This is a genomic window from Halorhabdus sp. BNX81, from assembly GCF_029229925.1.
Taxonomy (GTDB): Archaea; Halobacteriota; Halobacteria; order Halobacteriales; family Haloarculaceae; genus Halorhabdus.
Window position 1 is genome coordinate 1008423 of record NZ_CP107254.1, and the last position, 52430, is coordinate 1060852.

A 52430-nucleotide genomic window follows, 5' to 3' on the forward strand; every position below is an offset into this window, starting at 1 on the left:
AAATTCCCCTTCGGACACGCGGCCGATCTCGGGTCGGAGTCGCTGTCTGGCTTCGGCCACGCGGCGGGCGAGGTCGGGCTGTCCGCGCTCGGCGAGGTCGCTGAACATGGGGTCGGCTTCGAGGAGTTCTTCGACGCTGTGATCGCGCCACCACGCGATCTGCTCGGCGATATCCGCACCCGGATCTTCCTCGATCACTTCGTTGACTCCCTCGAGCATCCAGACGGGGTCCTCGAGGATGACGGCTCGCGGTCGGTCCGGTTGCGTAGCCGCCGCTTTTGTGACCGTATCGGCACCCATGGAGTGGCCGAACAGGATCGGGTCCTCGAGGGCGAGCGCATCGAGCACGCCGAGTAAGTCAGCCGCTCGCTCGGACGGGCCGTACCCCTCGTCGGGGGCGGCCGAGCGGCCGTGCCCGCGAGCGTCGTACAGCACGACGTCGAAGTCGTCGCCGAGTTCGCGGGCGAGGTCGAGCCGACAGTACCCGTCGTCGGTGAAGCCGTGGGAGACGACGACGGGCGGGCCAGACCCGTTCGTGCGGCAGTAGTGTAACTCGATGCCGTTCGCCTCGACGAATCCGCGCACCCACTGGTCCGGAATCTCAGTCTCTGCACTCATTAGGGCAGACCTCGCGGCCGGGGCAGAAAAATCTTCTATCCGGTGGTAATCTTCTCGATCTCGCCTTTGACGGCTGCCGCGTCGAAGTCGTGATCCGGCCGGATCGTCACGAAATCGAGGAACTCCCGGGCGGCAAGCAGCGTCTCGGCTCCGACGACCTCAATCGCGAGTTCCACCGTTTCGCCAGGACCGAGTAGCGGCGACAGGACGCCAAGCGCGCACGCGACATCGTACGCTCGGGCCTCTGCGATGTCGCCGCGGACGCTCGTCGCGTCGATGAAGTACAGTTCGCCCTCGACGACGAGGACGTTCTCGCTTCGGAGGTCGCCGTGGGCGAGTCCCCCCTGGTGCATTTGATCGAGGGCGGCGAACAGGTCAGGTGCGAGATCGCGAGCGGTAGACACCCCGACCGCTTCGAGCGTCCGAAATGCGGGAACGTATTCGAAGACGAGAACGCCATAGCCCTCCACCTCGAAGGCTTCCACCGGTTCGGGGACGTTGACGCCCACCGACTGCATCCGCTGGGCTGCCTCGAACTCATGTTCGGCCATCTCCACCGGTGTCCCGAAGTGTTCGAAAAAGCCTTCGGTCCCGCTGGTGAACGCGCCGAGGTTGCGGCCGGTCGTCAACAGTGCGTGAACCAGCGAGTGCTGTTGGGAGATGATCTTCACGAAATAGCGGTCGTTGACGACCAGCGGCACCGACAGCCAGTTGTTGGCGTCCAAAAACTCGATGCGGCCCGCCGGCTCGTCGTAGCGGTCCAGGACGGCCTCGACGATGGTTTCGAGCTGTGGCCAGGCGATCTGCCCGCGCAACAACCGACGGACGGCCATACTAAAACGCCGGCACCCAGGGTCAAATGCCTTCTGTCGTCACTCGGCGTCGGCCCCGAACTCCTTGGCCAACAACCCGTAGCGATACACGTCGACGCGCTCGCCCCGGACGAAAGCGTGGTCACGGAAGACGCCTTCGCGTTCGAACCCGACGGATTCAAGCACGGCTTGGGAGGCGTCGTTATCTTCGTAGACGTTCGCATACACCTTCGCCAGCCGGTGATCCTCGAAGCCGTACCGAACGAGCCGTCGGGCGGCATCACTCGCGTAACCGTTCCCCTGAGCGTCGGGGTGGAGGTAGTAGCCGAGTTCGGCCGTCCCCCAGACGTCGAACATCTCGTTGAGGCCGATCGTCCCGACTGGCTCGTCGTCCGCACAGATCAGCAAGTGGATATCGTCGCTGTCGCCGAGACTCTCGATCCATTCGCGCTCCTGCTGGTCGTTCAATGGATCGTACGCTCCAAGCGCCGGCCAGACATCGGGGTGGTTGATGGTCTCGGCGAGGAACTCGGCGTCGTCAGCTTCGATCGGTCGTAACGTGATGTCGTCACCGCGCAGGAACGTGTGGCCCGGCATGGATTTCCGATCTAGTTGATCGATCACAAAACTATCGGTTTCGGGCTCCCGGCAGTGGCCGCCGAACCCGACACCGCAAAGAGTGACCCACCGGTAACACGCATATGGGAACGCCGCTGGAACCGCGTTCGGCACAGGCCACGGAAGTCATCGACCGATTGCACGACGCCTACCCCGATGCCACAATTTCGCTCACCTTCTCGAACCGGCTTGAACTGCTCGTCGCCGTTGTCCTCTCGGCACAGTGTACCGACGAGCGCGTCAACGAAACGACGCCGGACCTCTTCGAGACGTACCAGACGCCCGAAGACTACGCCGCCGCGGAGGAAGGCGAACTCGCCGAGGACATCTACGGCATCACCTTCCACAACAACAAAGCGGGGTATCTGAAGGGGATCGGCGAGCGCCTCGTCGAGGAGCACGACGGCGAGGTGCCGGACACGATGGACGCGCTGACCGACCTTCCGGGCGTCGGTCGGAAGACCGCGAACGTCGTCCTCCAGCACGGTCACGACGTTGTCGAGGGGATCGTCGTCGACACACACGTCCAGCGGCTCACCCGTCGCCTGGGGCTCACCGAGGAGGAGCGGCCCGACGCCATCGAGGACGATCTGATGGAGATCATCCCCGAAGACGAGTGGCAGGCATTTACCCACCTCATGATTAGCCACGGCCGAGCGGTCTGTACGGCGCGGAATCCTGACTGTGGGGAGTGTGAACTCGAAGATGTTTGTCCCTCCTCGAAACGCGACAGTGACGTGGATCTTGCGAGCGGCGAGGACTGGGAGTGACGTGCGGACGCTTGGGTACGATCCGGCTGGTCACCCGAGTGGCTGGTACTTGATGACGTATCGGATGATCCCCGTCAGGAAGGCAAGCAGCCAGAAGACGGTGTACCCGACGACGCCGATCCGGAGGCGAGCGCGCCAGTGACCCAGATCCAGGTCTTCGGTCTCCGCTTCGAGGGCGTCCAGATCGAAGGACGACGACCGACGATACGCCTCGGAGGCCCACTTCGCCCGGAGAATCCGAACGATCCCGGTCGCGGCCAGCGTAAAGAAGGCGTAGGCTTGCAGGCCGAGGAACGCGTGGATGACCGCGAAGCCGGTGAACTGGCTCCAGAGCTTCGGGATCATCCAGCCCACGAGCGGGACGGTCGTCAACCCGAGGCCGAGCCCGACGACCGCAAGATGGGTTCGAAGCACGCGCCAGGTGATCGGATCGTGGACGAGCATCAGCCAGGCACCGTAGAGGAAACAGGGCAGACTCAGTGAGACGGCAAGCACCACCAGCGTGGCAGTCGTCCCATCAGTGACCATCGAGCCGTCTTTCGGCGGGCGGCCGTTAAAACGCGTCGGAGCCGGGGAGACGATGCGGTGCTTGGCAAGTCAGTCGCTCGTTCCACCGCAGGGACAGACGCTACCGTGGGCAGAAACGGTAAGCGTCCACGGGTCGTAGGCGACGGCGATGGCGCCCGCCGAGTCCACGGACGACGCTGTCGACAGCGACCCCTCGCTGTCGGACCTCCGCGAGCAGGTCGAGGAGACGTACGATTTCGAGTCGTTTGGCCCCGCGGAGATGGACGAAATGGACCGCGAGGAATGGGAGGCGGCCTTCGACGCGGAGACGTGGATTACCGGCGCGGAACTGCTCGACCGCCTGGAGGCCGACCTCCGACAACGCGTCGCCGACCGGGATGTCTTCGCCCGGATCGAGCGCGAGAACGATCGACTGCTGGCCTATTCGGACGAGAGTTACGCCGTCGTCTACCCCGACGGCACCGTCGAGGGTGAGGGGACAGTGCGCCGCGATGTCGAACCCTCCGTGGCACTCTGTTCGATGGAATCCTACGACGTGCCCGAGCCCCCTGCGGGTGACGTGCTTCCTGACCCCGACGAGGTGGCGGAGGGCGATGGCGAACTCGGCAATATCATGGTCCAATTGCTCTCGGTCGTTCAACTGCTTGCCGGCGTGGTCCTGCTCGGGTACGGTTTTCTGGGCAACGGGATCGCGTTCGTGGCCGGTCTGGGACTGACCGGTATCGGCCTGTTCCTGCTGGTGGTGGTTGCCAACGCCCGACTTTCGGAAGCTTTCCGGGCCGACGCATACCGAACCCGCCTTCGGGAGATGGGGGCCGAGGGTGACGAACGGCCGGCGTTCGTTCCCGACAGCGAAACGGCTGCGGATGGCCCTGGACAGACGAACGAACGAAATCGGAGCCGTGACCGGGTACGGCCACCGGAGACGGCCGACGGCAGGGACGCCGGGCAAGCCGATGACGGGTGACGAGACCGATCGATCGGCCGTGCGGACGAACGACCGGGCCGGGGCAGTCTCGATTCGCCGGGGGCAACCGGTAAATGGCACCGTAATTGGCGGTTTTATACAAACACAACTCCGAGTGTCGGTACACATGCATAGACGGGACTTTCTCCGATCTGCCGGGACGGTGACCGGCGGGGCGGCAGCCGCGGGGGCGGTTGGCTCCGTCGCCGCCCAGGAAGACGGCTCGGGCGGCGCCCAGCCGGATTATGGCGGGTGGTTCTCGAACGTGAGCAACTTTTCATCGACAGTCGACCGCCGTGGCGAGGACGAGATTACGGTCGAAGTCGGCGTCGAGGCCAACACCAACTACTACGGGTTTGGCCCGGCGGCCGTGTGGGTCGACCCGGACACGACCGTCATCTGGGAGTGGACTGGTCGGGGGAATGCCCACAACGTCGTCGCCGACGACGACTCGTTCACCTCGGGGTCGGCCGTTGCCGAGGCAGGCACGACCTACGAACGGACGTTCTCAGAGGCCGGCATCCACAAGTACTACTGCCAGCCCCACGAACTGAGCGGCATGAAAGGGGCGATCGTCGTCGGTGACGACGTGCCGACGGTCGCTGCCGACGCATCGACACCGGTCAACCCAGAGCACATGGGCGTCCCCTTCCAGCCCCATTACGTCGGGATCGCCACGCTGCTGGGTATCTCCTCGACGCTCGCGTTCACGTTTTACCTGCTGAAGTACGGCGAATCCGCACACTCGAAAGGGGGGAGCGACTGATGTCCTCCTCGGGCAGCACCTACGGCGACATCCACCGGTACGAGCCGCCACGCGAGAGTGCGGCCGCGGCCCTTGGGATCGTCCTGTTGACGCTTGTCGAGATCGTGTTGGTGGGGATGTTCACCTACGGCCTCATCAACGGCTGGGGCATCGCCGCGAACGACGGCGGGTTCGGGAACATGTTCCTCGGGACCGTTCTCGCGACGATGTTCGTCAACCTCGCCTTTATCCTGCTTTTGTACCGCAAGGAGTTTCTCCCCGATGTCATGATCGTCAAGAAGCGACGCCGCAAGTGGGAGGATCTCTACATCCGTGAGGAGGACGCCGACGGCGAGTCGCTGACTGACGGCGCAACGGAGAGTTTCAAACGCGCGATCTACCCCTATTACAAACGATAACCATGTCACACGAAGACAAGTATCCGGAAGAATCAGGCCGACGCCGCTTCGTCAAGGGCGTCGTCGGATCGGCCGTTCTCGGCACCGTCGCGACCGGCGGCGCGACCGCGATCGGGCTGACGACGGCACCGTCGGGCGTCGGCGGCGGGATCACGCCGTATATCGGCATCAAGAACACCGACGGCCCGGCCCCACGCGGGATGCCGATCGTCCCGGTCGAGATCCAGGACGACGGCACGATCGCCGGCGTCTGGCCGGACACCGAGGAAAAGACCGTCCAGGGACAGACCGTCACCGTCGCCGAGATGGATATGGGTGGGACGACCTACAGTTCGACGTGGTTCCAGTACTGTGGCGTCCAGACGTACGCCGGCATCAGTCCAGACGCCGATCAGGACGACGCCTTTCGCTCGTCCTCGGGGACCTACGACTGGCAAAGCGACATCGAGGACGGGCAGGCGCTTACCCTGTCTGATTTCGATGATTACGAGGAATGGGGCAACGACATCGGCGAGTCCGGCCTCGGGAAGCCGGCGTCGGCGGGCTGGCGCTCGGAGGGTGACAACGTCCAGACGATCCCGGTCCAGGTGCTCCGCAGCCCTGAAGTCTCGAAGATGGTCAACGGGGAAGGCGATTACAGTGACCTCTCGTCCGGTGTCCGCTCGTTCCTCGACGCCGCGACCGAGGACGACGTGATGGCCTGGCTCAACAAGTGTACACACTTCTGCTGTGTGCCTGGGTTCAAGGCGTACGGCGGGAGCGAACGCTTCAACGCCGAGAACGAAGTGTACTGTCAGTGCCACCAGTCGGTGTACGACCCGTTCCAACCAGTCCAGCGACAGTTCACGGCGCTGCCGCGCCCGGGGGAATGACCCGATGAGTCTCGAACGTCCCGACGATCACGACCACGACGCCTGGATGGAACAGCGGGACTTCTCGCGGGTCGAACGCATGTACCTGACAGTCCTCATCTGGTTCGACAAGCGCCTCCGGATCGTCGACTACCTTGAGATCCTGGAGGGGCTGTACTACAAGGTCAACATGCAGATGCCAAAGAGCCACACCGAGCAGTACGGGCTCGACAACAAGTTCTGGTACTGGTATCCGCTGTACGCGCTGGGGTCGTTCTCGACGCTCGCGTACATCGTGGCGGCGATCTCGGGTGCCCTGCTCGGGTTTTACTACTCGCCGGGTGCGCTGGGCTCGTCGGGCGATCCGACGATCGCCTACGAGTCACTCACGTTCATCATGACCGACCTGAACTTCGGGTTCATGCTCCGGAGTATCCACCGGTGGGCGGCCCAGGTCATGGTCGCCGCTGTCTTCCTCCACATGCTGCGGGTCTACTTCACCGGCGCGTACAAGGAGCCACGGGAGCTCAACTGGCTGCTCGGCATCGTCCTGATCAGCCTGACGCTGCTGTTTGGCTACTCGGGGTACCTGCTGCCCTGGGACCAACTCGCCTTCTGGGCCGGCCAGATCGGCGTCGAGATGTCATTATCGATCCCACTCATCGGTGAGTGGGTCGCCCAGCTCATCTTCGGTGGGTTCACACCGAACCCGGCGACGCTCCAGCGGATGTACATCCTCCACGTGTTCTTCCTCCCGTTCGTGGTCACCACGTTGATCGCCGTTCACATCGCAATCGTCTGGATGCAGGGCATCGCCGAACCGCACTAACCATGACCGAGCACGATTCACCCGACGACGGAGTCAGCGAGCAACCGACCGACGAGGACCCCGTCCGGGCCGACGAGGGGCCAGCCCGGACCGGCGAGGAGCGTGTCCGGACCGACGGCGGCGAGACGGGCATCGTCCCGCCGGACGACGAGACGCCGACCTGGAGCGAGCGCAAGGAGCGCCGACAGGGGCTCGCCAGGACGACGTACGAGTATTTCGAACGCTCACGCCGCGAAGACCAGGATCTCCGTGAGGAATCCGACTACGTCGAACGCGACGTGCTGGGCTTTCCGACCTGGCCCCACGAGGTCGTTCGGAACCTCGCGCTGACGAGCTTCTTCGTCGGCATGCTGGTGTTCCTGGCGGCGGCGCTGCCGCCACACATCGGCGCGCCGGCCAACTCCGGGGTCACGCCCCCGACGATCCTGCCTGACTGGTATCTCTACTGGTCGTTTGGCCTGCTGAAACTCGGGCCGCTGAACCCCGACCTGGCGTTGCTGGGGGGCCAGAAGCTCATGGCCGACCGGACCTTCGGCGTGATGGCCAACCTCGTCGTCGTCGGTGCGATCGCCGTCGTGCCGTTCATCAACAAGGGCAGCGCCCGTCGCCCGGTCGAACAGCCGTTCTGGGCGGCCGTTGGGGTCTTCGGCGTCATCCTCTCGGTGACGCTCGCAGCGCTGTCGATCAAGAACCTCCTTCCCCTCGACTCGCATCTCCTGTTCGACCTGACGTTCCTGCTGCCGTTCGTGGGTGCGTTCATCACCTACGCGGCGCTGAAGTCGATGCGGGAGGGCTACATGTTCGAACTCAACCGCCGGTACTACCGGCTTCGTCCACCAAAATGACAATGACGTACGCAACTCAATCCGCCGGGACGCCGACCGAATCGACGGCGACTGACGCCGGTGCCGAGACCGATCACGCCGAGAGTACTGGAAGCAGCGATGCGGGCCGCCGGGATGTCGTCGTCCCGCTACGAGTGTACAAGGCCGTGACGGTCTTCTCGACGCTGTTTGCGATTCTGGCCATCGTCGTCGGGTTCGTCGTGCTCGATACGGCGACCAACCGCGGTATGGCTGCCGTTTCGGCGATCGATCCGCTGCTGGCGCTGTTGGGGCTCGGCTCGATCCTCTTCGGTGCGGTCGTCTACGCGTTCTCGACACGGTTCCGTACCGAGGGCATGGCCGGCGAGGGAGGTGAGACGGATGGCTGACGAGTTCATGAAAGGGTTCGGTATCCTGGTGACGGCCGGGCTCGGGTGGTTGGTCGTCGCCGGCTGGTACAAGACGCCGTCCTTCCAGGGACCACAGCTCCTTGGCACCTACCCGGAGAACCCCGACTTCTACACCCAGATCGCCATGGTCGTCGGCGAAGGGCTGTTTTACTTCGCGATCCTGGGGGCACTCGCCTTCTGGGTGCTCGTTCCCGCGATCAATCAGGCCCGCGCGGCCTACGCCGATCGAAAATAAGACGGCTGTCTCCGTTTCTGGACCGGCTATCGGAGTCTCTCGATGGGTCGAAGCCACAGCCAGAGGCCAATCAGGAGGGTCGCGACGACGCCTCCGAGAAGGGGCCACGGGGAATGTAACGTCACCCAGGCGACAACCAGCCCGAGGAGAAACGAGTCAAACTAGCCGGAGGCTCCAGTCCCCCGAGCGGATCCGCAACAGCCCAATCGTTGTCACCACAATACCGAGCAGGAAGATCGGTCCAACGATCATGATGCCCCAGCCGAGCCCCGCATCGTGGGCCAGCATCGCGTAACACTCCCCCTGGTATTCGATCGGCGTTCGCATGATGGCGTCTGTCACGTACTCGAAATCCGGAGCCGACTGCACCGAATAATAGCTCCCATCGGCTTCCAGCGTACTCTTGAAGATGTCCTGCCCGGTCGCCGAAAGGTTCGAATACGTCGTGTTGTTGCCGAAGCTCATCCAGTCCTCACAGTCCCCAAGTTCATACGAATACTGTGCGGCACGGAACGTGTACCATGCTGCGGCGAGAAACAGGAGCACACCGACGGCGACAGCCGCGATCCCTGTCTTGGCTTTGCGTGCCGTTTGAATGGGATTGCGAGCCCGAGACAGGAGGCCCACCCCGGCAAGGACCGCAAGCCCGGCAGCGCCCAGACATATATACGTCAGTGTGAACGATGGCATGAAAACTGAACGACACCAACTCGGTATAAGTTTTCTGTCTGACGAATCGTCGTCGAGAAAAATCGACACCCGCTACCGGATCAGATGACTGCGTTCCAGGCCGGCGCGACGACGAAGAACAGGCTCTGGTAGCCGACGTATCCGAGCATCAACAGCGACGCGGTGATCGCGCCTTTCGGCCGGTCGAGGTCGACCTCGCGGCGGGCTTCGGCCTTACGTGCCTCGAATTCGAAGAAGTCCGTCAGGAAGAGTCCGAGCACAAGCACCGTGGTGACGAACCCGCCGTGATGGTGTAGCGTCAGGTAGTAAAACGACGCCAGGATGAGCAGGACGTTCGAGACGACGTGGGGCAGGAATCGCGACACTGCATCGGCTCCGCCACTCGCCGCCTGGCTGACGTGACGTCTGTGGGCTAGTATTCGCGTGACCATGTTGACGACAGCCAGCACCAGCAAAAGATACACAACGTTGTTCCCAAGGAGTGTGTCCAGTGGCCCGAACAGCGAAACGGATACCATGGTTGAGCCCACGTGCGGTGTTCATTAGAGTGTTTTCAAACCGGTACTCTTGCCGGCAAGTCGAGTGACCGCTCCCGTGAACCGTTCGACTTTCACTGGAACTGAACACGACGAACGCTCTCTAGCCGCTATCAGGACATGATTGTCTTGACGCCTTCGGCAAGTGGCTGCTCAGGTACGATCACGATCGATGTCGAACGGCGGGTCACTTTCCGGGAGCGACACCACAGAAAGCGTCTCGCCCCGGACGAGCGAGAGCCGATCCGACGGCCCGACCCGACCGTAGGTCCGATCGTCAACCAGGAGCGACACTGGTGCTTCGTCGCGCTTGATCGACATTGACAGGGCAGGGCCGCTGTCGGGGAGCGATAGCGTCCAGTGATCTTTGGTCGTCGAGAACATGCCGACTGGCACGGCAGCGAGGATCTCAGCAGCCGGATCGAGGACCGGGCCGCCCACGCGACGGGCATAGCCACGACTCCCTGTCGGTGTCGCGATCACGACGCCGTCGGCCCGGAACGTGGCGACGGATTCGGCGGGCGTCGAGAGCGAATACTCCGAGATGTGGGCCGGTTCGCTGGTCACCAGCATCACGTCAGCCAGGGCCGTCTCGACGTGTGCATCGTTGACGTACACATCGAGCGTTGTGATTTCCCGGATGGCGTAGTTTCCGTCACGAACCCGTTCGATGGCGGACTGGAGGGTGTCTGCAGGAACGCCGCCGAGTCCGCCGTCGACTGCCACCGGGAGGACTGGTATCGAACACCCTCGCTGGGCGAGTTTGAGGATCGGTGTCTCGCCCACGGCAATCACCGCCGTCGCGTGCTCGTCGATCTCGGTGGGTGTCCCCGGCACCACCTGGACCCCGACCGATCTGACGAGTTCAGCGACCACGCCGGCGTCGTCGCCGACGACGGCGACTGGCCCGTCTCGCAGGTCCTCGCTCATCACACGAACTGTCGCCGGTCGGGGGCAAAAACCCTCCGCACCAGGGTGATCTCCCCGTTGGCCGTTCTCTGGAGAGTACACCGTCTCCCGAAGCGACGGGCGAATTTGGATACGCTGGTTGTCGAGTGCTGGGTCTCGAGAAACTGAGCGGCGATGTCTCGGGGTTGTGGATGTCTCCCCTCTGGAGCCACGCAGACCGCTCGAAGCTCCCCGATTCGACCGGGCGCCAACCGGAGACTATTGTTGGGGCCAACATATATACTACCGGTGGGACCAAACTGTCGCTATGACCGACGATAGTGTCGAATTCTCGCGTCGGGCGCTTCTTCGTGCCAGTGGAACGGCCGCCGGCGGGGCGGCGGCCATCGGCGCGGTCGGCTCCGCCGCGGCCCAGGAGAGTGGCGGCGGTCAGGTCGATTATGGCGGGTGGTTCTCGGACGTGAGTAATTTCTCGTCGACAGTCGACCGCCGTGGCGAGGACGAAATCACGGTCGAGGTTGGTGTCGAAGCCAACCAGGGCTACTACGGGTTTGGCCCGGCGGCCGTGTGGGTCGACCCGGACACGACCGTCACCTGGGAGTGGACTGGTCGGGGGAATGCCCACAACGTCGTCGCCGACGACGATTCGTTCTCCTCGGGGTCGGCCGTTGCCGAGGCGGGTACCACGTACGAACGGACGTTCTCCGAGGCCGGCATCCACAAGTACTACTGCAGCCCTCACGAACTGAACGGTATGAAAGGGGCGATCGTCGTCGGTGACGACGTGCCGACTGTCGAGGTCGAAGGTCCGAGCGGCCCGGTCGTGCCCGAAAGTGCGAAGCTGTTCGGCGTGACGTCCGGATTTGTGATGACTGCCGTGTTGGGCCTGGTGTACTTCTTCATGAAGTACGGCGGCGATTACGGGGACGTCGAGTGACGGCACGAACTGTCAGTCACCGTCACCGACGCCTCCCGCGGGTCGTTTTGTGCGGTCGTCTTCGATCCACCCTTTCGGTTTACTTTTTCGTATGTTGATATTTCGTCTGTCGAAGTGAAATCTCCCCGATGGCGAGCAGATGACACATAGCTAAGAACCTCCTCGGGTGTTATCATCTTCAATAACTTGCCAGGAAGCTTTATGCCGTGATAGGGCGAATGTTTGGTAAGCGCCGTCCGTTCAGCGGATCCCGACCAGCCCGCCCGGTGACGGCGACATACAAACTGATAATCCATGAAGCTCAAACCATTCCTGTTCGACGACGAATCGGGCGTCTCACCAGTCATTGGGGTGATCCTGATGGTCGCCATCACGGTTATCCTGGCGGCTGTCATCGCGACGTTCGTCCTCGGCCTGGGCGAACAGATCAGTGACACGTCACCGCAAGCGAGTTTCGAGTTGCAAGATGATGGCAATACCCTCGTTCACGCTGGTGGCCAAGAATTGCCGGGTGAGGGGACTTTGACTTGGACGGCCACCAAAAACGGGTCCCTCGCGAACAGCCAAGGACCATATAGCGCTGGCGATCCGGTTGTTGATGGTGGGACATACGGAAAACTCACCTGGAGCAACGGCGATACGTCTGCAATCCTCTACGACGGTACCAACTAACGACTCGCAAAAGACGATCAAACCATGAAGCTCAAACCATTCCTGTTCGACGACGAATCGGGCGTCTCACCAGTCATCGGGGTAATCCTGATGGTCGCCATCACGGTCATCCTGGCGGCTGTCATCGCGACGTTCGTCCTCGGTCTGGGTGAACAGATCAGCGAGACATCCCCGAGTGCGACGATTTCAGTCGAGTGGGACGGTCAAACGAATCCCGCTACGGATCCGGTGTTGACCCTCTCTCACGAGGGTGGACAGGCAGTCGATCCATCGAATGTGGAGTTCAGTGGAGCTTTGTCCGATATTAACACTTCCGCATGGTCAGGTAGTGCTTGGGCCAGTGGCGGAGACATCTCTGCCGGCGATACGATGACAATTGGATTTGATAGCAATCTTGACGTTGATATTTCAGAGACTGGTGGTGGCGAAGTCTCGGAGGGTGACACCCTCACGGTGACGTGGAACAAAGAAGATACGTCGGCCATCCTCAAGTCGACCGAGGCTCCGCAGGCCTACGATAGTAACGCCTAATTTCACACCGCCGCTGTTTGCGGTCGGATTCTGTCCGGTGCACGTTCGTTTCGCTCGTGTCTGGGCTTTCTCGCTCCTAACTTTCTTGTGGAATCAAGATCACTTTTCTGCGAGCGTAAGTCGCCGGCCTGGAAGCCATCGATTTCGGTACTCATATTATTGTCACCACGAACCACACACCAATGGCAGAGCACTCCGACGATCCCGGGACGTTTGGCGACTACGGCGGTCGCCACGTGCCCGAACCGCTGCTGGAACCGCTTGCTCACCTCGCCGCCGCGTTCGAGGAGGTCGCGCTCAGCGACGACTTTCAGGACGAGTTTCGCGCGCATCTCCAACACTTCGCCGGGCGACCGACGCCGCTGTATCACGCCAAACGATTATCCGAGGCCTACGGCGCTGAGATCTACCTCAAGCGTGAGGACCTCCTCCACGGCGGCGCACACAAGCTGAACAACACGCTCGGGCAGGCGCTGCTGGCGAAGAAGGCCGGCAAGGACCGACTGATCGCCGAGACTGGAGCCGGGCAACACGGCACCGCGACGGCGATGGTCGGCGCAATGCTTGATCTCGACACGGAAGTCTACATGGGTGAGAAGGACGTCGCCCGCCAGCGGATGAACGTCTTCCGGATGCGACTGATGGGCGCGGAGGTCAAGGAGGTCTCCCGCGGCGGGAAAGGGTTGGCCGACGCCGTCGACGCAGCGCTTGAGGACTTCGCGGAGAACGTTGAGGATACCCACTATCTCGTCGGTTCGGTCGTCGGTCCCGATCCGTTCCCGCGGATGGTTCGGGAGTTCCAGTCAGTCATCGGCGAGGAGGCACGCGAGCAGATGCAAGCGCAGATCGGCGGGTTGCCCGACGCCGCAGTCGCCTGTGTCGGCGGCGGGTCGAACGCGATCGGGCTGTTCGACGCGTTCCGTGACGACGACGTGGCCTTTTACGGTGCGGAGGGCGGCGGTGAAGGTGCTGACTCGAACCGACACGCCGCGCCCCTGGCCGATGGGGAAGACGATGTGCTCCACGGAATGAAGACCCGTGTCATCGACGAGGAGACGGAGGTCCACTCCGTTTCGGCCGGACTGGACTACCCGGGCGTCGGTCCTGAGCACGCGATGTTCAAGGCTGTGGGGCGGTGTGACTACCGGGGTATCACTGACGATGAAGCCCTGGAAGCCTTCCGGGAGCTGAGCATGTTTGAGGGGATCATTCCGGCGCTGGAGACGAGCCACGGACTTGCCCTGGCGAAACAGATCGCCGACGAGCACGACACGATCCTGGTCAATTTGAGTGGCCGCGGCGACAAGGACATGGAGACTGCCGCCGAGCACTTCGATCTGAGCTAACGCGGCCGGTCATCGTACCGAGAGCTCCCCGTTGGGAGAAGATCTATACTTTGATGGGTGAAATTTGACCCATGGTTACGCCGACTGGAACGGATCTCTGGCGGATCGTCGTCTCGACGATCGGGTTTGCACTCGTCCTGTTCGTTCCTGCAATGGTTCTGAAGGAAATGTACCTGGCGCCGGTTAGTCCGCTGGCCAAAGTTGGGATCCAGCTCGGAATCCTCCTCAGTGCTATTTTCCTTGCAATCTTCGTGGTGCGGTCAGACGATATCCCTTGGCCAGGCGACGAGGAGGGCATGACAGGTCGATCAGTACGGTAACGTGTGTCCGTTCTGAGCTATGATTACATCGATTCCGCGCCTCCTGGAGTGATTTTGTGACTGTGGTACGTCACCGAAACCGTGAATTGCAACCAGAACGGATCGCTTTCGACTCTTGCTAGGGGAAGCGACTCATACCAATTCCACGTCGGGTACACCGATGACGCATCGGGCCTTTTGACAGTATTCTGACGTCGGGATATATGCTTACAGCCCACGAGAGCCTTGGCATGAGTCTGAAAGACACTGCTGATACGCCATGGACTAGCTGGGCGATCATGGTGATTGGGGCGATTCTTGGTGCTGTCACCACGGCGGCCGCACTTTACTTCCTCTTTCAGCTGGATCTTCCGCGGGTGCTTGCCGTCGCCGTTGGGTTGCTGTTCGTCGGACTCGGCGTCGGTCGGTTTTACGTCGTCGCCAAGCACGAACTACGCTGAAGGGGCGGACACGTGTGTTCGATGTCCGTCGATTACGGTCGGTCCACCGTTGCGGTGGCTTCTTACACATTGCAATCGAATCCTCGCTATGCTCGAAGACACGAACGTCGTCCTGGGTGTGACGGGGTCGATCGCGGCGGTCAAGACCGTCGAGTTGGCCCACGAACTCCGCCGACGCGGGGCGACGGTTCGGGCGGTCATGACCGGGTCGGCGACGAACATCATTCATCCCTGGGCGGTCGAGTTGGCGACCGATGGCGAGGTCGTCACCGAGATCGGGGGCAGCGTCGAGCACGTCACCTTCTTCGGCGAGGATCCGTGGGGTGACGTGCTCCTGATCGCACCATCGACGGCCAATACTGTCGGGAAGATTGCGAGCGCAATTGACGACACGCCGGTGACCACCTGCGCGACGACAGCGTTGGGTGCCGGCATTCCGGTCGTCATCGCACCCGCGATGCACGAGCCGATGTACGATCATCCGGGTGTCCTTGAGGCGATCGAGCGACTCGAATCGTGGGGCGTCTCCTTCGCTGACCCACGGATCGAGGAATCGAAAGCCAAGATCGCCAGCGAGGAATCGATTGTTTTGGAGACGGCCCGGGCGGCCGGCGAGCGGCCCCTGGAAGGGAAGGAGGTCGTCGTCACCAGCGGCGCGACGACGGAGTCGATCGACGCGATTCGAACGCTGTCGAACCGCGCCTCGGGGACGACTGGCCGGGCGATCGCGAAAGCCTGCTACGTCCGCGGGGCCGATGTGACACTCCTTCACGACGGGCCGAATGTGCCCTATGCCACAGTCGAATCAGTCGAGAGCGCGGCGGAGATGGTGGCGGCTGCCGAGGAGCATGCGCCGGCGGCGGACGCGCTCGTCTCTGCGGCCGCGATCGGTGACTACACCGTCGAGCAGCGGGCGGGGAAGATCACGTCGGGACAGGACGATCTCACACTCGATCTGAAACCGACACCGAAGCTCCTCGATCGGGTTCGAAAGCGCGCGCCGGACCTGCCGATGGTCGGGTTCAAACTGGAGGCTGACGCCGACGACGAATCGCTGACCTCGGCAGCGCGCGATCTGCTGTCGCGGGTCGATCTGTCGTTTGTGGTCGCTAACGATGCGGGGGCCGCTGGTGGGGCAGAGACGCGGGCATTGCTCGTCCGGCCGGAGACGACTGAGGAGTTCCAGGGGTCGAAAGCGTCACTCGGTGGGCGGATCGCCGAGGAACTCGCAGTCGAACTTCCGGAATAACCGTCGCCAGGCTGATCGTCGCCAGCCTGCGTCAGTCTGTTTCTCCCTGTTCGTCACCGTCGTCCGGCACTGGCCAGGAGACACCCTCGACGAACGGGACGCCGATCTTCTGGGCCGACCGGGAGATCATGTGTGCGCCGGTCGGGGCCGTCAGAAACAGGAAGACGATCCCGACAAGCGAGATCAGCCCCGCTCCGCGTGGGCCAAAGTAGACGAACCCGGCGAGAAACAGCGAGGCAGCGCCGAGTGTCGTCGCCTTGCTCGTCGCGTGCAACCGGTTGTACACGTTGGGGAGCCGGAGCAGGCCGATCGTCCCGATGAGGAGGAAAAACGTCCCTGTCACGACCAGTACGCCGACGACGACGGCCTGCAGTGTCTGGAGCAGCGTCATTGGATGATGTCCCCCTCTGTGATGAAGCGAGCGACAGTGATCGTGCTGATGAACCCGATGATGGCGAGTACCAGCCCGACAGTGATGAACAGCCCCGTATCGGTCGTGAGCGCGAACAGGATCGCGATGGCGACGACGTTCGTCCCGATCGTATCCAGGGCGACGACGCGGTCCGGGACGGTCGGCCCGCGGATGACGCGGTAGGCTGCCAAGAGGGTCACTGCGCTCGCGATGATCAGGGCTGCATCGAGCACTGTGGCGAGCAACGCCGGGAATTCACTTGCCATTGGATTCACCTCCGTCTGTGTCTCCATTCGGAGTCTCTTCAGTATCTGCGTCCGGATCCGGGACTGGATCGGTCGGTGATCGCTCCTCGTCGAAGATCCGAAGCGCGTACCCTTCCCACTGGCGGATCGGGGCGACCACGAGATCGCGCTCGCGGCCGGCGATCGCGTGGACGTACAGCGAGTTTCGATCCCCGTCGTAGTCCATCGTGAGCGTCCCCGGGGTCAGTGAGATGCTGTTTGCGATCGTCGTGATCGCGGCGTCGGACTCGACACGGAGCGGGATTTCGATCACTGCGGGTTCGATCGGCATCGACGGGGCGAGTACCCGGTAGGCCACGTCGACGTTCGCGGTGATGAGTTCCGTCAGGAACAGGACGAGGTAGATTACCGTCGCCGGGATCGACCGGAGCAATCCGCCGATGGCGATCTCGCTCGCGTAGAACCGACGGAAGAGGTACGCGATCGGCATCCCGACGGCGAGGCCGGAGAGCGCCGCGCCGGCGAGTGGCATGGGGGCTGGTTCGACGCCGTTGACGAACAGCCACAGGACTGCAAGCGCCGCGCCGATGACCGGCCAGCGTCTCATTGTCCCACCTCCGGACCCACGGCATCGACGTAGCCGGCGTGGTCGATGGCGGCGTGTGCTGCTGTCTCCGCCACTCGATAGACTGGATCGAACCCGACGCCCAGCGCGACGACCAGCAGCGAGAACCCGGCGACGATCGCGACGAGCGTCGTCGGCCGATAGGCGTGGGCGACTGGCTCGGTCTGGCTCCCCCAGAACACCTGACTCCAGGCACGGGACATGTAGATGATCGTCAGGATCGCACCGAGGAGTGCGGCCCCGAGTGCAAGTTCGGCGAACGGAACGCCCGCCTCGAGTGCCCGGCCAGCCGAATCGAACACGAGGAGCTTGCCGAAGAACCCGGTCAACGGCGGGATGCCGATCATCGCGAGTGCGCCCAGGAAGAACGACCCGGCGAGAATCGGCCGCCGGGCGGCGAGGCCACCCACCGCGCTGAACCGCGTCGAACCGACGCTCTCCTGGATCACCCCGCTGATCAGGAACAGTAGGGACTTGGCGATCGCGTGATTCAGCGAGTAGACGAGCACGGCGATCAGCGAGACGGTCCTGATCGGCCCTTCTGTCCCAGCGGCAAGCGCGATGGCGAGGACGATGAACCCGACCTGCCCGATGCTCGAATACGCGAGGACGCCATCGAGATCGTTGCGCGAGACGGCACCCAGCCCGCCGACGAAGATACTCCCGACGGCCATGATGAACAGGACGGGACCCAGGAAGTCGCTGAAGGCCGACCCCGAGAGCCCGAGTCCGAGCGCGCTGTCGAGGCTGGCACCGCCAAGAACTGTAAACACCAACCGGACGATCGCGTAGACGCCGACCTTCTTCGTGACGCCGGCGAGCATGGCCGAGATCGGAGCCGGTGCGGCCTTGTAGGCGGCCGGCACCCAGAACTGGAACGGAACGATGCCGGCCTTGAGCGCGAAGACCGCGAGCAGGATGCCACTCAGTCCGAGCACTGGCGCGGGATCGATGCCGTACTGGCTCGCGTGGGTGAGGCGGCGTGACATATCCGCCATGTTGAGTGTCCCCGTCGTCGCGTAGAGCCCGCCGATCGCGACCAGCATGAGCGCACTGCCCAGGAGGTTGAGCACCGTGTACTGCAGCGCCGCGCGGGTGTGCTCGCTGCGTCCGTAGAACACGACGAGGACGTAACTCGGCATGAGCATGACCTCGAACCACACAAAGAGGTTGAAGATGTCGCCGGTCAGGAACGCTCCGGTGACACCCGTCAGCATGAAGTGAAACAGCGAATGGTAGGCGACGCGCTGGCCGTACTCGGTGACGTACCGTGCTGAGAACACCAGCGCAGCGACCGAGACGATCGCCGCGAGCACGAGCATGAACGCCGAGAGTGCGTCGGCCACCAGCGAGATACCGAAGGGCGCTCCCCAGTCCGACAGCTGATAGGTCAGCGTCGTCGTCTCCCCGCTTGCTCCGGTGAGCACGTCGATCGAAAAGACCCGACTGGCGATGGCCCCGACAGCCAGAACGTAGCCACCGATGCCCAGCAGGCTGATCGCGCGCTGGAGTCGGCCGTAGCGCCTCGTCAACAGCGTCAGAATCGCCGTTGCCAGCGTGATCACGAGCGGTGCCACGACGACGTGTGCAAGCGCCATTATTCACTCACCTCCGAGAGATCGATCGTCCCATGTTCCTCATAGACTCTGAGCGTCAACACGAGCGCGAAGGCGGTCGTCCCGAAGCCGATGACGATCGCCGTCAGGACGAGGGCCTGGACCAGCGGGTCCGTCGGCGTTCCGTGACCGCCACCGCCGTGACTCACGATCGGGACGCTGCCACGGAGGCCGCCCATCGTCACCAGGTAGACGTTCGCCGCCTGGCTGATGATCGACACACCCCAGACGACCCGGACGACGTCGCGCCGGAGGATCAGGAACGTCCCCAGCGCGAACAGGAGGCCGAGCACGACGGCCAGAATGATCTGTGGCTCGCCACCGCTCGTCGCCCCGCCGGATGCTGAAAGCAGTGTCTCGATCATTCGTTACCCACCACCGCGAGGATCGTGAGGAGGCCACCGACGACCACGACGTAGACGCCCAGGTCGAAGACGAGCGCGCTTGCGATCTCGACCTCGCCGTAGATCGGGAGGTGTTCGAGGAACACGACAGCCTGCGTGAGGAACGGATATCCCAACGCCATCGCGGCCACGCCGCCACCGGCCGCAATAATCAGCCCGATCGTGAACACCTCGCCGAACTCCTTGGTGATCGACGCGGAACTTTCAGAGCCAGTGTCACCGACGTCCAGCGGGAACGACCGCGGCAGTATCGTCCCCGACAACAGGTTGTCCTCGACGTAATGCAACCCGTAGATGATGTACACGAGTGCGATCCCCGTCGTCGTCAATACGCCCGCGATGAAGCCACCACCTGGCTGGTTGTGGCCCTGGAGCAGGAGCGCGATCGCCACCAGCAGGATGATCGGGACGACGATGCGGACGACCGTCCGTGCGATGACTGTCGTATCCCCGTCGGTCACCTGCGGGACTGCTGTCTCCGCATCGGTCGTTGTCGGGGTCGACTCACCACTCATTGTGTCTCACCTCGTTGCCGCATCGCGATCATCGTAATGATCGAGAGCGCAGCCATGGCGACGACGGAGATTTCCCCCATCGTATCGAAGGCCCGGAAGTCGACGAGGATGACGTTCACGATGTTGCTCCCGCCACCCCACTCGAGCAGCCACTGGCCGTGCTCTGTGGGGACCCCACCGCGTTCGAGGAAGTACGTGTAGATCGGCTTCCCCGGCGTTGCGGCCGTCGAGACGAGCACTGTCAGGAAGACGGTCACGCCGACGACTCCCGAGACGATGGTGTCCGTGACTATCTGGCGGCGTTTCAGATCGCCGTAGAACGCCGGCAGCTTGTTCAACACGAGCAGGAACAGGACGAGCACGAGCGTCTCGATGACGAGCTGAGTCAGCGCCAGATCCGGCGCGTTCGCCAGGATGTAGAAGATGGCGACCATGAACCCGAGGATCGACAGCGTCAGGACGCCGGCGACGTGGGAGGGTGCGATCGTCACGGCGAGTGCCGCCACGACGGCGACGCCCAGCACGATGACGATCGGGGCAGCCAGCGTAATCGAGGAGAGCGCGGGCAGGACGACGCCGGCGGCGACGTACCCACCGATCGTGAGTGCGGCGACGCCGACCAGTAGCCAACTCGCGTACGTTCGAATTCGGCCGGTGTGGAGGCGTTCGGCGACAACGCCCGTCCGGTCGAGCCAGTTCATGATCCCGTCGTAGTACCAGTTCGGCGACAGCGGCTTGATCGACGCCAACCGATCGACGACGGCCGCGAGCCGATCGTAGTAGGGATAGGCGACTGCGCCGACACCGACCGTAATCGCGCTCATGCCCGCCGCTGGCGTGAGCGAGGTCGGGAGGTAGTAGCCAAAGTGCGGATTGGAAGCCCCCACGCTTTCGAGGATCCGGTTGATGAACGCTTCGAGCGGCCAGAAGTGGATACCGAGTGTCCCACCGATACCGCCGAGCCCGATCACGCCCGCCAGCGTGGCGAGAATGACCGGCGGCGCGAGCATCGGGAGGGGCGGCGAGTGGACGTGCTCGAGGGCGTCCGGCCGGTCGCCGAAGAACAGCGAGAGGAACTTGATCGAATACAGGAACGTGAAGATACTCCCGAAGACCGCGACAACGGGAAGCAGCCACCACAGCCCACCTGCGTGTTCGGCCGCGTGGAAGGTCGCTTCAAACAGCAACTCCTTCGAGTAAAAACCGTTGAACGGCGGGAGGCCGGCCATGCCGAGAGCCGCCACGACGGCCACGGCGGCGGTGATCGGGAGGTCACGCCAGAGGCCGCCGAGTTCCGACAGCAACCGACTGCCGGCCTCGTGGGCGACGATCCCGGCGACGAGGAACAGCGCCGCCTTGAACAGCGCGTGATTCAGGATGTGGAACGCGCCCGTCTCCGCGCCGTATTTGTACTGTATGCCGAATCCGGCGACGATGAGGCCGAGATGCGAGGCCGTCGAGTACGCGAGCAGTTCCTTGATGTCGTCGGCCTTGATCGCGAGCATCGCGCCGACGGTCATCGTCAGCAGGCCGAGACTGGCAAACAGGAGTTCCCACTCGGCCGAGCCAAGCAGCGGCCGGAACCGGCCGATGAGATACACGCCGGCTTTGACCATCGTCGCCGAGTGGAGGAAGGCCGAGACCGGTGTCGGGGCCTCCATGGCGTTGGGTAGCCAGATGTGCAGCGGTACCTGCGCGGATTTCGCCGCGGCACCGACCGCGAGCAGCGCCAGGACGGGCACGAACAGTCCCGCCGACCGAAGTCCCTCCCGCATCGCCCCGGCGTTTTCGATCATTGAGCCCTCGCCGGCCAGCCGGAACGTGGCTGTGCCCATAACGTCGGCTGAGACGGTATGCAACAGGAGGAAAGCGATAAGCAAGAACAGCCCGCCGGCGACCGTGATGACCATCGCCTTCCGGGCGGCATATTGCGAATCCGGGTCGTCCTGATAGTGGCCAATCAGAATGAACGACGAGACGCTCGTGAGTTCCCAGAAGACGAACAGCGCGAGCAGGTCGGCGGCGAAGGCGACTCCGAGCATCGCGCCCATGAACACGAGCAACGTCGTGTAGAACTTCGCTTTCCCCGGTTCGTCGTGCATGTACCCGCCCGAATACGTGAAAATCAGGATACCGATCCCGCTGACGACGAACCCGAGCAACAGCGAGAGGCCATCGACGTACAGGGCGAGCGAGACATCTAGCGATGGGATCCATGGTATCGAGACGACCCCCTCAGTTCCGTACTGGGTGCCGATCAGCCCAAAGGCGACTGCCGCGACCGCCGCCCCGAAGTAGGCGACGCGCTCGCCGGCCAGCCGATAAACCAGCGGCGCGATCGCTGCCGCCAGAAACGGCAACGCCAGCACGACAAGGAGGACGCTCTGACTCGGTGATTGCACATCTCAGTGTTCCCGGGAGAGTCGACTTAATCCTTCTCAAATACCCCGATCCTGTCACTCGGTACGAGGGCCATCACGAAGGGTGTCTGTGGCGGTCACGTCCGAAACACGGTTTGGATCTATGCGATCCGGACGGTCAGTACCGTTCAATAATCGGATGAGAGACCATCGGCTGGTCGATTACGTGCAGCTTTTAATTACGGGGGCAGTACCGCCGCCATGGATCGGCTCAAACAGTCGTTGCTCGACGCCCCGGTAATCGAAAAGGAGGAGTACCAGTATTTCGTCCATCCGATCAGCGACGGCGTCCCGATGCTCCGTCCCGAGCTCCTGCGTGAGATCGTCATCCGGATCATCCGGAAGGCCGAGCTGGAAGATGTCGACAAAATTGTCACGCCCGCGGCGATGGGAATCCACATCTCGACGGCTGTTTCGCTGATGACTGATATCCCGCTGGTGGTCATCCGCAAGCGTCAGTACGGGCTCGAAGGCGAGGTGTCCCTCCAGCAGGTCACCGGTTACTCCGAGAGCGAGATGTACGTCAACGACGTCTACGAGGGCGACAAGGTGCTTGTGCTGGACGACGTTCTTTCGACGGGTGGGACACTCGCCGGCATCACTGGGGCGCTCGAAGAGATCGGCGCGGACATCGTCGACATCGTCGCGGTCATCAAGAAAGTCGGCGGCGAGAACAAGATCGATGACTCCGATTTCGACGTCAAGACACTGATCAACGTCGACGTCGAGGACATGGAAGTCATCATCGTCGACGAACAGGGCGACGGGTAATTCCAGCAGGAAAACAGCCCTCAGGCGTCCGACTATCCTTTCTTGAAGCCGACCAGAAAGCCACCGGTGAAGCCGGCACCGACCGGCACCGTCGAGAGGACGCTCATCACCCACGACGGGGGCTGAGCGGCTGCAGCACCACCGGCTGTCGAGTTGTTGACCGCTCCGGTCGCGTTGGTCGCAACGCCAGTCGCGTTTTCGGCGGCACCCGAAATCGCATCCCAGTTCACCTCCAGGATACCCCTGGTTTCGAGGAATTTGAACAGCGCGAGTTCCAGGCCGATAATGATCGCGATGAGTTTCGCGACTTTCTTGGCCGCGAATCCGATGACGCCGCCGATAACTGCACCACCACCAACTTCGAGCCCGAGCTGCTGTGGGTTGTCCAACCCGAGTTGGAGCGGATTTATGTCTACCATACGCGATGGATCACAGCCGTCAGTTAAGACTCTTGTGGGAGGCCGCCCAGCTTACGCGACCTGCTGGCTACCGGCCGATTTAGCCTCGAGAAGCTCCTTGTAGCGGTTCCGGATCGTCACTTCGGAGATGTCCGCGACCTCGGAAATGTCTCCCTGGGTCACTCGCTCGTTGCTCAACAGCGCGGCCGCATAGATCGCGGCCGCGGCGATTCCGACTGGACTCTTCCCGCTGAGAATACCGGATTCACGCGCGGAATCGACGAGTTCGCGAGCCTGCCGGGAAACTTCCTCGCTCAGGTTGAGATCGGAGACGAACCGCGGAATGTAACTTTCGGGGTCGGCGGGCTTGACCTCCAGATTCAACTCCCGGACGACGTAGCGATACGTCCGTGTGAGCTCCATCCGGTCGATCCGGGAGACGCGTTCGATCTCGTCGAGACTGCGGGGGTTGCCGGCCTGTCGGGCGGCGGCGTACAACGACGCCGTCGAGACACCCTCGATGGAGCGGCCGGGCAGGAGGTTCTCGTCCAGCGCGCGGCGATAGATGACGCTTGCCGTCTCCCGAACGTTTTCGGGCAGACCGAGCGCCGAGGCCATGCGGTCGATCTCGCCGAGTGCCTGCTTGAGATTACGCTCTTTGGAGTCCCGCGTCCGGAAGCGCTCGTTCCAGGTGCGCAACCGCTGCATTTTCTCGCGCTGGCGGCTGGACAGCGAATTCCCGTAGGCGTCTTTGTCCTGCCAGCCGATGTTGGTCGAGAGCCCCTTGTCGTGCATCATGTTCGTCGTCGGTGCGCCGACACGGGACTTTTCGTCTTTTTCCGCAGCGTCGAAGGCCCGCCACTCCGGGCCGGGATCGATTTCGTCCTCTTCGACGACGAGGCCACACTCGCCACAGACGGTCTCGCCGCGCTCGGAATCCGTTACCAGGTTGCCACCACACTCCGGACAGACCTGTGTCTCGTCGTGGTCGATCCGCTCGTCCGCTGTGCGTTCGCTAGTTTCTTCTACGGGCCGTGATCGGGTTGAAGTTTCGCTCATGATGGGGGATATCGGGTAACCGCGGGAGACAAAATATTAACGCGCTGAGTTACCCTTTGTGAGATGAAGTAAGTGTTGGAAGTATTTAAACCTTGGCCTAAGGCTTATGTATGTAGCGTCTCCATGGCAGGGATGTTCATACCAAAAGAGTACGTTTCACTTCCCACAAGACCCCGGTAGGTGACGGCGGTGTATGTCCTCTATCACCCCCCTGCAGACCACCCCGTCCGGGCTGGAAACCGAAGCTTCAGACAGTAAAGAGGTGTCCGTCTTCGGGAACGTCAAAGAGGCCGATTCGCGCGCCGGCGTCGAGCCAGGCGTGGCCGTAGGAAAACGCTGCGAGGGCGTTGACCAGATCATCATCGTCACGAAAGTGACGGCCGTCTTCGAGATACGACTGGGCCATCTCTTCGAACTCCGCGGCCGCGTCCCCGAGCGGCGTCCCGTCCGGTGGCCGAACGGTGGCCGCATCGAGAGCTTCGGAAAGCAATCGCTCGTAGCGATCGGTCTTCTCGACGAGATCGGCTGGCATAGGCTGACGTTCACGCGGTTGCCTCCTGAGTCTGTCGGCTATTGGTCGCCGGCTACATCCGGCGGTTACTCGGCCGCCTGGACCTGGGTGTAATCCTCGACGGTTACGGTCCCGTCAGGCGACGTCTCTGCAAAAACCTGCGCGGAAAAGCGTTTGACGATCGCTTTCTCACGTTCCCAGGCATCTGGCGGTAATCCGGCCTTCCGGGCCGTCTCACGGAGAAACTGCGTGGCGGTCCAGTCCCGCTCGGCAGCGACCTGGGGCAGCAACAACCCGCTCTGTCGCCCCTGGGTGACGATCAAGCCGTCCCGACCGACGACGATGTCCTCCGACTCGACGTCCGGCAGGGACTCCGGCGGCGTCAAGATACTCACCGAGACGGTGATCGAATCGAGTTCGTCCGGCGAAACCCGTGGGAACCGTGGGTCCGCTGTCGCCGCCTCGACCGCTGCCGCTTGCAGGGCTTGCCCGAGCGCTTGTTCGGGGCGGGGCCGACCGATGCAACCCCGCAAATCGCCATCCGTCTTCAGCGTGACGAACGTTCCCCGCTGCTCCGAAAGGACTGGCAAATCGGGTGCCGTGGGTGTCGGCTCGTCGGTAACGGCGGCTTCGATGATCCTCCGTGCGTATTCGAGAAGCCGTTTCCCCGTTTCCGTGTCGAGACGTGGCGTGTTCTCGCCCGTCGCCATCGACACGACCTTGGGACTCGACCGCCCTACGCTGGAACCCCCACCATTGAGGGCCTTTAGATGAGCCAGTCCGGCGGAACGGTTCGGCCGAAGGCCTCAGCCGGACCATTCGGCGTCCGAAAGCGTCCGCTGGACCGCCTGCTCGCCGACGGCGGCAGCCAACGTTCGAAACCCGCCACGTTCGCTTCGATCGTCGGCATCGGCGACGAGTCGCGAGACAATGAATTCCGGCGTCGAGCGGCCGACGGTCCCAAAGCGTGGCTGGTAGTCGACTTCGAGTTCGAGATCCGTCGTCAACCCCTCGGCGAAGATGCCGTCAGTTCGGGCTGCGGCCGGTAACGGTTCCAGATCGTCGGCCAGGTGCGTGACGAACACGCCGAGCGCCGGCTGGTCGACGGTCAGCGTTACCAGGCCGTGAAGGAGATCGGCGGCGCTGCCGGGTTCGGTGATCGCCTCGAACTCGTCGACCAACATTAACGTTCGGCCCTCGTCGGTCAGCGGCGGGACGACTGTCCGCAGGGTCGATTCGAGGACGCCCGCGTTGAAGCTCGCGTGTCGGCGGTGGAAAACGACGGCGTCGACGATCCCGACTTCGGCGGCATCCGCTGGCACGGGCAGCCCCATCTGTGCGAGCAACTGGACCTGCGCGAGCGTCTCCAGCAGCGTCGTCTTCCCGCCGCTGTTGGCTCCTGTCAGGACCGCAACCCGATCGCCCCGTGGCGGTTCGTTCGCGCCGGCGACGGACAATGAATGGTCCCCGATCCCGTAGGTGACGGCCTGGACGGACTGGTCTGCACCGATCAGTTCCAGGTTACGCGCGTTCTCGACCGCCAGCACGCGCCCTTCGCGGTACGTCGGCGCGGTGAGATCGAACTCGTGAGCGAACCGGGCCAGCGAGACGTCGCGTGCGATCTCGTCGACGACGTCGACGGCGGCGTCGACATCCGCGCGGGCCAGTTCCAGGCTGGCCTGCAGTCGCTCGCGGACCTCGGCCTCGCGTTCGTCGACGGCTTCCCGACGATCCGCGGCAAGGTCTCGAAGCGTTTCCGAGACGAAATCAGTCACGTCCGGGGCATCGGCGACCATCGCCTCCCTGACGGCTCCCACGTCGACGCCGGTTTCGCTGACGACGTGGTCGACGAATCGCTCGCGGAACTCGTCGCCGCCCCGGACGCCAGCATCGCGGATCGTGGCGATCACCGACTCGGCGTCGGCGGCCATGTCCTCGATCGCTCCAAGCTGCATTTTGAGATCGTCGAGACGGTCGTCAGCACCGGCCGCGACGCCGTCCGCCTCGAGCGCGGCGAGCGCGTCGGCCGCGGCCTCGAGCTGTTCGACGTCGAGGTCTGCGAGCGGCGCGAACACACCGTCGGTGACACCGGTCTCCCGCAATGCCAGTGCGGTCCGGACGCCGGCGAGATCGCCGCCTTCGACGCTGTCGTAAGCCTCGAAGGCCTCGATGATGCGCTCCCGGGTCGCTTCGTCGAGGTCGTCCCAGACAGCCGCGGCGTCCATGACAGTTTCGAGGCGCGACTCCATGGCTGCCTGCGAATCGAGGGGCGTGAGCAGCCGGATGCTGTTTGTGGCGTGACGAGTTACCGCGTACTCACTCGCCAGATCGAGCACAGACTTATAAACTGATCGGGCGTCGCGGGTCGAAAGCACGTCCATCGCCCCGCCCTGGGCCCGGCGGAGAATCCGCGTCGCCCGCCCGCGGCTCAACCCGGCCTCGGTCAACGTCCGGAGATCGCCCGATTCGATGGCTTCGATCGCGGTTTCCAGCCCCAGCGACTCGGCGAGGAGCTCACGGGTCTTCGGCCCGACGCCCCAGTAGTCCGCTACGTCCATGGTTGCATGCTCTCCCGGGTGTCCTTAAGGTGTTACCCCTCCGGTCGAACACAATCCGATTCGGCGGCACAGACCACGGACTATCCGTTGGCGTCGATCCAGTTGCAGAACGCGTCAAAATCGTTCGCGCCCGCGCTCTGAGCGATCTCCCGAAGCGTCCCCGTCCGGAGCTCGTCATGCAATGGGACGGTGACGCGTCGACGATCGTTCTCGTTCGTCGGATGTTCGTAATACAGCTGTGCGTGGTCACCGGCCGTCCGACGCCATTCGAATCCGCCAGTATTGACTAGCACTTTGATGACTTCCATTCCGGAAAAGGTCTGTCGACCCATCTATTCGAGCACGTCTGGCGGGGTCTCGCCTCCGGTCCTGTTTTTGCCCGGATCGATTCCCAGTTCGCGTAACTCTTCATTGGTTGGTTCGTGTCCGACCTCGTCGGCCTGCAGTGCGACCGCTTCGTCGAGATTGGAGAGCGCAGCCTCCCTACTTCGACCTTGCGTCGTGACATCGGTCTCGATGTCCTTCGCGATCCACCAGTCGTCCTCCCGCCATAGGTGGATTTCGTCGTCGTGGGGATCGTTATCAACCGTCGAACTAGCCATCGTACCTATAGATAGGACCGCTCTCGCATAAAAAGTTGCTCACGAGATGGCTTTGAGAGCGTTCTCGGAGTACCTGACAGGCACGCTGAGCCTCCGGCCGGCAGTATGAAATACCTCGCTCGACAATTTCGGTTGATGAGTGCGCCCGACGATGGAGCGTGTCCACGATGCGAAACGCCGCTCGCGGGTGCGGATGAATGTCCAGAGTGTGGGCTCACGATCCGGACGGGCGAGGACGGCCTCACATCGGAAGCAGCCGACGCGATCGTCGAGCGGACCTTGTCGAACGCGTCGGCACGGCGACAGCCGTCCAGCCAGACGCTTCCATATCCACTCAGGCTGGCGTCGGCCCTCGCGATCAGTATCCCGTTTGCCCCGCTGTCGGCGTTTGCCCTGACGAGTCTCGTTCCCGCCCATCCGATCATCGTCATTCTTGTGGGGATGCTCTCCTGGATGGCACCCGCTGCCGTACTTGCCCGGACGCCCGTTCCCTCGCTGATCGTCGGCCGGGGGCTGACCGTGATGGGGGCGGTCGTCGCCGTGACGCCGCTGGTCGTCGCCGGCGGCCGGGCGCTCGTCGGCACTGCCGCGACCACGAACCCCCCGATCGACGGGACCCAGACCATTTACGGGTCGTTTCTACTCTTTGGCCTGGTGATTATAGCTGCCGGAATGGCCGTCTCACGGGTCGCCGGCCGGAAACGTGACGCCTGGCAGGACGCCAGCCCCCGCCATCGAGAGTGATTTCAGCCGGGAACCGCCAGCTGTCACTCCCAGAACGACCGCGTCCGGGCGTACTCGCGTTCCCGGGCGAGGATGTCCCGGTAGAAATCGTCCTCGTTCTCCCGGAGTTTGTTGATGATGCGGGCCGCGTTCGTCGGGCCGACGCCGCGACCCGCCAGCGCGATGATCGCCTGCTTGCCGTGGCTCTGGACGAGGTCGGCGGCCTGGTGGGCGCGTTTCGTCCGGCGCTCCTGCTCGTCGTCCTTCTCGTCGGCCTTGACTGCGGTGACGGTCTCCTCGTCCCACGGGTTCAGCGCCGCGATCCGGGTCGACCCACACTCCGGGCACTTCGGCCGGTCGCGCACTCGCTTGACCGGCTTGGTGGTCGTATAGGACTCACAGTGAACGCAGAACAGGATGACGCGGTCCTCCTGGATCCGGTCTTTCAGCGTCTGGATCACGCTCGCGTCGGCGTTCTCGGGGGCGAGGAGTTCCTTGCTGCCCGAGCGACCGCCGCGACCGATCGCCGTCCGGCCGCCGACGGTCTCGACAGCGATGTCGCCCGACTGGATCTCCCGAAGTAACTCGCTCGTCCGGCCGATGGCGAGTTTCTCGTGGATCAACTCCCGCAGGGCCTCGTCGTAGATCGGAGTGTCCTCCAGGGCCTCAAGCAGGCGATCCCGGCCGAAGCGGCTGCTCCCCCGTCCACGCCAGTTCTTGAGCGCGCCGAACTTGGTGGCGACCTGCGCGAGTCGGAACTTCAGCGCGTCGGCGTTCTTCAGACTGAGCTCGATCAACCCCTCGACGTGAGCGGGATCGGTCGATTCGAGTACGTCGACGACGTCGCCGGCGGTGACGTTTCGGGGCACCTCCAGAGAGATCCGATAGGGATCGACGTCGAGGCCGACCGACGAGCCCGTCCGCTGGCCGAGCAGCGCCGAGAGGAGTCGACCGAGTGTCTCGTTGACCTTGTGGCCGAAGGCGGCATTGAGCACGATGTCCCGCCCCTCGAACTCCACGACGATCCGGTCGGGGCCGGGAACCGGTCCCTCGTGATATTCGATCTGTTCGAGCGCGGACCGGATCGTCGCCTCGGCGGCATCGTATCTTCCAGCGAGGTGCCGGGCGACGCTTTCGGGCTCGCCCCCGGCCCGGAGTTGCTCGGCGGCGACCCCCCGGATCTCGGCGACTTCCTGCGCCACGTCGTAGGGCACCGGGATCTCCTGGCCGGTCCAGGAGGGGACTTCACCCGCTGGATCGCCGACCGGCGTGACGTGGACCGTCTCCTCGTCCTCGTCGATCTCGGTGATCCGCCACATCTCGCCGCCCTGGATGAACACCTCCCCCGGCGCGGCGAAGTTGACGACGAAGCGTTCATCGAGCGTCCCGACCTGCCGGCCGCTCGTGCCGTCGGCGACGTCGTAGGTCGCCTCGTCGGGGATCATCGAGAGGTTGTGATAGAAGTACTGCCAGGTCCCCCGGCGTTTGCTGAGCTCGTCGTCGTCCTCCTCGAGCCAGACAACTCGATTGTCGGCGAGCTCACGCACGATCTCCCGGAAGACAGCTTCGGAAATATCGCCAAAGGGGTAGGCCCGCGTGACGATCTCGTAGGTGCGGCGGGCGTCGACCTCTCCCAGGTCCATGACGACGCCCGCGATCTGGTTGGCGACGGTGTCCCGACTCCCGTGGTGGATCGCTGCCGGTTCGACCTCGCCGGCCCGGGCCATTCGCGCAATGGCGAGCGCCTCGAAGGTCTCGTCGGGGCTCGTCGTGACGATCGTCCCTGCGGACGTTCGATCCCGGCGGTGGCCCGCCCGCCCGATGCGCTGGAGCAACCGGGAGACTTGCCGGGGGCTATTGTACTGGACGACGTGATCCACGCGCCCGACGTCGATCCCGAGCTCCATCGAGGAGGTACACAGCAACGCGTCCAGGTCGCCCGCCTTGAACGCGTCCTCGACCTCGACGCGAGTGTCCGAGGCCAGCGACCCGTGGTGGATGCCAACGTCCGTGCCGTACTCCTTGAGTCGCGAGCCCAACGCTTCGGCCGTCTGGCGGGTGTTGACAAACACCAGCGTCGACTCGTGGGTTTCGATCAGTTCGTCGATCTGCCTGACGTGACTGGCGACCTCGGCATCGGTGACGATTTCGCCGGCGACGTTCTCGTCGCGCTCCTCGATCGAAGGGCGGACGACGTCGATCTCGATGTCGCTGCCGGCGTCGATCTCGACGATCGAACACCCGCGATCGCCAGTCAGAAACCGCCCGACTTCCGCGGGATCGCCGACGGTCGCCGAGAGCCCGATCCGCTGGAACGGGCCGGCGAGTTCCCGGAGTCGTTCGAGGCCGACGGTCAACTGTGCGCCGCGTTTTGCGGCCGCGAGTTCGTGGACCTCGTCGACGACGACGTGGGCGACGTCTGCGAGCCCCTCCCGGAGTTTCTCGCCGGTCAGGATCGCCTGGAGCGTTTCTGGGGTGGTGACGAGGACGTCCGGCGGATCCTCGGCCTGTTGCTGGCGGCGGTATTGGGTGGTGTCGCCGTGGCGGACGTCGATCTCGAGGTCAAGTGTCTCACCCCACCATTCCAGGCGATCCCGCATGTCGCGATTGAGTGCCCGCAGCGGCGTGACGTACAGCGCGGCGATCCCCTCGGGCGGATCCCCTTCGATGGCGTCGAAGACCGGGAGCATCGCGGTCTCGGTCTTGCCGCTGCCGGTCGGGGCGATCACCAGCGCGTCCTCACCGTCGGCGATCGGGGGGATCGCGCGACGCTGTGGCTCGGTCGGCGTCGTGAACCCGCGATCGGACAGCGCCGATCGGACGGCCTCACCGAGGTGCGCGAAGACGGCGTCACCCTCGCGCGTCGCCTCGCTCATTACAGCAGTATTGGGTGCTGAGCCGATTAAACGCGTTGGAAGGTGTGTCCACAGATGCCACTTTGGTACTCCTTGATCGTTCACGTGCAATCGCACATGGGGACACGTTCTTGCCCTCGAAACCCGTTGGAGGTGTATGTACCTCGCCGACGCCGCGTGGCCGGATCTGGAGTCGTACTTCGAGTCGGAGTCGATCGCACTCGTCCCGCTGGGTTCGACCGAGCAACACGGCCCACATCTGCCGGAGGGGACTGACCACCTCATCGCCGAGGCGTTCGCCACGGAGGTCGCCGACCGGACTGGATTCCTGCGAACGCCGCCAGTCCGGATCGGCGTGAGTCCCCATCATCAGCAGTTCCCGGGGACGATGTCCGTCGATCCGCCCGCGTTCCGAGACTACGTCGAGAGCTTCACCCGGAGTCTCACCACGCACGGCATCGACCGGGTGATCTACGTCAACGCCCACGGCGGCAACATAACCCATCTCAGAGAGGTCGGTCGGCGACTCCGCGAGGACGGGACCGCCTTCGCTGTCGAGTGGATGTGGGACGAGAGCATTCCCGAGCAGGTCACCGATGCGTTCGAACACAACGGGCCACACGGCGGCCCCAAGGAGACCGCACTCATCCAGCACCTCCATCCGGATCTCGTCCACGAGGATCGACTCGAGGAGGCGCGTGACACCGGCCTGGTCGAAGTGAGCGAGGACGTCGGTCGCGTCCACGGTGCTCGCACGTTCTACGACTCGATCGAGAACAGCGAGAACGGGGTTTTCGGGGACCAAACTGAGGCGACCGCCGAGATCGGTGCGGAGCTGTTCGAGGCAGCCAGCGACGAACTCGTCGCACTCGCCGAGTGGCTGGACGAACAGCCCTTCGAGGACCTCATGCCGCGCGAGCACGTATCGACCAGATCGTAGGCGGCGGTCATCTCGATCGAGGTATGCTGCCATCTGATACGACATGCTACCCCAGATACCAGTATCGACTGCAGAAACTCGTCTTTCGGAAATCTGTATTTCTGAAATATCGATTTCGGGAATATTGATTTCTTTATCGACTTCCGTGCATAGTGGTTTGCTACCAATACACGCGAAACGTTCAGACGATGGTCGATCCGTCAACCGCGCCGCTCGTCGAGCTGATCGGTCACCTCGCGCTGGCGTTCGAGGTCGGCGCACTCGTCGGCTTAGAGCGGGGCAAAGCGAGTCCGGAGAGACCTTCGCCGGCAGTCGAACGTTCCCGCTGATCGCGCTCCACGGTAGGCTCGTGGCGGCGCTGCTGGTCGCCATCCTCGGCGCGATGACGATGCACTCCGATCGAAGTGCGACCGTCGCGATCGTCGTCGGGTTCGTCTCCTCGACAGCGACGACAGGTACGTCTAGATCTGATCGTACGGTCCGAGTCGCGTCCCGTCCAGTAAATAGGCCGTCCCGTCAGCGAGCCCCTCGGGTAAAAAGGGGGAGAGGAACGACTGCCCCGCGACGTTGATCCAGGTGCCGCCCGAGAGGTCGTTGAACGCCGGGAACACGACGAGTTCGCCGTCGACTTGCAGACGCGTATCGTCGTCGTGCTCCCGAAAAGGGACGGGATCGATCGCTCCGCGGAGCCAGACGCGTTCCTTCCGTCGGCCGCCGACCTCGTCTTCCAGCCGGACGACAGGGTGTTCGTGGCCGATGCAGACCGTTTCGGCGGCGAGGACGTCCGGTGCGGGCCAGGTGTGACCGTGAGCGAACCCGATCGATCCCAGCCGCACGCCCGATCCGTCAGTGATCGCCACGCCCTCGCGGTCGGCAAGCAGCGACTCGATCTCGCCGTCGTGGTTGCCCTTCACGAGCGTGAGCGGAATCCGATCGGTGACCGCCGAGACGAGACGGTCAATCTCCTCGCGCTCGTCTCGCTGTGGCGTCCCGATGGCATGACCCAGGTCGCCCAGGACAACCAACCGGTCCGGATCCGTCTCGGCTACCAGCGAGAGCACGTTCTCGCGCCGCTGGTCGGCCCCGGACGCGAGTTCGACCCCTTCTCGACGCAATCCGGCTTCGATGCCGGCGTGGACGTCCGCCACAACAAGGGCGCGTCCATCCGGAACCTCGACGATCGCTGCAGGTGCGCCGGGGACCGGTTCGACCGCCATCAGATCGACTTGAGCCGGCCGTCGCTGGGTTCGTAACACCGGCCGTTCATCAGCGCATCCTGGATCGCGTCCACGACATCGGCCGCATCGACGCCGTGGGCGTCCTGGACGCGCTCGATGACCGCCTCACGGTCGGCCCCGTCACCGTCGTCGAGCGTCGCCATCGCGTCCATCGCCGCGTCTTCGAGATCGATGTCCTCCGGCTCGGCCGCGGATTCGTCTGCTCCACTCGCCAGCTCTTCGGATCCCGGTTCCTCGGCAGCCGGTTCCGGCTCGCCTTCGGTCGCCGTATCCGTTTTCTCGGCTGCAGGAGCCGCTTCGTCGGCCGTCTCTTCGGTTGCAGGAGTCCCCCCGTCGTCTCCAGCCGTCTCCGGTTCGATCGGTTCGTCGGGCGTCTCGATACCGGCTTCGCCCGGCTCGTCGACCTCCGCGCCGGACGTGAACTCGGTCCCGAACTCGTCTTTGATCTGCTCACGCTCGTCCTCGTCGAGTTCGAATTCGCCATCGAAGTCTTCGAGGTCGGCCGTGTCCTCACTCGGCTCGTCGGTCGGGGTATCCGTCTCTGCCGCTGGGGTGTCCGTATCCGTTTCGCCCCCTTCCTCACTCGTCTCGGTCGCAGATTCGGCTTCAGGGGTTTCGTCGCTGTCGAATCCATCGCCTTCGGCCGCGTCGCTCTCCCCGGACACGTCAGCCGTGGACGCAGACGCGCTCTCTTCAGACGCCGCCCCTGCGTCACTGTCCGCGGTCGTCGAAGCGGTGTCATCGGCCGATGGCGACGCGTCAGCTGTCGACGCCGATGTATCGAATGTAGATGTCGTCGCCCCGGTTGATGGCGTCTCCTCGTTCTCCGTCGCCGGACTCTCTCCCTGTTCGGCCGTCCCGGCAGTCACCCCCGTCGGTTCGCCGATCGACGCGGTCTCAGCAAGCGCGTCCAGATCAGCGTCGCCGCCCTGATCTGGGGACAGCGACAGGGATTCGACCTCGTCGCGCTCGCCCGCGACGACTTCCAGTGCCGACGTGGCCAGCGTTCGCATCGCCGCCAGGTACCCCGATGTCGTCCCGTAGTGCTCTACGGCGAGCGGGATTCCGGCCGCCAGCCCTGGTTCGACACCTCGTTCGTCGAGTGCCGCCCGGAGTTCGTCGCCGCGGACGTCGAGTTCCATCGCCGTCGCCATCGTCCCGACGCGTTCGAGCGTCGCCTCGGCGGCCCCGACCGTCCAGCGATCCCGGGTCACCTCGTCGACCTCGTTGAGACTCTCCGGACGGATCGAAGTGTAGACGACGTCGCTATCGTCGGGCTGGAAGGTCCGGGCCTTGCCCGTCACGGCGACGTAGGCCGGCGGTTCGGCGCGTTCGAGGAACGTCTGGGCGTCGGGCTGGTACTGGCCGGCGTAGACGACGAATGTTCCGGTTGGGTCTGCGATCCGCGCCCGGAGGACATCCTCGCCGGCCGGGCTGACCTCCGTCAGGACGCCCACGGCGAACAGGCGATTGACGCGCGCGCCGGTCGGCGTCACGACGTAGTTGGGCGCACGGTCGGCGTCGCTCTCGGAGTAATCGAAGTCGCTGTCGTCGAACTCGGCAGCGAACACCCGATAGGCGACCTCGCGACGGCCTGGACTGTCGTCCCCGCCGTCGTCAGCATCGCCGTTTCCGTTCTCGGCGCTCATGCGTCCACCTCCGCGAGGACCTCGCGGGCACGGTCAGCGGGATCGTCACCGCGGGCAGCGAATTCGGTGGCGTTGAGCGTCGCGCCGAAGTCATCGACGCTCAGCGATCCGCGGACGCGGAACGCTCGCCCCACGATGGCCTCGCGGATCGCGTCGGTCACCACGTCCCGATCCATCGCGTCGCGGGCGTGGTCCCGAGCGTCCTCGAGCCCGCCGCCGTAGACCTCGGCGGTCAGTTCCTCGTCGAGGACGGCGGTGACGGTTCCCGTCCCGTCGTCGAGGATCGCCTTCGTCCGGAGGTCGTCCTCACCCTCGACCGCGCCGTGGCTCCGACACTGGCCGTTCTGGACGACCCGACCGCACTCGGGGCAGCGCTCGATGAGTCCCGAGCCGTCCCGGACTGCGATTGCGGTCCCGGTCACTTCCACGTCGAACAGCCCGCCGCCCTCGACAGCCTCGCGGATGGCCATTCGGGGGGCGTCGTCGGTCGCCTCGACCGTCCGATCGAGTGCGGTGACGGTCGAGAACTCCGAGACGTTGATCGCCGGCGCGCCGCGGAACTCCCTGACGAAGGCGTCCTCGATCCGGATCGACGCGCCTTCCTCGATCTCGGCGTGTGGATCCCAGTCGGTGAAGGGGAGCCGAGCAGTCTCATCGGCGAGGACGCCACTCAAGATCTCGGTCTCGCCGTCGCGGCCGTCGATGATCTTCTGCTCGCGTTCGAGGACCTGCACCTCGGCGTTGACGCCGCGGTCTCCCGGTGCGAGTGCCGCGAGCGTGCGATCCCCGCCGATCTCGTAGGGGACGTCGATCGCGTCGTCGCTGAGACGGACCGTGGTGCGCTCGCCGAGGTTCAACTCGGGTTCGCCGTCCCACTCACGGACGCCCGCGTTCTCGATCCGGACGACATCGCCGGGTTCGACGCCGAAGTCCTCCCAGGCCGTGTAGGAGATCTTGCCCGTTTCGTCGGCGAACTCGCCCTCGTGGATGACGTGATCCGAGCCCTGGTACCGGATCGAGCGTGTGCCGACGGTCAGGAAGACGCCGGTCACGGAGACGGCGTCGTCGCCAGTCGAGACCTCGGCGACGTCGGCTTCGGGGATTGACCCGCCACTGTCGTCGCTGTCGCCGTACTTCCGACGGAGGCTCTGTACTGCTTCCTCCAGCGGGACGCTGTAGGAGACGAGGTTCTGTAGGTCTTCTTTGACCTCCGCTTTGTCAACACCGAGGTCGGAGGCAAGCTCCTCGGCTTTGTCTTCGACGGACATGGTCGTCCGTTCGATCGCAGCGGGTAAAAAGACACCCGTCGGTTGCCGTCACCACGTTCAGCCTAGCCCGGCGAAAGTGGCTTTTTGCTCCCGCGAGAAGCCCCCACGATGCACGTCGTCGTCAACGCCGCCATGAGCGCGGACGGCAAACTCTCGACGCACGACCGCGAGCAGGTCGCGATCAGCGGCGAGACGGACTTCGACCGCGTCGACGGACTCCGGGCCGACAGCGACGCGGTCATGGTCGGCGTCGGGACCGTCCTCGCTGATGATCCCTCGCTCACGGTCGACGACCCCGATCGAATCGCTCAACGGCGTGACCGTGGCGATCCATCCCAGCCCGCTCGCGTCGTCGCCGATTCACGTGCCCGGACACCACCCGACGCTCAGATTCTCGACGACGAGGCCGAGACGTACCTGGTCGTTGGCGAACGCGCGGCGACGGAGAAGGTCGAGCGGCTCGAGTCCACGGGTGCGACAGTTATCCATGCCGGTCACGACCGCGCCGATCTCTCGGTGGGACTCGGCGCGCTCGAATCCCATGGGATCGACCGACTCATGGTCGAGGGCGGCGGCGAACTCATCTTCTCGTTGTTCGCGGACGACCTCGTCGACGAACTCTCGGTGTTCGTCGGCCCGATGCTCATCGGCGGGCGCGATGCACCGACGCTCGCCGATGGCGACGGGTTCATCGAGGAGTTTCCGGCCCTCGATCTACGGGATGTCGAGCAAATGGACGGCGGCGTCCTGTTGCGGTGGGACGTCGCCTGAGAAGCTGTATTGTGTCTTCGGGTAACTCAGTCGCTCAGTGGCTGTGTTCGATCAGATCCTCGTATCGCGTGTCGAAGCGTTCCTCGAAGCGATCCATCGTCGCGGCTTCGACTGCTTCGAGTTGCTCGTCCGGTTCGCCCTGGCTGTGATGGACGGCGGAGTGCATGCGCTGGGCGAACCCGAACATCGCGATGTCGGCGACGACGGTGGGCGTCGACTCGTCGCCCTCGGTCAGCAAGTCGATGAGTTCGACCGGAAGCTCCATCTCGTCGGTCGCGTCGTCAGTTTCGAGCGTTACTGTCGTCGTCTCCAGATCTTCGGCTGCCATGGCCCTCCGTTCGGTGACCGGCCTTAAGCCTCTATCGGGACAGACAGGCGGCCACGCCGCTCTTGGCTGTTCAGATTCCCCAAAAACCCGGCCCAGCCTGCCCGCTGACGTGGATTTATCCACCCCCTTGCCGAACCTCATTGTATGCCAATCGATCCGGAGTTCGCCCAGAACCGCGACGTCGTCGACGAACACGAAGACCACGATGTCTGGGGCCCCGTCGAGGAACCAGAGACGCTCGGTATTCACGGCACGCACGTCGCCGTCGACTTCGACATCTGCCTGGCGGACGGCGCGTGTCTGGAGGACTGCCCGGTCGACGTCTTCGAGTGGGTCGAGACGCCCGGCCACCCCGAAAGCGAACGCAAGGCTGATCCGGCGAACGAGTCCCAATGTATCGACTGTATGCTCTGTGTCGACGTCTGTCCGGTCGACGCCATCGACGTCAATCCCGCGCGTGCTGACGACTGAAATGAGCCCCACGTTTCGTTCTTGCCGCCCTGCTGAACGGAAACCGTTTTCCTGACCGCTCCCGCACGTCTCGACATGCGCGTCTCCGTCGTCCTCTGTATACACACCCTCGACCGCTATGACGATTTCACCGAGGCGGTCGAGAGCGTCCGCGCCCAGACGTACGACGACGTCGAACTCGTCCTCGTCAGCGACGGCAGCGACGCGGTCTTCGAGCAGTTCCGGACCGACTTCGGCGAGGACGACGACGCGACGCTCGTCAAGCTTGCGGAAAATCGGGGGTTGCTCGAGGCTCGAAACGCGGGTGCCGAGGCGGCCTCGGGCGATGTGGTTGCGTTCCTCGACGACGACGCGATCGCCGCGCCCGACTGGATCGAACGTCTGGTTGCGGGCTACGAGAAGCGGGACGCGATTGCGGTCGGCGGGAAGATGACGCCGGAGTGGGTGGCGGGCAAGCCTGACTTTCTGCCGGCGGAGTTCTACTGGCTCGTCGGCGTAACCCATCGTGGGTTCGGGCCCGACGGAGATATGGACGCTGCCGGGGAAGTTCGGAACACCTTCGGGTCGAATATTTCGTTTCGACGGGACGTGTTTCTGGAACTTGGCGGGTTCGACACGAATATCGGAGGGCGGCAGGGCGACGCGAACCTCCAGGGCGGCGAGACGGAACTGTGTGCCCGACTCCGCGAGGAGTACACCGAGGGCGTCTGGTACGTCCCTGAAGCCGAGGTCGCCCACAAGGTGTTCGAGTACCGGACTGAGATAAGCTGGTTGCTCGATCGAGCGTTCTGGCAGGGGTACTCCAAGCGAGCGATGGAAGTGCTAGTTCCCGAATCCGGCAGTGAGGAGCGTGGATTTCTGAGTCTCCTCGCCGGCCGGTTTCTACCGATGCGTCTCCGGAAACTCGTGTCTGGGCCAAATCGCGAACGACTCCTGAAATGTATGATGCTACTTGTGTTTACAGGGGTGGTCGGTGTGGGATATCTCTATGGAGGGATCAAATACAGTCGCCTATTCATGGATGGATCCGACCGATAACCCAAGCGTCCGTGTATTTGGTAGTATTCAATCTGGTGTGATCGTGACTGCAACCGTTTTTGCGGATCATTTTTTTTTCACCTTATCTCAGCACGCCGAAATTTCACTCTAAATATCCAAGATCTTTGAGCCGAGCTTCCGTTTCGTTGTCCATCGAAACGTTCGGAAGTGTCTCGTTGGTTTCTCGGAGCTCCTCTAAATGTTCGCGGAGTCGTTCCTGAAGGTTGTCCGCGATGTCCGGCTGGTCGTTGATTACATTCTGTGTCTCATCAGGATCTGATGCTAGATGATACAGCTCACGCACCCCTGCATCTCGATCCCATATGTATTTCCACTCGGGAGTGCGGACTGATAGCTTGTACTCGTCGTTTTGCCACGTCTCGCTGATAACGTCGACATCTTCTCCCGATCCGGCTGCAGCCAGCAACGAGCGTCCACGATATGAGTCAGGGGTCGGTACGTCGGCTAAGTCGGCGACGGTCGGGGCGATATCGAGCAGTTCGACCTGTTCGTCCTGGTGGCCTGTTTCCTTGACATCGGCACCAGATACAATGATCGGAACGTGAAGCACCTCGTCGTACATCGTCGGCGTATGACTGAACTGGCCATGTTCACGGAACTCATCGCCGTGATCTGACGTGAGAACGACGGCTGTGTCTTCGTCCCCACCGTGTTGATTCGCTACATCGATCAACCGGCCAATATGTGTGTCTGTGTACCGGATCTCGGTGTCGTAGAGGTCAACGAGGGTCTGATACTCGTCGTCCGAGATCTCCTCCGGTTCTTCGAGCATCTTCCGGCGAAGTTGGATGGCCTCGCGTTCGGAGACGCCGGGATCAATGCCTAGATCCGCACTGATCTTACTGTGTGGGACATACGGGTGATGAACGTCCATATAATGGACCCATACGAAAAAATCACCAGTCGTCGATTCGATCCACTCGATGGCTTCGTCGGTGATCGTTTCGGCGTCTTTGTAGGTCTGGCCGACGTCGACGCCCGCCTTTTCTTCGGTGACATCGTACAGGCGCTGGAGTGTGCGGTAGACGATACCGTCGTCGTCGAGGTTGAGCTTCACGAACGCCCGGAGCTTCGCCAACAGTGAGGGATCCGTTTTCGAATCATAAAACTGGTCGAACCCGCGCCCATAGTTGTAGTCCCGCGAAAGCCAGAGGTTCGAGTGGAACGCCGCAGTCTCGTAGTCACCCTCACTCACTACTGATCCGACGGTTGTCCGCTGGTCCGAGAGATATTCAAACCCGCCAAATTCCAGCGGATACGTCGAAGTGATTATTGAAGGGAACGATGCGCGTGTCCAGCTAGAATTTGCGTATGCATCAAAGGAGAGCCCATCGGCAGCGAGCGAATCGATAACCGGTGACGTTTCCCGGTCGTATCCATAGTACCCCAGGTGATCTGCCCGGAGCGAATCGATCGTCACCAGAACGATATTAGTCATACGGGATTGTCGATGGAATTCGTGTAAATACTTGCTGATTCACTACGCCATAGATGGTCACTCACCCTTTCACGGGGACCGGAATATATTGGACCACCACCTCCCGGATATCCGGGTCAACGAGAACGAGCCCACTGTAGACGACGACACCGAGAAGCACCACAACCGCTATGCGAACCATCGATGTCGGCTGAAAGACGGTGGCGAATCCGGCGATTGTCAGTCCCATTGCCACTGCGCTTCCGAGTTGCCAGGAGAGACTTTTGAGTGGAATCCGTAAGTCGAGCAGCGATCTGATCGCGATCCACTGGTATACTGTATCGACGAATTTCGAGGTGAGCGTCGCCACCGCGGCCCCGATAAGGCCGTACCGGGGGATTAATACTAGATTCAACACGATGGCTAATGTCACGCCGACAAGCCGGGAGCGAAACGGGATGTCAGCCCGGTCCATTCCTGTCAAAAGCGAATTGCCGACACGTTGGACCGACTCTACTGCCATGTACCCCGCTAGTATGACCAGTGGAATCGCCGCTTCGACGTATTCCGGCTGGTACACGACACGAAGGATGTCTTCACCGAGGACAGTCAGTCCAACCAGACCTGGAATCGGAAAGATGAGGCCGAATATGATTGCTCCCGGAACGATACGCTCGATTTCGTCAAACTCGTCGTCGTTTGCCCATCGGGACACTTTCGGGAATATCGTCATATTTATCGCAGTCGTCGCGATGATGAGTACTCTGGTCGTTTGCCAGGCGACTTCGTAGGAACTCACTGCACCGTCCGCGAGAAAGACGCCGATGAGGAACGTATCCAGCCAGAAGTAGATGAAGTTCGTCGGGCCGAAGAACATTGTATACCTCGATATGCTGAACACCCGCCGAAAGTCCGATCGTGCGGGGATGGCTACGGACAAATTCGAGAGCGGGAACGCGATGATGATCGTCGCCACGAAACCAGCGATGACACCGTACATCAGTCCTTTGGGACCGTATCCGACCGTGATGAGGGCGGCCCCGACTCCCACCCTCACGATGTCCTGAAGCAACTGGAGAAACCCGCTCGTCAGTACGCGGTCTTCGGCCTGCAGTGTTTTGATGAACAGATCTGCGACTAGCCACGTTCCCGTTGCCAGAGCGAGGAGCCCAGGGACCGATGCCCCAACGTAATTCGTGATCGGGTTCTCGAAGAAATGAAAGATAGCTGTAGCAAAAAGACTGACAACAGTGATGACGACGAGTCCAACTGTAAACAACTCAGAACGGCGCTCCCCCTCGCCAATACGCTGGACGAGCGCTTGTCCCATTCCCAGATTCCCCACCAGCGAGGACACCTGGATAACGAGGAAAAATAGGAAGTAGATGTCGAGCCTTGACTGGGGAATTACCTTCGTGAAGTAGACAAGTCCAAGAAATCCGACAATCCGTGCTGTGAACTGGATCCCGAACAACAGGATGCTCTGGCGTCCAGCATCGTTGTCAGTCATCCGGGGACCACTCCTGTGAATCTATCAGCAACGCGGTGATGGGGAAATTCACGATTGTCTCTTGTGCTTCTGGCTCTCCAACCGAGTGGTAATCACGATTTCGACTCACCGGCGGAGCGACCGATAAACGTGATTCAAAACGTCTTTACGAAAAGTGTTTGGTTCCGCCGCGCTGGAAGTCCCAATCTTGAATAGGCACTTCTGTCTTTGTTCGAAGCGATGACAGAGGACGATCTCCGGTTCGGGTATCTCGGATACAGTTCCGTAACCAGGGAGATTCTGGATGGGATCGATGTTGATCCGGAACTCGTAATCTCGTTCACCGAGTCGGTAGAAGAAGAATACGGGCGTGGCGTGTCATACGAGGAGTATCCGGCCATCGAAGTTGAAACGATCAACTCCGAGAAAGCAAAGACAGCGATCGAGAACCACGAAATCGATGTCTTGCTCGTGATGGGGTGGCCCGAACTTCTCGAACCGGAACTGATCGATGCACCCGATGTCGGGTGTGTCGGCAGGCACCTTTCGATGCTCCCGGAACGACGGGGACGCGCTCCCGTCGCGTGGGCACTGATCCACGGCCTTGAGGAGACTGGCGTCTCGTTGTTCTGGATCGATGAGGGTGTCGACTCCGGAGCGTTGATCGATCAGCGTGTCGTTCCGATCGATCCGAGCGACCACGCCGCGGATCTTCACCACAACTGTACCCAGGCGACGATCCGACTCCTCAATGAGGATGTCTTACCCCGCTTCAAAACGGGGGATTTTTCGGGCGAGCCTCAGGACGGGGAAGCGACCTACACCCATCCGAGACGACCGGATATGGGAATTATCGACTGGACAGACTCGGCATGGGACATTCACAACTTCATCCGGGGGCAATCCCATCCCTATCCCGGAGCGTTCACGTACAACCGTATGGACAAGATCACGATGTGGAAGACACAGGTCGACCATCCGACTGTGACCAAGGCCGCGCCAGGAACAGTACTCGCCACAGGCACGTGGGAGGACGAGAGCTGGCTCGTCCAGTGTGGGGAAGGAATCGTCGACGTTACAGTTGAGTATGCAGATGGGGCGGATTCGATCGAGCAGGGTGACCGACTGGGGGCGATCCCGTACTGATGAACGTTGTTTTTTTCGTCTGCCACGTCGACGACGCCGTCCTCGGTGCCGGTGGCACAGCACAGCGGATGCTGGACGCGGGTCACACTATCGATGTCGTGTACGTGACCGAGGACTACAACTACCACCCCGAGAAGAACTACGATAACCGTGAGGAGGCCCGACAGGCCTGGAGTGTGCTCGGCCTTGACGAAGATCGTATCCACTTTCTCGACTTCCCGACGATGAAACTCGATACGGAAGCGCTGATCGACGTAAATATCGCCTTCGAGGAAACTGGACTACAGCCGGACGTGATCTTCACACTGGACGAGAGCGACGTGAACCAGGACCACTGGACGGCCTACAACAGCGCGATGGTGGTCGGTCGTTCCATCGATCGCCAGATTGGGATTGTGACCATGGAAGTCCTCTCCTCGACGGAGTGGGGCGAAGGGGAGTTCCAGCCCAACTACTACGTCGACGTCGAGGGTCGCGTCGAAACAAAGATCGAAGCCATGTCGAACGTCGAGTCCGAGATGGAAGAGTGGCCTCACCCACGATCGGCGAAGGGCATCGAAACGAAAGCTCGCCAACGTGGGATGGAAGTCGGTTATGATTACGCTGAGGCATTTCGACTTGTTCGGTGGTTCGATTTTGCGGAACAGCTGGTTTAATCGCAGAACTGACACATTCTCCGAGGGTTTCGATTATCCATCATCTGCTGTCGACACCTCGTCGAGCTGGCTCGCAAACTCGGTAATAAAGCGTCTACGGCTAAACCTATCGAATATTTCAGCATCTGGAGAATATTCAATATCGCCCGTCCGGAGAGCATGGATTGCATCGGCGATACCTCCCGTGTTGTCCGGATGAACCACCGTTCCCAGGCCGTTGTCGTTTACAACATGCTGTATTCGGAAAGACGGATCGCCAATCACAAGTATCGGATTTCGTGAGGCAATGTAATCCCAGATTTTTGATGGGACGCTCAGCTTGTTTGCAGGATCAGCACTCGCGATGAATAACGTGACATCGGATCCCTTGAGAACGGGGATTATCTCTTCATGTGGGACGAATTCGTGGGTATACACGATCTCTTCCAGGTCACGTGCCTCAACAGCCCGTTGATATTCGTCGTTCCAGTCACCATAAAACTGTATCCGTAAATCCCGTCCATACTGTTCAACATATTGTTCTAAACCATCGAGGAAATTATATGGCTCTATCCATCCTTCATAAAACGAACCAGCATACGTGATGGTAAAGTCTTCGTACGCCGTCGTCTGGGCCTCCTCAAAGACACTTTTCTCGAAACCCAAAAAGGGTAGTTCGTGAAACTTTTCCTCGGAAATGTGTGGATACGTTTCGGTAAAGTACTCTTTTTTCATCTGAATTCCATCCATCCACACAACACGATCCGCAACAGAGACAGTCGTTTTTTCAACGATCTTTGCGAGTTTGGTTACCAACGATCCTGCCTCTCTGTCCGGGTTGTTCACCATCGGATCACGAAATTCCGCAACCCATGGAATCCGCGCGAGCAATGAAACAATAAGCCCGATTACCTGCAAATGCAACGGATTACTTATTGAATTTATCACATCGACATTTTCTCTCCGCGCGAGTTTCCAACACCGGAAAATACTCGGGAGAAATGAACGGATATACGGCTTAGGTACGTGTCCGATCACTACCTCCCAGTTTTCTTCGGTGAGTAATCGCGTTCTCGTGTCAATCTTTTCGGCGCGGCCACCTGTTTCATCCGGGGCCCGGTTAGTTATTAATAGGACCTTCTTCATTTTCGTACGCCTCATCTTTGGAAATATAGAGTCGTTTCGAATCCTGAGGAGTTATATATTGAGGGAGTTATTGCTGTGGCATGGTAGATGTAGCTTTCTTAGGGATCAACGACGTAGGAGAGCGGATCTACGACTGGCTGACAGAGCGTGATGATGCGAATATCCTGGGTATATTTACCGAACGTGAGCAGCTTGATACCGTCCGAGAACTCGAACCTGAACTCATTCTCTCGGTGGGATATCGACATATCGTTCCGGAAGATGTTCTCGAAATTCCCGACCTCGGAGCGGTCAACCTGCACAAATCGTATCTACCCTACAATAGAGGGTTCAATCCAAACGTCTGGAGTATCATCGAAGATAATCCTGCGGGAACGTCCCTCCACTATATGACTGCTGAGATAGATGAGGGGCCGATTATCGATAGACAAAAAGTACCCGTAAAGCCGGATGATGACGGCCGGGACTTATACGAACGCCTCGAGGACGCACAGGTCGAGCAGTTTACGCGACACTGGGAGTCGATACGCGACGACGACGTGGACACAATCGAGCAGCAGTCCTCAGAAGGAACGTATCATTATAAACGGGAGTTTGTCGAGCAATGGGAGATCGATCCTGACGAAGAAGTGAGAATTGGTGATTTCATTGATCGACTTCGTGCATTGACGTTTCCACCATATGACAACGCATACTTCGAGAAAGACGGCAAAAAGTACTATATCGACATCTCTATACGATCTGCACAAAATGAGTCAGAGGCCTCTGTCGAAACGAAGAACGTTCCCACGTACTCGGAGGAAGACACGGAGTAGTCGGGACCCTCCCGTATGTAGACGGGAGGGCTCCAGCATGGACGATCAGGTATCCGAACGGGGTAGCAAAACCACGGGGAATTCAAACTGGATTGATTACATGTACGGGTATTCCGAGTTTCGGAAGCTGTCCCGCTCGTAGTCCGTGATATCCTCTTCTTTCATCCACTCTTTGATCTCTTGGACACCGTCCGCGATATCGTACTCCGCCTCCCAGCCCAGAATGTAGTTGATCTTGTCGAAGCTGACGCGGTAGGTGCGGTCGTCTTCCTTGTGTTCGACGAACCGGACTTCCGCATCCTCGACGTTATCTTCGACTATTTGACCGACTTTCTTGATCTGGTAGTTCAGGTCGTTGTCGCCAACGTTGAAGATCTGATGATCAACTTTCTCTTCGTCTGCTTCCAGTACGTCGACGAAGGCTCGTGCAGCATCGTGGACGTGGACGAGCGGCCGGTACTGCTCACCGCCATAGACGGGGATATCGTCTTCGAGTACTGCTTTCGCCGTGAGGAGATTTACGACGAGGTCAAAGCGCATCCGGCGTGACCATCCAAAGATTGTCCCGAGTCGGAGAATCGTCGCCGTAATCTTATTATCGGAAAATTGGTCATTCGTCTCGTGGAGAATAATCTCCTCGGAGTCGATTTTTGATTCCGCATACAGCGAGAGCGGGTTGAGATATGAGCCCTCGTTCAACTCCATCAGTTCACTTGCCCCATAGACGCTACAGGTAGAGGCAAAGATGAGTCGTTCGATGTCGTGGAGTTTTGCGACCTCAACGAGCGACTTCGTGGCTTCGACGTTGACCGATTGGGTCGCTTGTTCGTTGATGCCACAGGCAGGGTCGCCGACGATGCCGGCCATGTGGATGATCGCTTCGCAATTTTCAACCGCGTACGACAGATCCTCGATATGCCGAATATCACCTTCGTGGATTTCGAGATTCCCGTCACCTTTGAACGGATCTAGGGCGTCATCTCCCCACAACATCGAATCGAGAACGTGGACTTCGTGTCCGTTATCGAGTAATTCCTCGACGATATAATTCCCGATGTAGCCAGCCCCGCCAGTGACAAGCACGTGCATTGACGTCGTGAGATTCACGAGGAAGAGACAAAAAGCGTTCCGTTTGTAATCCAGCGTCCTTCGACTCCCCAAACAGCGATGGCCGGCAGGTGTTGCGTAATGGAAACACTCTTCATCCTTATCAAATAAGCTGGATTCAATGGATCCCTGGTATGCGTTGCGAGAAATCCGAAAACACGGGACAAATCCGCAGTGGTGGCGGAAACGATTTTTAACCCATATTGTGAGCAGGTATTATCGATTGAATCCACCATCCTCGGATCCGCTTGTGACACAGGATTGGGACAACGTACTGCTACTGGATGCGTGTCGATACGATCTATTTGAAGACGTATTATCGGACTATCCCCTCCCCGGCACACTTGGGAAACGGCGATCCGCGGGGTCAGGAACACCCGAATACTTAAAAAAGAATTTTGAAGGAAGACAACTCCACGATACGGTCTATATCACGGCGAACCCATATGTAAATACGAAATTATCACGTGAGACGTTCTACGACGTCGTCCCCGTATGGAAGCACGACTGGGATGAGGAACTACAAACGGTTCCGCCTGAAGCAGTCCGTGATAGTGTGCTTGAAGCCAATGACAAATATCCCAACAAACGAATCATTGCCCACTTCAATCAACCGCATGTGCCGTTTATTGGCGATGTCCGTCTGGACGGTCGAAAGGTAAGCGCAATACGACAAGAGGCACTTGGGAAAGAACGACCGGACCCGTCCGAGCGGATCCCGACTCCGTTTGATCAGCTTGCGGCTGGTGGACGCACCTACGATGAGGTTTATGAAGCATACCGGAGTAATCTCGTGCGCGTGCTACCGACGGTTACGGAATTGCTCGATGCCCTTCCTGGCCTGACAGCCGTCACGTCGGATCATGGCAACGCATTCGGTGAATTGGCCCGTCCGTTCCCTATCAAGGTCTATGGCCATCCACTCGGCATTTTAATCCCGGCGTTGACGGAAGTCCCCTGGCACGTTTCACAGAACGGAGATAGAAAACAGGTCACTGCGGGGAACCCAGCCCAGACGAGTCACAATGACGACCCCTCCGAGGATGTACAGCATCGACTTCGTCAACTCGGTTACGCAGAATGATCTGCAACGGTATTCCGAAACTCCGAGACAGTTTCGACGACGTATTCGATCTCGTCGTCCGTCAGATTCGGATGGTTGGGAAGTCCGATCATCTTCCCGACTACGTCTTCGACATTCGGCAACGTTAGTGACTCGTAGTCGTGGTCGTTCTCGTTTTCGCTCCAGGGGAATTCGCCGTTGAATCCTTTGTGGTTCCTAAACACAGGCTGTTCGTAAAGTGGTCTATTGTAACGGTGACGTGTTTCGACCCCCATGTCCCCGAGTCGGTCCCATACCTCTTTGCCAGAGAGTCCGATTACGTCCTCTTTCACCTCGAAGGGGGCCCAAAAGTACGCGTGCTCGACGTGATCAGGTACCGTCGCCGGTTCGAGCCATTCTAGATCTCCAAGTTCGTCGGCCAACCGTTCGGAGATCCGTCGACGCTTCGCGTTGAATTCGGCGAGTCTCTCGACTTGCTTTGCGCCAATCGCTGCGTGTAGTTCGCTCATCCGGTAATTGTATCCCAAATCGACGTGCGTATCTCGATCGACGAGGCCATGATTTCGGAGCCGCCGGAGTTTCTCGGCGAGCTCGTCGTCGTCGGTCGTGATTATTCCTCCCTCGCCTGAGGTGATGTTCTTGGTCGCATAGAAGGAGAAACAGCCGACATCGCCGAGTGAGCCAACGCGGTCCCCTTTGTAGCTGGCCCCGTGTGCCTGTGCTGCGTCTTCGACGACTGCAATGTCGTGTCTCTCGGCGAACGACTGGATCTCGTCCATCGCTGCCGGTTGGCCGTACAGATGGACTGGCATGATGGCAACAGTCCGATCTGAGACACAACGCTCCAAATCCCGGTAATCGAGCGTATAGAGCTCACGATCGATATCTGCGAATACTGGGATCCCTCCTTGATGTACCACTGCGGTTGCCGTTGAGCCGAACGTGAGGCTGGGGACGATGACTTCGTCGCCAGGTTCAAGCCCGAGCGCATTGAGCGAGACTTGAATCGCGACAGTGCCGTTCGCCACCGCGACTGCGTGATCAACGCCAGTATACTCCGCCCATTTCTCTTCGAATTCCTCGACGAAGGGGCCCTGAACGAACCGACCGCTGTCGAGCACCTCGGAGACGTTCTCACGCTCGACTTCCCCCAATACCGGCTCCGCAACACTCACTTGCCTGTCCATACTTTCAAACAGAAGGAGCAGATAATCAAAGTCACGATCCACGATGGTACGAATGGTTTAGTTTCAAACGGTTCTAATCCATCCTTGTTTAGGAAACAATATCGCTGCCATCCCGTACACTTTTTCACGGAGCCATCCGACAACCAGCCAATGCCAACCCGCGACGACGTCTGCGTGCTCATCCCGACCTACAACGAGGCGGCTGCTATCGGCGACGTCATCGACGGCTTTCACGACCAAGACCTCCAGAAGGTCCTCGTCATCGACGGCGGATCCGCGGACGACACCCAGGAGATAGCCGCCGAGCACGGCGCAGAGGTCGTCGAACAATCAGGCAGCGGCAAAGGCCAGGCCGTCCGAGAGGCCTTCGAGTACATCGACGCCCCATATATCCTCATGGTCGACGGAGATGGGACCTACCGCCCGGCGGACGCGGATGTCCTTCTCGATCCACTCCTCTCTGGAGAGGCCGACCACGTCATTGGCAACCGATTTGCCGACATGGAGTCGGGTGCAATGACGCGACTCAATCAGGTGGGCAACCGACTCATCAACCGTGCTTTCGCGCGGATTCACGGCCGGGATTTCGTCGACATCCTCTCGGGATACCGGGCGATGACGCGTGAGTCTATCGACCGCTTCGACCTCTCTTCGGAGGGATTCGGTATCGAGACCGAACTCTCCGTCGAGTGCGTCAAACACAACGTTACCACCGAGGTTGTGCCGATCCGCTACGAGAGCCGGCCCGAAGACACCGAAACGAACCTCCGGCCGTTCCGTGACGGTGCTGTCATCCTTCTGACGCTGTACCGGATGGCCAAGACGAACAATCCGCTCTTTTATTTCGGCAGCGTGGGAACAGCGAGTCTCCTTGTCGGTGCGCTGCTCGGCGTCTACGTCGCTGTCGAGTGGTTCATGAAAAACATCTCACACGAGGTCATTGCCATCGTCTCCGCCGTTGGAATCATCTTCGGCGTCCAACTCCTGGTCTTTGGCGTCCTCTCGGATATGATCTTCAAACTCCACCGCGAGCAGATGCACCGACTCGATCAGGTGCTCGAAGACACGCGATCGGTAGACGAGGAAACCAGCGAGTGACTGTACAGCTGCGTAATCGATCGAGGCGTCAAAACGGTATCAGTGATCGTATTTGACCGACAATCCCGCTTGGATTCTCGGCCCGGAGTCGTTCGAAGACGGGGTGGGTTGCGTTGAGGAGATCCTGCTCAGTCTCAAAGTTTCGCTGATCGATCTCGTCGAGCACGTCCTCTAGGGAAACGGTGTTTCCGGACGCGTTGTATGGCACTTCGAGGTCGCCGTGCTCCGCGCGCAACTCCTCGGCCGTCGCTGGAAACGAGGCATCCTCGAGACGGGCGTCCAAGGCGGGAATCCCGAACTCGATGACGTCCGGTTCCGAAAGACCGTCGTCGGCAGGTGGGCGAACTCCCATCGTGTAGTCGCACGCTCCCGATCCGGTAAAAACCTGCGGGCGAGACCCGCCACGGGGGTGGCAACTCGCGGCGGGATCAGTGACAAAACGGCTCCCCGGAAGTGGGCGTCAGGGCTAAACCTACCTGCCCCGTTGATCGGAGTATGTCGGCGATCCCGTCAGCACTCCGTTCGGCCCCGCTGGCCGCGACTGGCTTGCGGGCGGCGATCGAGGCCGTCCCCCTGTGGAGCTGGCAACTCCTGTTGGCCGCTGGGATCATCGTTTCTGTGCTCACCCTCTATCGGACGGCCCGTCCTAGTGGCCGCTGGGGCGGGCGCTTGCGTTCGCGGTTCGTCCTGGGCGTGCCCTGGGGAACCGTCCTCGGGCTTGGGTTCGTCATCTGCGTGTATCTGTTCGTTCAGGGTGGCTGGGGGAATCTCCGCGATCCGGTGAATCTGCCGTTTCAGGCCACGTCCTATGCGTATCCTCTCGGTATCCTCACCGCCGGATTCGCCCACATTGGCTGGACCCATCTCGTTGGCAACCTCTGGGCCGGCCTCGTCTATGGCTCGATTGCCGAGTTCGCCTGGAGTCATTATCCCACGGAACGGGGCAGCGAGTCGTTTTCCTCGTGGCGGCGTAATCCATTCGTCAGAATCGGGATCGTCTTCGGGACCATCCTCGGTACCGGCCTCCTCACGGCCGCGTTTTCGTGGGGGCCGATCATCGGCTTCTCGGGCGTTACGTATGCGATGGCCGGGTTCGCGCTCGTCTTCTATCCGATCACGACGATCGTCGCCGTCGTGGGCTGGAGCCAGCTCTGGCACGTCTATAGCGGGTTCGTCTCGCCGTACTCCGTCGCGGAGGCGGGCGTCAGTTACGATACCGTCGGGTGGGCGAGTACGGCTATACAGGGCCACGCGTTCGGGTTCTTACTCGGTGTGTTCGCCGCGGCACTCCTCCTTCGACAGCGGCGTCGGAGTGGGAATCCAGCGCGGATCTGGCTCGCGGCGATGATCTACGGCATTGATGCCGAACTCTGGCGGGTCTACTGGTTTCTGGGGGAGGGCCAATACATCCAGTTCAAGGCAGTCGGGACGGCGCTTTTGTTCGCCCTCGCGGGACTTATCGTCGCAGTCGTCGCCGGGTCCGACCGGTCGGTGTTCTCCGGGCTCCCGGGCCTCGATCGGTCGCTCGATGCACCACGCTGGGAGATTGCGGCGAGCGTCCTGCTCGCCGTGCTGGTGACGATGTCGATGGTCGGTGTGACGTTGAACCTCGCTGCGCCTGCGGGCGGTGGAC

61 protein-coding genes (2 of these 61 cut by a window edge) are annotated in these 52430 nt (G+C 61.6%); 29 read left to right on the forward strand and 32 right to left on the reverse strand.

The genetic code is table 11. The annotated features are described in order from the left end of the window. The 3 genes in view from HBNXHr_RS05015 to HBNXHr_RS05025 are tightly spaced (at most 39 nt apart) and all read right to left on the reverse strand, a layout consistent with a single transcriptional unit that may run on beyond the window. Positions 1-618: the 5' portion of an alpha/beta hydrolase gene (locus HBNXHr_RS05015; protein ID WP_275883393.1), read on the reverse strand. The gene continues 213 nt to the left of window position 1, outside the view; 618 of the gene's 831 nt are visible here — the first part of the coding sequence; its start codon is at positions 616-618; its stop codon lies beyond the left edge, outside the window. Between the two features lie 35 nt (positions 619-653). Beyond that, positions 654-1451 (reverse strand): RIO1 family regulatory kinase/ATPase, encoded by a 798-nt coding sequence (locus HBNXHr_RS05020; protein WP_275883394.1) that lies wholly within the window; start codon positions 1449-1451, stop codon positions 654-656. A 39-nt stretch (positions 1452-1490) separates the two neighbouring features. Next, positions 1491-2027, reverse strand: a complete 537-nt coding sequence (locus HBNXHr_RS05025; RefSeq protein ID WP_275883395.1) for a GNAT family protein — start codon at positions 2025-2027, stop codon at positions 1491-1493. Positions 2028-2131: 104 nt separating this feature from the next. Between HBNXHr_RS05025 and nth the strand changes: the two genes are divergently transcribed. Continuing rightward, positions 2132-2818, forward strand: a complete 687-nt coding sequence (gene nth / locus HBNXHr_RS05030; protein WP_275883396.1) for an endonuclease III — start codon at positions 2132-2134, stop codon at positions 2816-2818. A gap of 30 nt (positions 2819-2848) precedes the next feature. Here the strand turns inward: nth and HBNXHr_RS05035 are convergent, their stop codons facing one another. Then, entirely contained in the window at positions 2849-3346 is a 498-nt protein-coding gene (locus HBNXHr_RS05035) for a hypothetical protein (RefSeq protein WP_275883397.1), read from the reverse strand. Between the two features lie 148 nt (positions 3347-3494). On the opposite strand from HBNXHr_RS05035, the gene HBNXHr_RS05040 reads away from it, so the two are divergent. The 8 genes from HBNXHr_RS05040 to HBNXHr_RS05075 all read left to right on the forward strand — a co-directional run bounded on the left by HBNXHr_RS05040 (position 3495) and on the right by HBNXHr_RS05075 (position 8626). Beyond that, complete coding sequence (locus HBNXHr_RS05040; RefSeq protein ID WP_275883398.1) at positions 3495-4313, forward strand: hypothetical protein; 819 nt, start codon at positions 3495-3497, stop codon at positions 4311-4313. A 127-nt stretch (positions 4314-4440) separates the two neighbouring features. Further along, the gene (locus HBNXHr_RS05045; RefSeq protein ID WP_275883399.1) at positions 4441-5079 is read left to right on the forward strand and encodes a halocyanin domain-containing protein; all 639 of its coding nucleotides are present in this window, start codon (positions 4441-4443) and stop codon (positions 5077-5079) included. Then, positions 5079-5477 carry a hypothetical protein gene (locus HBNXHr_RS05050; protein WP_275740062.1) on the forward strand — a complete coding sequence of 133 codons (399 nt, stop codon included), beginning with the start codon at positions 5079-5081 and terminating at the stop codon, positions 5475-5477. Before HBNXHr_RS05045 ends, HBNXHr_RS05050 begins: the two co-directional genes overlap by 1 nt. 2 nt (positions 5478-5479) lie before the next feature. Then, positions 5480-6349: a ubiquinol-cytochrome c reductase iron-sulfur subunit gene (locus HBNXHr_RS05055; RefSeq protein WP_275740064.1), complete on the forward strand. Its 870-nt coding sequence runs from the start codon at positions 5480-5482 to the stop codon at positions 6347-6349. 4 nt (positions 6350-6353) lie between these two features. Next, positions 6354-7157 (forward strand): cytochrome bc complex cytochrome b subunit, encoded by an 804-nt coding sequence (locus HBNXHr_RS05060; protein ID WP_275883400.1) that lies wholly within the window; start codon positions 6354-6356, stop codon positions 7155-7157. 2 nt (positions 7158-7159) lie between these two features. Further along, positions 7160-8002, forward strand: a complete 843-nt coding sequence (locus HBNXHr_RS05065; RefSeq protein WP_275883401.1) for a cytochrome bc complex cytochrome b subunit — start codon at positions 7160-7162, stop codon at positions 8000-8002. Further along, positions 7999-8370 (forward strand): hypothetical protein, encoded by a 372-nt coding sequence (locus tag HBNXHr_RS14310; RefSeq protein WP_345799503.1) that lies wholly within the window; start codon positions 7999-8001, stop codon positions 8368-8370. The genes HBNXHr_RS05065 and HBNXHr_RS14310 overlap by 4 nt, the downstream gene beginning before the upstream one ends. Next, positions 8363-8626: a hypothetical protein gene (locus HBNXHr_RS05075; protein ID WP_275883402.1), complete on the forward strand. Its 264-nt coding sequence runs from the start codon at positions 8363-8365 to the stop codon at positions 8624-8626. The genes HBNXHr_RS14310 and HBNXHr_RS05075 overlap by 8 nt, the downstream gene beginning before the upstream one ends. A gap of 156 nt (positions 8627-8782) precedes the next feature. On the opposite strand, the gene HBNXHr_RS05080 is transcribed toward HBNXHr_RS05075, so the two are convergent. The 3 genes from HBNXHr_RS05080 to HBNXHr_RS05090 form a co-directional block, all read right to left on the reverse strand. After that, positions 8783-9316 (reverse strand): hypothetical protein, encoded by a 534-nt coding sequence (locus HBNXHr_RS05080; RefSeq protein WP_275883403.1) that lies wholly within the window; start codon positions 9314-9316, stop codon positions 8783-8785. 80 nt (positions 9317-9396) lie between these two features. Further along, on the reverse strand, positions 9397-9834 hold the full coding sequence (locus tag HBNXHr_RS05085; protein WP_275740073.1) for a hypothetical protein: 438 nt from the start codon (positions 9832-9834) through the stop codon (positions 9397-9399). Between the two features lie 171 nt (positions 9835-10005). After that, positions 10006-10782, reverse strand: coding sequence for an NAD(+)/NADH kinase (locus HBNXHr_RS05090; RefSeq protein ID WP_275883404.1), 777 nt, complete (start codon positions 10780-10782; stop codon positions 10006-10008). A gap of 286 nt (positions 10783-11068) precedes the next feature. Between HBNXHr_RS05090 and HBNXHr_RS05095 the strand changes: the two genes are divergently transcribed. The 7 genes from HBNXHr_RS05095 (at position 11069) to coaBC (ending at position 16256) form a co-directional block, all read left to right on the forward strand. Next, entirely contained in the window at positions 11069-11698 is a 630-nt protein-coding gene (locus HBNXHr_RS05095; RefSeq protein WP_275883405.1) for a halocyanin domain-containing protein, read from the forward strand. Between the two features lie 294 nt (positions 11699-11992). Continuing rightward, positions 11993-12370 carry a type IV pilin N-terminal domain-containing protein gene (locus HBNXHr_RS05100; protein ID WP_275883406.1) on the forward strand — a complete coding sequence of 126 codons (378 nt, stop codon included), beginning with the start codon at positions 11993-11995 and terminating at the stop codon, positions 12368-12370. Between the two features lie 24 nt (positions 12371-12394). Then, positions 12395-12901 carry a type IV pilin N-terminal domain-containing protein gene (locus HBNXHr_RS05105; RefSeq protein ID WP_275883407.1) on the forward strand — a complete coding sequence of 169 codons (507 nt, stop codon included), beginning with the start codon at positions 12395-12397 and terminating at the stop codon, positions 12899-12901. A gap of 182 nt (positions 12902-13083) precedes the next feature. After that, a complete protein-coding gene (gene trpB / locus HBNXHr_RS05110) occupies positions 13084-14247 on the forward strand; it encodes a tryptophan synthase subunit beta (RefSeq protein ID WP_275883408.1) in 1164 nt (387 codons plus the stop codon). 71 nt (positions 14248-14318) lie between these two features. Next, the gene (locus HBNXHr_RS05115; protein ID WP_275883409.1) at positions 14319-14567 is read left to right on the forward strand and encodes a hypothetical protein; all 249 of its coding nucleotides are present in this window, start codon (positions 14319-14321) and stop codon (positions 14565-14567) included. Between the two features lie 230 nt (positions 14568-14797). Continuing rightward, positions 14798-15007, forward strand: a complete 210-nt coding sequence (locus tag HBNXHr_RS05120; RefSeq protein ID WP_275883410.1) for a hypothetical protein — start codon at positions 14798-14800, stop codon at positions 15005-15007. A gap of 88 nt (positions 15008-15095) precedes the next feature. Then, on the forward strand, positions 15096-16256 hold the full coding sequence (coaBC, locus tag HBNXHr_RS05125) for a bifunctional phosphopantothenoylcysteine decarboxylase/phosphopantothenate--cysteine ligase CoaBC (RefSeq protein WP_275883411.1): 1161 nt from the start codon (positions 15096-15098) through the stop codon (positions 16254-16256). Between the two features lie 31 nt (positions 16257-16287). Here the strand turns inward: coaBC and mnhG are convergent, their stop codons facing one another. From mnhG to mbhE, 7 genes are read right to left on the reverse strand one after another with little or no spacing between them, the layout of a single operon-like run. Then, positions 16288-16647, reverse strand: coding sequence for a monovalent cation/H(+) antiporter subunit G (mnhG, locus tag HBNXHr_RS05130; protein WP_275740091.1), 360 nt, complete (start codon positions 16645-16647; stop codon positions 16288-16290). After that, on the reverse strand, positions 16644-16934 hold the full coding sequence (locus HBNXHr_RS05135) for a monovalent cation/H+ antiporter complex subunit F (protein ID WP_275740093.1): 291 nt from the start codon (positions 16932-16934) through the stop codon (positions 16644-16646). The genes mnhG and HBNXHr_RS05135 overlap by 4 nt, the downstream gene beginning before the upstream one ends. Then, a complete protein-coding gene (locus tag HBNXHr_RS05140; RefSeq protein WP_275883412.1) occupies positions 16924-17520 on the reverse strand; it encodes a Na+/H+ antiporter subunit E in 597 nt (198 codons plus the stop codon). Before HBNXHr_RS05140 ends, HBNXHr_RS05135 begins: the two co-directional genes overlap by 11 nt. Continuing rightward, positions 17517-19136: a proton-conducting transporter membrane subunit gene (locus HBNXHr_RS05145; protein WP_275883413.1), complete on the reverse strand. Its 1620-nt coding sequence runs from the start codon at positions 19134-19136 to the stop codon at positions 17517-17519. Before HBNXHr_RS05145 ends, HBNXHr_RS05140 begins: the two co-directional genes overlap by 4 nt. Next, complete coding sequence (locus HBNXHr_RS05150) at positions 19136-19519, reverse strand: sodium:proton antiporter (RefSeq protein ID WP_015788330.1); 384 nt, start codon at positions 19517-19519, stop codon at positions 19136-19138. The genes HBNXHr_RS05145 and HBNXHr_RS05150 overlap by 1 nt, the downstream gene beginning before the upstream one ends. Then, positions 19516-20073, reverse strand: a complete 558-nt coding sequence (locus HBNXHr_RS05155) for an MnhB domain-containing protein (protein ID WP_015788329.1) — start codon at positions 20071-20073, stop codon at positions 19516-19518. The genes HBNXHr_RS05150 and HBNXHr_RS05155 overlap by 4 nt, the downstream gene beginning before the upstream one ends. Beyond that, positions 20070-22475, reverse strand: coding sequence for a hydrogen gas-evolving membrane-bound hydrogenase subunit E (gene mbhE, locus HBNXHr_RS05160; RefSeq protein ID WP_275883414.1), 2406 nt, complete (start codon positions 22473-22475; stop codon positions 20070-20072). The genes HBNXHr_RS05155 and mbhE overlap by 4 nt, the downstream gene beginning before the upstream one ends. Before the next feature lie 219 nt (positions 22476-22694). On the opposite strand from mbhE, the gene hpt reads away from it, so the two are divergent. Beyond that, positions 22695-23264 carry a hypoxanthine/guanine phosphoribosyltransferase gene (gene hpt, locus HBNXHr_RS05165; protein ID WP_275883415.1) on the forward strand — a complete coding sequence of 190 codons (570 nt, stop codon included), beginning with the start codon at positions 22695-22697 and terminating at the stop codon, positions 23262-23264. 32 nt (positions 23265-23296) lie between these two features. Here hpt and HBNXHr_RS05170 read toward each other — a convergent pair whose 3' ends face one another. The 7 genes from HBNXHr_RS05170 to HBNXHr_RS05200 all read right to left on the reverse strand — a co-directional run bounded on the left by HBNXHr_RS05170 (position 23297) and on the right by HBNXHr_RS05200 (position 28392). Beyond that, entirely contained in the window at positions 23297-23683 is a 387-nt protein-coding gene (locus HBNXHr_RS05170; RefSeq protein ID WP_275740102.1) for an FUN14 domain-containing protein, read from the reverse strand. A gap of 51 nt (positions 23684-23734) precedes the next feature. Next, on the reverse strand, positions 23735-24721 hold the full coding sequence (locus tag HBNXHr_RS05175; RefSeq protein WP_275883416.1) for a transcription initiation factor IIB: 987 nt from the start codon (positions 24719-24721) through the stop codon (positions 23735-23737). A 247-nt stretch (positions 24722-24968) separates the two neighbouring features. Next, positions 24969-25253, reverse strand: coding sequence for a DUF357 domain-containing protein (locus HBNXHr_RS05180; protein WP_275883417.1), 285 nt, complete (start codon positions 25251-25253; stop codon positions 24969-24971). Positions 25254-25318: 65 nt separating this feature from the next. Then, a complete protein-coding gene (amrA, locus tag HBNXHr_RS05185; RefSeq protein ID WP_275883418.1) occupies positions 25319-25942 on the reverse strand; it encodes an AmmeMemoRadiSam system protein A in 624 nt (207 codons plus the stop codon). Positions 25943-26038: 96 nt separating this feature from the next. After that, the gene (locus tag HBNXHr_RS05190; RefSeq protein WP_275883419.1) at positions 26039-27790 is read right to left on the reverse strand and encodes a DNA mismatch repair protein; all 1752 of its coding nucleotides are present in this window, start codon (positions 27788-27790) and stop codon (positions 26039-26041) included. Positions 27791-27870: 80 nt separating this feature from the next. Continuing rightward, positions 27871-28122, reverse strand: a complete 252-nt coding sequence (locus HBNXHr_RS05195) for a type II toxin-antitoxin system HicA family toxin (RefSeq protein WP_275883420.1) — start codon at positions 28120-28122, stop codon at positions 27871-27873. Beyond that, positions 28123-28392 (reverse strand): type II toxin-antitoxin system HicB family antitoxin, encoded by a 270-nt coding sequence (locus HBNXHr_RS05200; protein WP_275883421.1) that lies wholly within the window; start codon positions 28390-28392, stop codon positions 28123-28125. Between the two features lie 135 nt (positions 28393-28527). On the opposite strand from HBNXHr_RS05200, the gene HBNXHr_RS05205 reads away from it, so the two are divergent. Next, on the forward strand, positions 28528-29136 hold the full coding sequence (locus HBNXHr_RS05205) for a hypothetical protein (RefSeq protein WP_275883422.1): 609 nt from the start codon (positions 28528-28530) through the stop codon (positions 29134-29136). A gap of 23 nt (positions 29137-29159) precedes the next feature. Here HBNXHr_RS05205 and HBNXHr_RS05210 read toward each other — a convergent pair whose 3' ends face one another. Further along, entirely contained in the window at positions 29160-31991 is a 2832-nt protein-coding gene (locus tag HBNXHr_RS05210; RefSeq protein WP_275883423.1) for a DEAD/DEAH box helicase, read from the reverse strand. A 136-nt stretch (positions 31992-32127) separates the two neighbouring features. Here HBNXHr_RS05210 and HBNXHr_RS05215 point away from each other — a divergent pair, with 136 nt between their 5' ends. Beyond that, positions 32128-32910 (forward strand): creatininase family protein, encoded by a 783-nt coding sequence (locus HBNXHr_RS05215; protein ID WP_275883424.1) that lies wholly within the window; start codon positions 32128-32130, stop codon positions 32908-32910. 188 nt (positions 32911-33098) lie between these two features. After that, positions 33099-33239, forward strand: coding sequence for a hypothetical protein (locus tag HBNXHr_RS05220; RefSeq protein WP_275883425.1), 141 nt, complete (start codon positions 33099-33101; stop codon positions 33237-33239). Between the two features lie 132 nt (positions 33240-33371). Here HBNXHr_RS05220 and HBNXHr_RS05225 read toward each other — a convergent pair whose 3' ends face one another. From HBNXHr_RS05225 to HBNXHr_RS05235, 3 genes are read right to left on the reverse strand one after another with little or no spacing between them, the layout of a single operon-like run. Continuing rightward, a complete protein-coding gene (locus tag HBNXHr_RS05225; RefSeq protein ID WP_275883426.1) occupies positions 33372-34127 on the reverse strand; it encodes a metallophosphoesterase in 756 nt (251 codons plus the stop codon). Then, positions 34127-35797: a hypothetical protein gene (locus HBNXHr_RS05230; RefSeq protein WP_275883427.1), complete on the reverse strand. Its 1671-nt coding sequence runs from the start codon at positions 35795-35797 to the stop codon at positions 34127-34129. The genes HBNXHr_RS05225 and HBNXHr_RS05230 overlap by 1 nt, the downstream gene beginning before the upstream one ends. Then, positions 35794-37065 carry a Single-stranded DNA binding protein gene (locus HBNXHr_RS05235; protein ID WP_275883428.1) on the reverse strand — a complete coding sequence of 424 codons (1272 nt, stop codon included), beginning with the start codon at positions 37063-37065 and terminating at the stop codon, positions 35794-35796. Before HBNXHr_RS05235 ends, HBNXHr_RS05230 begins: the two co-directional genes overlap by 4 nt. Positions 37066-37173: 108 nt before the next feature. Between HBNXHr_RS05235 and HBNXHr_RS05240 the strand changes: the two genes are divergently transcribed. Next, positions 37174-37836 carry a 2,5-diamino-6-(ribosylamino)-4(3H)-pyrimidinone 5'-phosphate reductase gene (locus HBNXHr_RS05240; RefSeq protein WP_275883429.1) on the forward strand — a complete coding sequence of 221 codons (663 nt, stop codon included), beginning with the start codon at positions 37174-37176 and terminating at the stop codon, positions 37834-37836. Positions 37837-37870: 34 nt separating this feature from the next. Here HBNXHr_RS05240 and HBNXHr_RS05245 read toward each other — a convergent pair whose 3' ends face one another. Further along, the gene (locus HBNXHr_RS05245; RefSeq protein ID WP_275883430.1) at positions 37871-38164 is read right to left on the reverse strand and encodes a hypothetical protein; all 294 of its coding nucleotides are present in this window, start codon (positions 38162-38164) and stop codon (positions 37871-37873) included. A gap of 144 nt (positions 38165-38308) precedes the next feature. Between HBNXHr_RS05245 and HBNXHr_RS05250 the strand changes: the two genes are divergently transcribed. Together HBNXHr_RS05250 and aglG are read left to right on the forward strand one after the other, a co-directional pair. Beyond that, positions 38309-38635 (forward strand): ferredoxin family protein, encoded by a 327-nt coding sequence (locus tag HBNXHr_RS05250; protein ID WP_275883431.1) that lies wholly within the window; start codon positions 38309-38311, stop codon positions 38633-38635. A 75-nt stretch (positions 38636-38710) separates the two neighbouring features. Beyond that, positions 38711-39673, forward strand: a complete 963-nt coding sequence (gene aglG, locus HBNXHr_RS05255; RefSeq protein ID WP_275883432.1) for a glucosyl-dolichyl phosphate glucuronosyltransferase — start codon at positions 38711-38713, stop codon at positions 39671-39673. 103 nt (positions 39674-39776) lie between these two features. Here aglG and HBNXHr_RS05260 read toward each other — a convergent pair whose 3' ends face one another. Continuing rightward, complete coding sequence (locus tag HBNXHr_RS05260; RefSeq protein WP_275883433.1) at positions 39777-41132, reverse strand: sulfatase; 1356 nt, start codon at positions 41130-41132, stop codon at positions 39777-39779. A 61-nt stretch (positions 41133-41193) separates the two neighbouring features. Next, positions 41194-42621 (reverse strand): flippase, encoded by a 1428-nt coding sequence (locus tag HBNXHr_RS05265; protein WP_275883434.1) that lies wholly within the window; start codon positions 42619-42621, stop codon positions 41194-41196. Between the two features lie 219 nt (positions 42622-42840). Between HBNXHr_RS05265 and HBNXHr_RS05270 the strand changes: the two genes are divergently transcribed. Both HBNXHr_RS05270 and HBNXHr_RS05275 read left to right on the forward strand, forming a co-directional pair. Then, the gene (locus HBNXHr_RS05270) at positions 42841-43746 is read left to right on the forward strand and encodes a formyltransferase family protein (RefSeq protein ID WP_275740123.1); all 906 of its coding nucleotides are present in this window, start codon (positions 42841-42843) and stop codon (positions 43744-43746) included. Beyond that, a complete protein-coding gene (locus HBNXHr_RS05275; protein WP_275883435.1) occupies positions 43746-44402 on the forward strand; it encodes a PIG-L family deacetylase in 657 nt (218 codons plus the stop codon). Before HBNXHr_RS05270 ends, HBNXHr_RS05275 begins: the two co-directional genes overlap by 1 nt. Positions 44403-44435: 33 nt before the next feature. On the opposite strand, the gene HBNXHr_RS05280 is transcribed toward HBNXHr_RS05275, so the two are convergent. Then, positions 44436-45527, reverse strand: a complete 1092-nt coding sequence (locus HBNXHr_RS05280; protein WP_275883436.1) for a hypothetical protein — start codon at positions 45525-45527, stop codon at positions 44436-44438. Between the two features lie 80 nt (positions 45528-45607). Here HBNXHr_RS05280 and HBNXHr_RS05285 point away from each other — a divergent pair, with 80 nt between their 5' ends. Beyond that, positions 45608-46342 carry a formyltransferase family protein gene (locus HBNXHr_RS05285; RefSeq protein ID WP_275740130.1) on the forward strand — a complete coding sequence of 245 codons (735 nt, stop codon included), beginning with the start codon at positions 45608-45610 and terminating at the stop codon, positions 46340-46342. Between the two features lie 96 nt (positions 46343-46438). Here HBNXHr_RS05285 and HBNXHr_RS05290 read toward each other — a convergent pair whose 3' ends face one another. Next, positions 46439-47431 (reverse strand): NAD(P)-dependent oxidoreductase, encoded by a 993-nt coding sequence (locus HBNXHr_RS05290; protein ID WP_275740132.1) that lies wholly within the window; start codon positions 47429-47431, stop codon positions 46439-46441. Positions 47432-47570: 139 nt separating this feature from the next. Here HBNXHr_RS05290 and HBNXHr_RS05295 point away from each other — a divergent pair, with 139 nt between their 5' ends. Further along, positions 47571-48533: a hypothetical protein gene (locus tag HBNXHr_RS05295; RefSeq protein ID WP_275883437.1), complete on the forward strand. Its 963-nt coding sequence runs from the start codon at positions 47571-47573 to the stop codon at positions 48531-48533. Here the strand turns inward: HBNXHr_RS05295 and HBNXHr_RS05300 are convergent. Continuing rightward, positions 48521-49699 carry a DegT/DnrJ/EryC1/StrS family aminotransferase gene (locus HBNXHr_RS05300; RefSeq protein WP_275740137.1) on the reverse strand — a complete coding sequence of 393 codons (1179 nt, stop codon included), beginning with the start codon at positions 49697-49699 and terminating at the stop codon, positions 48521-48523. The two genes, HBNXHr_RS05295 and HBNXHr_RS05300, sit on opposite strands and share 13 nt — an antisense overlap. 150 nt (positions 49700-49849) lie before the next feature. Here HBNXHr_RS05300 and aglJ point away from each other — a divergent pair, with 150 nt between their 5' ends. Further along, positions 49850-50797, forward strand: a complete 948-nt coding sequence (aglJ, locus tag HBNXHr_RS05305) for an S-layer glycoprotein N-glycosyltransferase AglJ (protein WP_275883438.1) — start codon at positions 49850-49852, stop codon at positions 50795-50797. 28 nt (positions 50798-50825) lie between these two features. Here aglJ and HBNXHr_RS05310 read toward each other — a convergent pair whose 3' ends face one another. Then, a complete protein-coding gene (locus tag HBNXHr_RS05310; RefSeq protein WP_275740141.1) occupies positions 50826-51149 on the reverse strand; it encodes a hypothetical protein in 324 nt (107 codons plus the stop codon). Between the two features lie 143 nt (positions 51150-51292). Here HBNXHr_RS05310 and HBNXHr_RS05315 point away from each other — a divergent pair, with 143 nt between their 5' ends. Then, on the forward strand, positions 51293-52430 hold the 5' portion of the coding sequence (locus HBNXHr_RS05315) for a rhomboid family intramembrane serine protease (RefSeq protein ID WP_275883439.1). 587 nt of this gene lie beyond the right edge of the window; only the first 1138 of its 1725 coding nucleotides appear in the window; its start codon is at positions 51293-51295; its stop codon lies beyond the right edge, outside the window.

Excerpts from the sequence above, each read along its gene's own strand:
- HBNXHr_RS05105 (WP_275883407.1), top strand. The coding sequence starts at position 12,395 with ATGAAGCTCAAACCATTCCTGTTCGACGACGAATCGGGCGTCTCACCA.
- HBNXHr_RS05240 (WP_275883429.1), top strand. The coding sequence starts at position 37,174 with ATGCACGTCGTCGTCAACGCCGCCATGAGCGCGGACGGCAAACTCTCG.
- HBNXHr_RS05025 (WP_275883395.1), bottom strand. The coding sequence starts at position 2,027 with ATGCCGGGCCACACGTTCCTGCGCGGTGACGACATCACGTTACGACCG.
- aglJ (WP_275883438.1), top strand. The coding sequence starts at position 49,850 with ATGCCAACCCGCGACGACGTCTGCGTGCTCATCCCGACCTACAACGAG.
- HBNXHr_RS05140 (WP_275883412.1), bottom strand. The coding sequence starts at position 17,520 with ATGAGACGCTGGCCGGTCATCGGCGCGGCGCTTGCAGTCCTGTGGCTG.
- HBNXHr_RS05075 (WP_275883402.1), top strand. The coding sequence starts at position 8,363 with ATGGCTGACGAGTTCATGAAAGGGTTCGGTATCCTGGTGACGGCCGGG.
- HBNXHr_RS05190 (WP_275883419.1), bottom strand. The coding sequence starts at position 27,790 with ATGGACGTAGCGGACTACTGGGGCGTCGGGCCGAAGACCCGTGAGCTC.
- HBNXHr_RS05095 (WP_275883405.1), top strand. The coding sequence starts at position 11,069 with ATGACCGACGATAGTGTCGAATTCTCGCGTCGGGCGCTTCTTCGTGCC.
- HBNXHr_RS05270 (WP_275740123.1), top strand. The coding sequence starts at position 42,841 with ATGACAGAGGACGATCTCCGGTTCGGGTATCTCGGATACAGTTCCGTA.
- HBNXHr_RS05290 (WP_275740132.1), bottom strand. The coding sequence starts at position 47,431 with ATGCACGTGCTTGTCACTGGCGGGGCTGGCTACATCGGGAATTATATC.
- HBNXHr_RS05310 (WP_275740141.1), bottom strand. The coding sequence starts at position 51,149 with ATGGGAGTTCGCCCACCTGCCGACGACGGTCTTTCGGAACCGGACGTC.
- trpB (WP_275883408.1), top strand. The coding sequence starts at position 13,084 with ATGGCAGAGCACTCCGACGATCCCGGGACGTTTGGCGACTACGGCGGT.
- HBNXHr_RS05080 (WP_275883403.1), bottom strand. The coding sequence starts at position 9,316 with ATGCCATCGTTCACACTGACGTATATATGTCTGGGCGCTGCCGGGCTT.
- HBNXHr_RS05250 (WP_275883431.1), top strand. The coding sequence starts at position 38,309 with ATGCCAATCGATCCGGAGTTCGCCCAGAACCGCGACGTCGTCGACGAA.
- HBNXHr_RS05245 (WP_275883430.1), bottom strand. The coding sequence starts at position 38,164 with ATGGCAGCCGAAGATCTGGAGACGACGACAGTAACGCTCGAAACTGAC.
- HBNXHr_RS05090 (WP_275883404.1), bottom strand. The coding sequence starts at position 10,782 with ATGAGCGAGGACCTGCGAGACGGGCCAGTCGCCGTCGTCGGCGACGAC.
- HBNXHr_RS05135 (WP_275740093.1), bottom strand. The coding sequence starts at position 16,934 with ATGGCAAGTGAATTCCCGGCGTTGCTCGCCACAGTGCTCGATGCAGCC.
- HBNXHr_RS05055 (WP_275740064.1), top strand. The coding sequence starts at position 5,480 with ATGTCACACGAAGACAAGTATCCGGAAGAATCAGGCCGACGCCGCTTC.
- HBNXHr_RS05045 (WP_275883399.1), top strand. The coding sequence starts at position 4,441 with ATGCATAGACGGGACTTTCTCCGATCTGCCGGGACGGTGACCGGCGGG.
- HBNXHr_RS05220 (WP_275883425.1), top strand. The coding sequence starts at position 33,099 with ATGGTCGATCCGTCAACCGCGCCGCTCGTCGAGCTGATCGGTCACCTC.
- hpt (WP_275883415.1), top strand. The coding sequence starts at position 22,695 with ATGGATCGGCTCAAACAGTCGTTGCTCGACGCCCCGGTAATCGAAAAG.
- nth (WP_275883396.1), top strand. The coding sequence starts at position 2,132 with ATGGGAACGCCGCTGGAACCGCGTTCGGCACAGGCCACGGAAGTCATC.
- HBNXHr_RS14310 (WP_345799503.1), top strand. The coding sequence starts at position 7,999 with ATGACAATGACGTACGCAACTCAATCCGCCGGGACGCCGACCGAATCG.
- HBNXHr_RS05230 (WP_275883427.1), bottom strand. The coding sequence starts at position 35,797 with ATGAGCGCCGAGAACGGAAACGGCGATGCTGACGACGGCGGGGACGAC.
- HBNXHr_RS05300 (WP_275740137.1), bottom strand. The coding sequence starts at position 49,699 with ATGGACAGGCAAGTGAGTGTTGCGGAGCCGGTATTGGGGGAAGTCGAG.
- coaBC (WP_275883411.1), top strand. The coding sequence starts at position 15,096 with ATGCTCGAAGACACGAACGTCGTCCTGGGTGTGACGGGGTCGATCGCG.
- HBNXHr_RS05205 (WP_275883422.1), top strand. The coding sequence starts at position 28,528 with ATGAGTGCGCCCGACGATGGAGCGTGTCCACGATGCGAAACGCCGCTC.
- HBNXHr_RS05295 (WP_275883437.1), top strand. The coding sequence starts at position 47,571 with ATGGATCCCTGGTATGCGTTGCGAGAAATCCGAAAACACGGGACAAAT.
- HBNXHr_RS05285 (WP_275740130.1), top strand. The coding sequence starts at position 45,608 with ATGGTAGATGTAGCTTTCTTAGGGATCAACGACGTAGGAGAGCGGATC.
- HBNXHr_RS05040 (WP_275883398.1), top strand. The coding sequence starts at position 3,495 with ATGGCGCCCGCCGAGTCCACGGACGACGCTGTCGACAGCGACCCCTCG.
- HBNXHr_RS05085 (WP_275740073.1), bottom strand. The coding sequence starts at position 9,834 with ATGGTATCCGTTTCGCTGTTCGGGCCACTGGACACACTCCTTGGGAAC.
- mnhG (WP_275740091.1), bottom strand. The coding sequence starts at position 16,647 with ATGACGCTGCTCCAGACACTGCAGGCCGTCGTCGTCGGCGTACTGGTC.
- HBNXHr_RS05120 (WP_275883410.1), top strand. The coding sequence starts at position 14,798 with ATGAGTCTGAAAGACACTGCTGATACGCCATGGACTAGCTGGGCGATC.
- HBNXHr_RS05150 (WP_015788330.1), bottom strand. The coding sequence starts at position 19,519 with ATGATCGAGACACTGCTTTCAGCATCCGGCGGGGCGACGAGCGGTGGC.
- HBNXHr_RS05280 (WP_275883436.1), bottom strand. The coding sequence starts at position 45,527 with ATGAAGAAGGTCCTATTAATAACTAACCGGGCCCCGGATGAAACAGGT.
- HBNXHr_RS05235 (WP_275883428.1), bottom strand. The coding sequence starts at position 37,065 with ATGTCCGTCGAAGACAAAGCCGAGGAGCTTGCCTCCGACCTCGGTGTT.
- HBNXHr_RS05020 (WP_275883394.1), bottom strand. The coding sequence starts at position 1,451 with ATGGCCGTCCGTCGGTTGTTGCGCGGGCAGATCGCCTGGCCACAGCTC.
- HBNXHr_RS05180 (WP_275883417.1), bottom strand. The coding sequence starts at position 25,253 with ATGCCAGCCGATCTCGTCGAGAAGACCGATCGCTACGAGCGATTGCTT.
- HBNXHr_RS05260 (WP_275883433.1), bottom strand. The coding sequence starts at position 41,132 with ATGACTAATATCGTTCTGGTGACGATCGATTCGCTCCGGGCAGATCAC.
- HBNXHr_RS05170 (WP_275740102.1), bottom strand. The coding sequence starts at position 23,683 with ATGGTAGACATAAATCCGCTCCAACTCGGGTTGGACAACCCACAGCAG.
- HBNXHr_RS05215 (WP_275883424.1), top strand. The coding sequence starts at position 32,128 with ATGTACCTCGCCGACGCCGCGTGGCCGGATCTGGAGTCGTACTTCGAG.
- HBNXHr_RS05175 (WP_275883416.1), bottom strand. The coding sequence starts at position 24,721 with ATGAGCGAAACTTCAACCCGATCACGGCCCGTAGAAGAAACTAGCGAA.
- HBNXHr_RS05195 (WP_275883420.1), bottom strand. The coding sequence starts at position 28,122 with ATGGGTCGACAGACCTTTTCCGGAATGGAAGTCATCAAAGTGCTAGTC.
- HBNXHr_RS05265 (WP_275883434.1), bottom strand. The coding sequence starts at position 42,621 with ATGACTGACAACGATGCTGGACGCCAGAGCATCCTGTTGTTCGGGATC.
- HBNXHr_RS05225 (WP_275883426.1), bottom strand. The coding sequence starts at position 34,127 with ATGGCGGTCGAACCGGTCCCCGGCGCACCTGCAGCGATCGTCGAGGTT.
- HBNXHr_RS05275 (WP_275883435.1), top strand. The coding sequence starts at position 43,746 with ATGAACGTTGTTTTTTTCGTCTGCCACGTCGACGACGCCGTCCTCGGT.
- HBNXHr_RS05050 (WP_275740062.1), top strand. The coding sequence starts at position 5,079 with ATGTCCTCCTCGGGCAGCACCTACGGCGACATCCACCGGTACGAGCCG.
- HBNXHr_RS05155 (WP_015788329.1), bottom strand. The coding sequence starts at position 20,073 with ATGAGTGGTGAGTCGACCCCGACAACGACCGATGCGGAGACAGCAGTC.
- amrA (WP_275883418.1), bottom strand. The coding sequence starts at position 25,942 with ATGGCGACGGGCGAGAACACGCCACGTCTCGACACGGAAACGGGGAAA.
- HBNXHr_RS05210 (WP_275883423.1), bottom strand. The coding sequence starts at position 31,991 with ATGAGCGAGGCGACGCGCGAGGGTGACGCCGTCTTCGCGCACCTCGGT.
- HBNXHr_RS05200 (WP_275883421.1), bottom strand. The coding sequence starts at position 28,392 with ATGGCTAGTTCGACGGTTGATAACGATCCCCACGACGACGAAATCCAC.
- HBNXHr_RS05035 (WP_275883397.1), bottom strand. The coding sequence starts at position 3,346 with ATGGTCACTGATGGGACGACTGCCACGCTGGTGGTGCTTGCCGTCTCA.
- HBNXHr_RS05115 (WP_275883409.1), top strand. The coding sequence starts at position 14,319 with ATGGTTACGCCGACTGGAACGGATCTCTGGCGGATCGTCGTCTCGACG.
- HBNXHr_RS05145 (WP_275883413.1), bottom strand. The coding sequence starts at position 19,136 with ATGGCGCTTGCACACGTCGTCGTGGCACCGCTCGTGATCACGCTGGCA.
- HBNXHr_RS05060 (WP_275883400.1), top strand. The coding sequence starts at position 6,354 with ATGAGTCTCGAACGTCCCGACGATCACGACCACGACGCCTGGATGGAA.
- HBNXHr_RS05065 (WP_275883401.1), top strand. The coding sequence starts at position 7,160 with ATGACCGAGCACGATTCACCCGACGACGGAGTCAGCGAGCAACCGACC.
- aglG (WP_275883432.1), top strand. The coding sequence starts at position 38,711 with ATGCGCGTCTCCGTCGTCCTCTGTATACACACCCTCGACCGCTATGAC.
- HBNXHr_RS05100 (WP_275883406.1), top strand. The coding sequence starts at position 11,993 with ATGAAGCTCAAACCATTCCTGTTCGACGACGAATCGGGCGTCTCACCA.